Raw genomic sequence first — 56316 nt, forward strand, 5'->3', positions numbered from 1 at the left:
TGTCCGGACTGCGGGAACGTGTCCAGGGCGAATCGGCCGGCGCGGGGCCGGTTCGTCTGCACCCGGTGCGGCCTCGCTGGGCACGCCGACCACATCGCAGCCCGCAACATCGCCCAACGCGGCGCAGCGGGCTGGGCTGCCATCAACCAGCCACACGCTACCGGCCTCCCCTCACCCAGACGGGACCGCGAGAGCAAACCACCAGCCTCAACCGGCGGTAGTTGATCGTAGATGACCGTTGACTCCCAAGGCGTGCTGTGCGGCCAGGCGGACGGGTGCGTTGGCGGCGCCGTAGCCCTGGTAGCCGCCTACGCGCTGGACGATCTCGAAGAACACCCGCCCGGCCGTGATCGTGTACAGGTGGAGGAACTCGCCGTGCTCGTCCCTGTCGTACAGCAGGCCGAGCTCGCGCAGCTCGGGTGGCACGTCGTACCGGGCGGCCAGATCGTCGTAGTAGTTGGCGGGGACGGGCAGCAGCAGCCCGGGGTGGGCGGCGCGCAGTCGGCGGGCGATGGCCACGATGTCGTCGCAGGCCAGGGCGATGTGCTGCCAGGGGATGTGCTGGGCGCCGACCTGGTTGATGTTGAGCACCATCCGCAGGGCGCCGTCCCCGCTGGACATCGCCTTGCTGCGCAGCAGGCCGTAGGGGTCGGGGACCTCCAGGCTCTCCTGGGGGCGCAGGCCGAGGACGCCGCGGTAGAACAGAGCGGCCTCGTCGAAGTGATGCCTCGGCTGGGTGAGCGCCACGTGGTCGATGTGCGTGATGCCCCCGGCGACCGGTCCAGGCGCGGCGCCTTCGCGCCTGAAGTCGTCTGTCCAGCTCGAATGGTCGGGATGACCGGTGCGGCAGAAGAAGAGCTCGGCCCCGTCCGGTGCGGCGATCGCGTCCAGCCTGGCCTCGCGCGGGGCCCGGTGGCGGGGCAGCACCGGTGACAGCAGCGACTCGGCGCGCTTCACGGAACCGGCCGGGTCGGGGCTCTCCAGCCCGAGCGCGGCGAGCGCGGGTTCGTCGCCGGTGGCGTTGAGCAGGATCCGGGCCTCTCTCTGCTCCCACAGTTCGACCGGCTTGCCGGTATGCGTGCCGGTGCGTACGAACCCGAGCGCGGCCAGCAGCGTGCTCAGCTCGGGGGCATGCGCGGCCGGCTCGGGCGGTCCTGGCGGGTTGCCGGCCGGGACGGACGGCTCGCCGGACCCTACGGCGGACCCTTCGGCGGCCGGGACGGACAGCTCGGCGAAGGCGAAGCCGGACGGGATGACCGGGGGCGGGATCGGCGGGGTCGCGCCGCGCCGCCGGGCGGCGGCCTCCTCCAGCGCGATGAGCGACCGCATGGCGTCCAGCGACGTACGGCCGGCGTCGGCCTGCCGGAAGCCGTCGTTGAACACCTCCAGCGACAGCGGCCCGGCGTACCCGGTCTCCAGCACGTGCGTCACCAGCCCGGCCAGGTCGAAGGTCCCCTGGCCGGGGAAGCAGCGGTAGTGCCTGCTCCACTGCAGCACGTCCATCGCCAGCAGCGGCGCGTCGGCCAGTTGGAGGAAGAACACCTTGTCACCCGGGATCGCCTCGATGCCGATCGGGTCGGAGCCGCGCGACAGGATGTGGAAGCTGTCGAGGCAGGTGCCGAGGTTCGGGTGGTCGGCCATGCGCACGATCCGCCAAGCGTGCAGGTACTCGTTGACGTGCCTGCCCCAGGCCAGCGCCTCGTAGGCGATGCTGATGCCGTGCCCGGCCGCCCGTTCGGCGAGCAGCCGCAGCTGCTCGGCGGCCAGCTCGTCGTCGTCGATCGCGTCGGGCGACACGCTGGAGCAGACCAGCAGCAGGGTGGCGCCGAGGCGTTCCATCACCTCGAACTTGCGCTCGGCCCGGCGCAGGTTGCGGGCCAGCACGTCGCCCGGCACCGCCTCGAAGTCGCGGAAGGGCTGGTAGAGGTCGATGCCGAGGCCGAGATCCCGGGCCCGGGCGCGTACCTCCTCCGGGCTCAGCGGGGAGACGAGGAGGTCGTTCTCGAAGATCTCCACGCCGTCGAAGCCCGCGGCGGAGATGGCGGTCAGCTTCTCCGCCAGCGTCCCGCTGACCGAGACGGTGGCGATGGACTTACGCATGGTGCGAAACCTCCCGGTCAGGCGTCGATCAGGTCGGTGAGGTGGGTGAGCATCCGCTCGGGGTCGGGCTCGCGGCCCGTGAACAGGCGGAAGGCATGCGCGGCCTGGAAGACCACCATGCCGCCGCCGTGCATGGTGCGGCAGCCGAGCGCCCTGGCCCGGCGCAGCAGTTCGGTCTCCAGGGGCCGGTAGACGATGTCGGCCACCCACAACTCCGGGCGCAGCAGCTCGGCGGGGAGCGGCAGCCCGGGGTGCTGTGCCATGCCGGTGGGGGTCGCGTGCACCAGCCCGTCCGCCGTGGCGAGCAGCCCGCCCAGCTCGCCCTGGGCCGCGGCGCGGATCCGGTCCGGCCCGAACCGGCCGGCCAGGTCGGCGGCGAGCGAGGCCGCCCGGTCCTCGGCGGCGTCGACCAGCACGACCTGGTCGGCGCCGAGGGTCAGCAGGGCGTGCGCCACCGCGGCCCCCGCCCCGCCCGCGCCCAACTGCACCACCTGCCGGGTGGGCGCGTCGGGCAGTCCCCTGGCGAACGACTCCGCGAACCCGGTCCAGTCGGTGTTGTGCCCCACGGCCCGCCGCCCCTCGAACACGACGGTGTTGACCGCGCCGAGCATCGCCGCGTCCGCGGACAGCTCGTCCAGGAAGGGGATCACGGTCTGCTTGCACGGGTGGGTGATGTTGAGGCCGTCGAACCCGAGCCGCCGCGCCGTACGGACCAGCTCCCCCGCGGCGTCGGCGCCCAGCCCCAGCTCGCCGATGTCGAGCAGCCGGTAGACGTAGCGCACGCCGTGCGCGTCCGCCTCGCGCTCGTGCAGCGCGGGGCTGAACGACGGGCCGATCCCGGCGCCGATCAGGCCGATCAGATAGGAGCTCATCCGCTCTCACTCTCCTCCGGTGTCTCTCAAATGTACGAACTAGTACGTTCGTACGCTAGACCGGAAGGGGTACCACCCGTGAGAGCGGGCCTTCAGGAAGCCCGGACGGGCCGGATCAGGCGGCGCCAGACGTCGATCACCAGGACCGGCCGCATGCCCGCCGACAGGTAGAGGTCGAGCGCGGGCGTGGTGTTGTTGGAGTCGACGTGCAGCAGGGTCGCCCGCCGACCACGCGCCGCGTCGGCGGCGAAGGCGTGCCGGAGCAGGAAGCGTCCCAGCCCCTTCCCCCGATGCTCGGGCAGGACGGCCAGCGTGGCGACGTAGCCGCAGTCCTCGTCCGGCACGAACTGGTTGTTGCCGACCACCAGCGCCGCCGGCCGCCCGTCGATCCTGGCGACCGTGAGCTGGCTCCAGTCGGTGACGCTCTGCGCCTGCCGGCGCTCGAGCCAGTGCTCGTAGTCGACCTTGACGAAGCCGAAGTGGTCGGCGAACGCCTCCTGCTGGACCTCGTACGCCTGCCTGCGGACGGCGTCCGTCTCCCCGCTGTGGAGGGTGAGCCCCGGAATCGGGGCGGGCGGCTCGACCGGGCCTTCGTGGTCGATGCGCATGCGGTGGAAGCTGGTGCCGGGCGTGAAGCCGTATCCCTTGGCGAGCGCCTGCTTGCCGGTGTCGGCCCGGTAGATGCCGATGTCGACCGTGGCGGCGTCGTGGCCCCGGGCCAGCGCCAGCGCCCCGGCGCGGTCGAGCACGAGGCGCCACAGCTCGTCCTCGAGCCCCTCTACGCCCGGACGCACCAGGACCTCTATGTCGATCATGTCGCTGTCGCCCTTGGCGCAGGCCCAGGCCCAGCCGACGAGCGCGCCGCCGGCGTCGTGGACGAGCCAGCCGTCCGCGTCGAGGTCGAAGCCCGGCTCCGCCAGCTCGTCGGCGATGTCGTCGACCGTCGCGTCGGGAACGCCGATGACGGCGAGGTCACAGGCCGCGACGAGCTCATGGATGGCGGTGGCGTCTTCGGCCCGTGGACGGCTGAATCTGTGGGCAGCGGACGGCTTCATGGCAGCGATTTTCCCGAATCCGGACGCCCCGCGCCTCCTATTTTCGGCGCGGTGGATAAGCTGAGGCGGTGCTCGACAAGACGCCGTTGCGCATCGACGTCGCCACACCGGACGCCACGACGATCCGGCTGGCGCTCAGCGGCGACCTCGATTTCGACACCGCCGCCGATCTGACGGGGCTGACGTTGGATGCCGGCTACCACCGGCTCGACGTGGATCTGTCGGGGCTGGCCTTCATCGACTCCTCCGGCCTGGCCGCTCTCGTACGACTCCAGCGGCAGGTCGAGGGCGCCGACGCCGTGCTGCGCGTGGTGGCGTTGACGCCCTATCTGCACAACCTGATGCGGATGACCGGGCTCGACAAGCTGTTCAGCCTGCCGCCGGGCTGACCACCTCCTCCTGCGTGGCGGCCCCGGCCGACGGGCCACCGCGCAGGGAGATCATCTTGACGAAGACCGCCAGCCAGCAGGCCACGGCCATGCCGACGCCGCCGAGCATCGGGTAGATCTTGTACTTGCCCGTGGCGTCGAGGGCCCGGCCAACGAACAGCGAGACCACCATGGCCGACGCGCCCTGGACAGTCCGCTGGAACAGCGGCAGGAAGTTGACGCCCGAGATCAGGGCGAAGTTGCGGTTGCGGAACAGCTCGAGCGGCATGGCCGGCTCGACCACCCGTCCTTCGAGGAAGATGGACAGCGCCAGCGAGAGCACGTCGGTCGCGGCCAGGGCGAGGACCTGCCAGGAAGCCCAATCCGCGTTGCCCATAGGTGGCCCTTTGGCGTGCGGCCTGAGCACGTGTGCCGGCATTCGCACGGTGAGGTGGCGCGGGGAGGCGAGGGGTGAGGGTGTCGATATCCAACGGATCGCTCACATGTTCTATCCAAAGAAATCAACCCTTGGTAGCGTTAAGGTCACGCATCGTGGAGGCTGGGGGCGGGGTGCAGGTCGAGCTGCGGGTCGCGCGGTACACGCGTCAATGCCGCCTCCAAGCCGGGGGCGGTGCATGAATAAGCTCACCGCGACCGCCCCCTGCACCGCCCACGCCGCCACCGTGGAGAAGACCGGCGAGGTCGTTTCCGCTGCGCTCCTGACGCAGCGGGTGGCATGGCTGACCGGCTTGGCGCAGGACCTGATCGCCTGCGTCGTCACCGCCCATTGGAATGCGGCTGATCTGGACGCTTTGGCGTCCGGAGTGGGGCTGGACGGGCGGGTGTTGCCGACAAAGGGCTGGATGGCTGTCCGGCGGCTGGGCTGGGGCACGACCCCGGCCGCCGGCATGTACGTCTGCGATCGGGTGCTGCGGTGCGCGCAGGAGCAGGCCGCTCGCTTGTTGCGGCTGGCGTTGCACCGGCGCCGCCTGGTGGCGGCGATCGTGGCGACCTGGCCGCACAACCCGCAGGCACGCACCCGCGCCGAATGGGACGCGCTGCGCGTGCTGCTGCCGGACGGCGTGACCCTAGCGGAAATTCGTAACCGGACCCGGCAGATCCGCGCCTATCGCGACGAGCATGAGGTGTTCCCGGCCGATCTGACCGAACTGGAGGAGCCACCGAACGTTGCGACGCAGATCGTGCTGGCGGCGGCCGACCGACAACTGGTCACCCTGGAGCGCACCGGCAATCGCAGCGCCCGCCTGCGGGTGCGGCTTCCGCTGGTCGAATCGCCCGCCTCCGGTAAGGACTGGACCTGGCACGTGCTGCCGGTCGCGTTGCCGCCGACCGTGCCGCCGCAGGCCACTCTGTGTGCCCCCACTGTGCGGGTGGCAAGGGGGCGGGTGCGTGTCGATCTGCCGTTCCAGACACTGCTCGGCTTCGCGCCCGCTACTGGTCATGTGATCGGGTGCGGCTTCGACTGGGGCCTCAACGGACTGCTGGTCGGCGTGGCAGGGGAGCTGGCCGATGGCCGGGTGATCAGTGATGGGCGGCCTCTCGCCTACGACGCGAGCGGTGTCTCGGCCAAGCTGCACCGGCTGCGGGCCGAGCGTGAGCACCTGGCCGCCAAGCACCGGCACCTGGAAAAGCTGCTGGCGAGGATCACGCCTGCTGATCCCCGCTACGTCGCATTGAGTACGGCCCGGCAGGTGCTCGGGGTCGAACATGAGCGGCTGTGCGCGCGCATCCGCAACCTGAACAAGGCGCTGGCCTGGTCGGCCGCACGCTGGGCAGTCGACCAGGCCAGCACCGCCGGGGCGACGGTCATCTACCTGGAAGACCTGACCACCCTGGAAGCGCGCGGACGCCGAGGGAGCGTGAACGCACGCCTTTCGGGGCAGGTACGCGGGCAGATCATCGAGGCGATCCGGCACCTGGCGGCCAAGCACGCCATCGCGGTGGTCACCGTCCCAGCGCGCGGCACCTCCCGATATTGCCCCCGGTGCGGGGACGGCACGTCAGTGCTCAAGCATTGCCCGGCCCCCGATCGGCTCACCGAGCGGGGCTGGAGATGGGCCTACTGCCCGGCCTGCGGCCTGTCGTGTGACCGGGATTGGGCAGCAGCCGAGCGGATCCTCGCACGCGGCCTGCTCGGCCAGCACGCCACCCGCACCCACCGAACCACCGGCACCCGCACCATCCACACCATCGTGGAGGGCAACGTCGCCCGCGCCCGCCGCACCCGCAAACCCACCCGCGCGGCCCGCCGCGCCCGCCGCACCCGAACCGACCTACACCCCCGACCGGCGGCACGCGACAGATCCAAGAACCGCCCCACCCCGAAACGGCCAACCCGCACCGCCAACAACACTATGATCAATTCGGCCGATGACTTGGCCGAGCACGCGATGACCTCCAGCCGTGTGCCCGACCGGCGCACGGTGCCCGCCCCACCGCCCACCGGCGGTGGACAGCGTCCGGCGGGCCATGCACCCAAGCCGGGACGGCACCAGCCGCACCGGACAGGGCATGTCAGGAACTCCCACCATCGGACCGGCCTCCACCACGCCAAAGCCACCCCCGTACTCACCTTCACCGAGCACCGGGGCAGCCCAAAGCAGGCCACGCCCGTCCGAGTTACCTGATTCCTTCAGGGAACTACAGAGAATTCAAGACGCTGTGACGACCCATGACAGACGTGTCAGGCCCCGAGCCTCAGCCCGGGCAGGACGACCATCACCTCGCGTCGTCGTCCGACTGCCTCCGCCACCGCACACCCCCCAGATGAGAGCTTGCTTACTTGCCGACCGGCAAGCATAGAATAAGCTAGATACCCTACTTGCCGGCCGTCAAGTCGAAATAGGTGCACATTGCGGGAAGACACCCGGAGCAGGATCCAGGAGATCGCGCTCAAGCTCTTCACCGAGCAGGGTTACGAGGCGACTTCGCTGCGAGAGATCGCGGAGGAGCTCGGCGTGACGAAGGCCGCGCTCTACTACCACTTCAAGACCAAGGAAGACATTGTCGCCAGTCTGGCCGACATGCGCGTGGCGGACGTCGAGGAGCTTCTGACCTGGTTCAGGAGCCAGCCGAAGACGCCGGAGACGCGCAAGGAGCTCGTCCTGCGCTACGCCGCCAAGCTGACGAACCCCCGCTATCTGGAGGTCGCCCGCTTCATGGAGCGCAACCAGACGGCCATGCGCGACCATCCGAAGATCCTTCGGATGCGCGAGGTGATGCTGGAGCTGACCGACGAGCTCAACGACCCCGGCGATCCGCTGGCCGTGCGCATCAGCCGCTCGATGGCGCTGTTCACGCTGCATGCCGGCAAGTGGATGTCGCAGGACAAGAAGCTGACCGACGAGGAGATCAACGAGGCCGCGGTCGAGGTCGCGCTCCGCCTGATGGAACCCTAGAGACGATTGGGGCGGGCCGGATTGGGCAGAAGGCACTGACGCGTCCGGATGGAGACGGAGGAGGTGCGGTGGAGGCCACGATAGCGCTCCGGCTGCCAAGAGATGCGGCGAGTGTCCCGCTGATCAGGCAGATGTTCGACGGCACACTCAGGTCACTGGGAGTGGAGCCGCAGATCCGCGACGACATCGAGCTCATGCTCACCGAGGCGTGCTCCAACGTCGTCAGGCACGCCGGCCCCAGTGACGAGTACATGGTGAGCGCGGGGGTCTACGACAAGCTCTGCGTCATCCGGGTGATCGACATGGGTGGCGGATTCGACCCGCCCAAGGTCAGCGAGGCGGCCCCCGGCGCCGAGTCCGGCCGGGGGATCCAGATCATGCGCGCGCTGGCCGACGACATCCGCTTCACCAACCGGCACGAGGACGGGTCGGTGGTGTGCCTGGAGAAGCGCCTGCGCTTCGCCCCGGGCGCGGCCGGCCCGCACTTCATGGCGAACTGAACTCCCTCGACCTCCCCGACGGGCGTAGGTGCTCATGCTTCCCCGGAGACCGCGCCCCGAGCCCTCCCAGAACCGGCCCTGCCTCGGACTGCCGGGCGGTCGATCTCGCCAACAGTCCGAGCGTGATCAGGACGACCACGGAGATGAGGAAAACCGCCACGAACGCCAGAATGAGGACGATCACCAGCGAGGCGATCGTGCTGAGTACAGCCAACATCCGCCGGAAATGCCCCGTGAACCGGATCTTATGCGCGAGATTCGGGTAGATCGCGGTTACCGCGGCGTCACATCCAGCCGCCCCGGCAGCATGTCGAGGCGGCGCAGGATGACGCCCTCGCGCAGCGCCCACGGGCAGACCTCCAGCCGATCGACCTCGAACAGGTCCATGGTCGCGTGGGCCACGATGGCCCCCGCGGCCAGCTGGAGGGCCCGCCCGTCGGACACGCCGGACAGCCCGGCCCGCTCGGCCGAGCTCATGGTGGTCAGCTTGACGGCCCAGTCGGCCATGTCCTGGCGCGACAGCGATCGGGAGACGTAGAGGCCGTCGTTGGTGGGCGCGGCCCCGGCGATCCTGGCCAGTTGCTTGAAGGTCTTGGACGTGGCCACGGCCCGATTGGGCTCGCCGTATCTGACGATGCCGCCGACCGTGCGGGCGATCTCGGCGCGTACGTGCCGGCGCAGCTTGCGGACCTCGTCGGCGGTCGGCGGGTCGGCGCCGAACCAGTCGCGGGTGAGCCGGCCCGCGCCGAGCGGCAGCGAGACGGCGACGTCGGGCTCCTCGTCGACCCCGGCGGCGATCTCCAGCGAGCCGCCCCCGATGTCGAAGGCGAGCAGCCGGCCCGAGGACCAGCCGAACCAGCGCCGCACGGCCAGGAACGTCAGCCTGGCCTCGTCGCTGCCGGACAGGACCTCGATGTGCACGCCGCAGCGGTCGTTGATCTGGTCGAGCACGTGCTCGCCGTTGGCGGCCTCGCGCACGGCCGAGGTGGCGAAGGCCAGGAAGTTCTCGACGCCTTTGTCCTCGGCGATGCGCAGCGCCTCCTCCACGAACTCACCGAGCCGCTCGATGCCGTCCGCGGACAGCTCGTTGCTCTCGTCGAGGTGCTCGGTCAGCCGCAGCTCCTCCTTGTGCGAGTAGGCGGGGAGGGGCCGCGCGCCGCGGTGGGCATCGACGACGAGTAGATGGACGGTGTTCGAGCCGATGTCCAGCACGCCGAGTCGCATGGGGAAACGCTACCGGTCAACGGTCTGTACGGCGAAGCCGAGTCCGAAGTGGCCGAGCGGCGCGACTGGTCCACCCGCCGGGGCCATAGTCTGATCGCATGTCACGAACCCTGCGACTGTTGATCACCGGCGGCGGCACCGGTGGTCACACCTATCCGGCCCTGACGACCCTGTCGGCCGTCCAGCGACGTCAGGTGCCGCACGACGTGCTCTGGGTAGGCACCGCGAACGGCCTGGAGGCCAGGATCACCGCCGAGCACGGCATCCCGTTCAAGGCCATCACCACCGGCAAGCTGCGCCGCCGGCCCAATATCCGCGAGCTCGGCACCAACATCGCCGACGTGTTCCGCATCCCGGTGGGCGTGGTCCAGGCGATCGGGCACGCCGCCCGCTACCTGCCCGACGTGGTGCTGTCGACCGGGGGTTACGTGGCGGTGCCGATCGGGGTGGCGGCCAAGCTGATCCGCCGGCCGCTGGTCATGCACGAGCAGACCACGGTGGTGGGGCTGGCCAACCGGATCCTGGCCCGGCTGGCGACGCGGATCGCGCTCTCGCACGAGTCGTCCCTGGAATACCTGCCGCCGCCGGCGCGCGCGAAGGCCGTGGTGACCGGCAACCCGATCAGGCCGGAGCTGCTGCAGGGCAACCGGGCCGCGGCCTACGACCTGTTCGGGCTGACGTTCGAGGTGCCGCTGATCTACGTGACGGGCGGCGCGACGGGCAGCAAGCAGATCAACACGCTGATCGCGGAGATCCTGCCGCGGCTGCTGCCGCACGCCCAGATCGTGCACCAGTGCGGGCCCGCGTGGATCGACCAGATGCGCGCCATCGAGCTGCCGCCGGACCTGGCCGAGCGCTACCACCCGGTGCCGTACGTGGGCTCGGAGCTGCCCGACCTGTTCGCCGCGGCCGACGTGGTGATCTCGCGTAGCGGCGCGGGCACGGTGTCGGAGCTGACCGCGATCGGCAAGCCCTCGGTGCTCATCCCGCTGATCCCGACCGGCGGCGACGAGCAGCGCAAGAACGCGGGCTACCTGGCCTCCGCGGGCGGGGCCCGCGCGCTGCTGGAGCCGCACCCGACGGGCGAGCAGTTGCTGGCCGAGCTGATGCCGCTGCTGGCCGACCCGGGTCTGCGCGCGACGATGGCCGAGGCGGCCCGCAAACTGGGCCGGGTCGACGCGGCCGACGCCCTGTGCGACGTGCTCCTGGAGGCCGCGCACCTCGGATAGCTCGGGCTCAGGGCTCCAGGTAGCGGAACGCCTCGTGGGCGGAGCTCACGCTCCGCCGCAGCGCCCGCTCCAGCTGGTCGGCGTCCTCCGCGAGCCGGGCGATCTCCGGTACGGCGAAGCCGTCGGCGCCGGCCTCGGAGACCAGCTCCTCATACTGGTGGAGCCGGCCCCGCAGCTCCTCGATCTGGTGGTGGGCCCGGTAGGCGAGCTCGGCTTCGGCCACGTTGGCGGCGTACCGTTCCAGCGCCTCCACCCGGGCCACCACGGCGTCCTCGCTGCTGTCGAGCGCCCGCGCGAGCGGCTCGGCCACGGCGGCGACCTCCGGCGTGATCCCCTCGGACATGGTCTGGCGGTGCTTGGTGCGCAGCGCCGACAGCTTGGCCAGCAGCCGGGCGATCTCCCACTCCTGCGCGGGCAGCATCACGGCGTTGCGCACGTCGTCCAGCAGCCCTTCGACGTTGACCGCCGAGTGCGTCACCGTGGCGACGGCCCGCCTGGCCCGGGCGAGCAGCCTGCGGGAGGACTCGTCGAGGTCGGCGGCGAGCACGTACCGGCCCTCGTACCAGCGCAGTTGCTCGTAAACCTCACGGTCGACGGCCACCCCTTCGTCCTCGTCGAGGTCCTTGCGCAGGAAGACCACGAGCAGGATGGGGACGGCGATGAGGCCGACCAGCACCACGCCGCCTGACATGAGGCCGCCCGCCTTGATCAGCAGGAGGGTCAGCGCGACCAGGGTGATCACCGCGATGACCGCGCGCCCGGACTTGCCGGAGACCCTGGAAGGCCGGGGATCGGGCACCCAGCCGCGGCGCATCCTGATCAGGAGGTGCTCGCTCTCCTTGATCAGCTGGGCGTCATCCTCCGGGACACCTGGATCGACTACCACATCCGCCACAAAAACGGATTTTATGGGATGTCATCCATTCAAGTGGCGGAATGCCTCGTGTGCCGAGGTCACGCTGTCGCGCAGCGTCTCCTCCAGCCGGTCGGCGTCCTCGGTCAGCCGGCCCAGCTCGGGCACCGCTGAGCTGTCGGCACCCGACTCGGCCAGCAGTTCCTCGTAACGCGGCAGTTTGGCGCCGAACCGCTCGATCTGGTGCCGGGCCCGGAAAGCGCGCTCGGCCTCGGCCACGTGCCCGGCGTAACGTTCCAGCGCCTCGACGCGGGCGAGCACCGCCTGCTCGCTGCTCGCCAGCGCCTCCCCCAGCGGCTCGGCGACGGCGGCCACCTCGGGCGTGAGCCCCTCGGCGACGACCTCCTCGTGCTCACGCCGCAGCGCCGACAGCTTGGCCAGCAGCCGGGCGATCTCCCACTCCTGTTCCGGCAGCATCACCGCGTTGCGCACGCCGTCCAGCAGGCCCTCGGCGTTGACGCGCGACTCCATGACCGCCTCGACGGCGGCGCGGGCGCGGGCCAGCAGCGCGCGGGAGCCTTCGTCGAGATCCTCGGCGAGCACGAACCGCCCCTCGTACAGGAGGGCGTTCTCGTAGACGTCCAGCTCCTGCGCGCGCCGCCGCGCGACCTCCGCGTCGGTGCGCGGCCTGAGCAGCACGCCGACCACGAGCAGCGCGGCCACGGTCATGACGACCACGAAGGAGGTGTACCGCTCCTCCAGGAAGAAGCCGAACCCGGCGGCGACCGCCAGCAGCGCGGCCACCCCGGCCGCCGCGCTCGCCACGATGCCGAGCGTCGGGTCATACCGCCTCTTGCGGACCGGTGCCCACCCCGTCCGCATGCCCAGCAGCAGCTCGCGGTGGCCGCGCAGCAGCTCCGCGATCTCGTCTGGCACCGCCGGATCCACCATGACCTTCGGACAGGGCACGTAAGGGATCCTATGTGGCGGTCTGTCAGAGTGTCAGCCTTCCAGGTAGCGGAACGCCTCGTGCGCCGAGCTCACGCTCTTGCGCAGCAGCCGCTCCAGGGCGTCGGCGTCCTGGGCGAGCTTCTCGATCTCCGGTACGGCCAGCGCGTCGGCCCCCGACTCGGCCAGGAGCTCCTCGTAGCGCGGCAGCCGGGCCCGCAGCTCCTCGATCTGGCTGCGGGCGTGGTAGGCGCGCTCGGCCTCGGCGACATGCCCGGCGTAACGTTCCAGCGCCTCGACGCGCGCGACGACCGCGGCCTCGCTGTTGGCCAGGGCGCGGTCCAGCGGCTCGACCACGGCCGCCACCTCCGGCGCGATGCCACGGGACAGCAGCACCTTGTGCTCACCGCGCAGGGCCGCGAGTTTGGCCAGCAGCCTGGCGATCTCCCACTCCTGCTCCGGCAGCATCACGGCGTTGCGCGCGTCGTCCAGCAGCCCCTCGGCGTTGACGTGGGAACGCAGCACGCTGCCGATCGCCCGCTGCGCCCTGGCCAGCACCAGTCTGGCCTCCGCGTCGAAGTCGTCGGCCAGCAGGTAGCGCCCGTCGTACCAGCGGGCCTGCTCGTAGACGCCGCGCTCCCGCGGCCGGTCGTGCTGCGGCACCTCGTTGATGGAGGCGATCTTGACCAGCACGATGAAGACGAAGGAACCCAGCAGCACGAACCCGACCGGCGCCGCGTGCGAGGCCAGCAGCACGGACATCAGCGCCACGACCACGGGCGTGGCGGCCAGCAGCATCAGGCTCGACGGGCGCCGCCGCTCGGGCGGTGGTGCGGCGGGGGGCACCCATCCTGCTCTGATCCTGGACAGCAGCGGGGCGTTGGCACGCAACATTCCGGCGACCTCCGGGGGTACTCCCGGATCGACGACCACACCCACGCTCTGTCCTGGCACCCTGGCGCCCCCAACGCTCGTGATGTCCGGATACTACGGAACATTTCCCTTGAGCGGCAGCCTCGTCGAGGACAGTCGGGGGAACCACCAGGCGCACCCGCCGGGCACTTCCATGATCGAAGGCACCAGGACGAGGCGCACAATTGTGGCGTCTACCAGCACCGCAGCGGATAATCGGCGGCCCGTGGTCCGCGGCGCGCGATCATGGAACGTGCCGAGGACGCAGAACATGATCGTAGCCGTAGCGGTAAGAGCCTCCTACGGCTCCGTGCGGCGTACGGCCAGCGCGGCGGCGACGCAGGCGACCGGGATGGCGGGCAGCACGTAGCGGTGGTCGAAGTCGAGTGCCGCCACCGGCGCGACGAGCAGGAACATCGAGAACGCCCACGGCAGCAGGGCCGCGCGGCGGCGGCCGATGGCCCCGGCCGTGCCCGCCAGGAGGATCACGCCGAACAGTGTGCCGTGCAGGAACCACGGATACGGGTAGGCGGCGAGGATCGACCCGAACGGCTCGACCGAGCTCATGCCGCGGATGGCCGGGTCGTACTCCTTGCGCACCTGGCCGATGAGGCTGTGCTCCTCCGGCAGTCGCCACGAGCCGTGCGGGAAGGTCGACATCGCGGTCACCCGCTTGGGGTGCTGCACCGGTTCCCAGGTGAAGGCCAGGGAGGTGTCCTTGACGATCTCGCGCAGGTAGTCGAGCGGCTGCGCGGCGATGGCCTTGACGGCGAACGAGCGGGCCAGGTCGTTGTAGGCGAACCGGTCGCCGGGCAGCCGGTTGAGCGAGGCGCCGGGCGCCCAGACGTACTCGGAGGCGGCGTCGACGACGCTGCCGTTCGGGCAGAGCCTGGCCTCCGCCGCCGGCGGTTTGATGATCGAACAGTCGGCGAACGTCATCGTGCGGGCCCAGAGGGCGACGCCGTCGCCGCCGCTCAGGGCGAACCTGCCGTGATGCTGGGCGTACCAGCCCGCGTAGGCGAGCAGCGGCAACGCCCCGGCGAGCACCAGGGCGGCGACGCGGCGCCACGGGGTGCGGCGCAGCACCAGGTAGAGCGCGGCCAGGCCGAGCAGCGGCACCGCGGCCGTGCGGGTCAGTCCGGCCAGCGCGAGCAGCGCCCCGGCGAACGCGGCGGCCCGGGGCGAGACCTCCTGGCGCCACATCAGCACCGTGAGCGCGGCCATGACGAGGAAGATCACCTGCAGGTCCGAGAGCACGGCGTGCTCCAGCCGCAGGAACGCCGGGTCGAACAGCATCGGCACCGCGGCCAGCGCGGCCCCCCAGCCGGGTAATGACCAGCGGCGCAGCAACACGTAGATCAGCACGCCGACGCCCAGGCCCATCGCGTGCTGCACGCCGACGACCAGCTCGACGCTGTGGAAGGGGCGCAGCAGCCACAGGAACCACGAGTAGCCCGCCGGGTGGAAGGCCCCCTGTGGCCGCATGTGCACGGCCGTGTTCAGGTAGGTGAACGAGTCGTACCAGTAGACCTGCGCGGTGTCGTACCCGAGCATGACCAGCACGCGCAGCGCCGCGGCCAGCGCCAGGACGATCCCGAACAGGCGGTGACCCGTCCTCCCCAGGACGGGATCGGCCAGACGGGGCCTCGCGGGCGCCACAAGAGCGGCAACCATGGCATCTCTCCCCCGTGAGAGGCCGGGCGATTCCCGGCCGTAGGGAGGGCAGTCCACCGAGTCGGCGCTAACCTGAGCGTCACCAAAAGTGGTTATGTCCGCGTTATGCCGGCTGGAGCAGACTGTCGGAACTTTCGATCTTCACAGGGGATCTTCACAGGAGGGACGACATTGCGAGTGCTGGTCGCGGAGGACGAGCGCATGCTGGCCGACTCGATCGCCGAGGGGCTGCGGGGCGAGGCGCTGGCCGTCGATGTGGCCTACGACGGCGACGGGGCGCTGGAACGGCTCGGCGTGCACGACTACGACGTGCTGATCCTGGACCGGGACCTGCCGCTGGTGCACGGCGACGAGGTGTGCCGGGTGGTTGTCGAGCGGGGGTGGCCGGTCAGGGTCCTGATGCTGACCGCCGCCGGGGACGTGCGGTCGAGGGTGGCGGGGCTGTCGCTGGGGGCCGACGACTACCTGCCCAAGCCGTTCGCGTTCGAGGAGTTGGTGGCGCGGGTGCACGCGCTCGGCCGCCGGGCCAGGCGGGCCGACCCGCCGATGCTGGAACGCGCCGGGGTACGGCTGGACTGGGCGCACCGGCAGGTGTTCCGCGAGGGCCGGTACGTGCCGCTGGCCCGCAAGGAGTTCGGCGTGCTGGCCGAGCTGCTGCGGGCGCAGGGCGCGGTGGTGTCGGCCGAGGAGCTGCTGGAGAAGGTGTGGGACGAGCACATCGACCCGTTCACGAACACGGTGCGGACCACGATGATGAAGCTGCGCAAGAAGCTCGGCGACCCACAGGTCATCGAGACCGTGCCGGGATCGGGGTATCGCATCTCATGACGGTCCGTCTCCGCTTCGCCCTGGCCTGTGCCGGGGTGTTCTTCGTTCTCGGCGGCCTGCTGCTGACGGGCATCTACTTCATCGTGCGGCAGAACCTCGAGTACCGTGCCGACCTCCTCACCCCGGCGTCCATCACCGTGCGTAACGGCTGGACCTTGGGCAGGAACGACGACTATTACGAGGTCGCGCGGGATCGGGCGCTCCAGGTCCGCACCGTCTACCAGCGCGAGACCCTGTCCAGCGTGCGCACCATCGGCGCACTCGCCGTGCTGGGGGCCACCGCCGCCGCGTTCGCGCTGGGCTGGCGCGGAGCCGGGTGGGTGCTGAAACCGGTCAAGTCGGTCACCGAGACCGCGCGCCGGGTCGCCCAGAGCCACGACCTGACCGACCGGATCGACTACGAGGGGCCGAGCGACGAGCTCAAGGAGCTGACCGGCATCTTCGACACCATGCTCGGCCGGCTCGCCCGCTCCTTCGACAGCCAGCGGCGCTTCGTCGCCAACGCCTCCCACGAGCTGCGCACCCCGCTGACCATCAACAGGACGCTGGTCGACGTGGCGGTGCGGCGGCCCGACGCGACCGACGACGTCAAGCGGCTCGGCGAGTCGCTGCTGCTGGTCAACGCCCGCAACGAGCGGCTCATCGACGGCCTGCTGGCGCTGGCCGAGGGCGAGCAGGCCGTGCTGGACCGGCGCCCGTTCGACCTGACGGACGTGGCCGAGCACGTGCTGGACCAGGCGGCGGAGGAGGCGGCCGAGCGGGACGTGACGATCCACCGGCTGCTGGACTCCGCGCCGACGACCGGCGAGGCGGTGCTGGTGGAGCGGCTCGTCCAGAACCTGGTGGAGAACGCGATCAGGCACAACCAGCCCAAGGGCGAGGTGTGGGTGACCACCCGGCGGCGCGCCGAGCGGGTGGAACTGGTCGTGGCCAACACCGGCCTGCACGTGCCGCCGTACGAGATCGAGACGATCTTCGAGCCGTTCCGGCGGCTGCACGGCGACCGGCTGCGCTCCGACCGGGGCAGCGGCCTCGGCCTGTCGATCGTGCGCGTCATCACCGAGGCCCATCGCGGCACGGTCGTCGCCCGGCCGCGCGACGAGGGCGGCCTGACGATCACGATCGAGCTGCCGGTGGACCGGTCGGCCGCCTGAGAGCTGTCTCTAGGGCGTGCGTACCTCGCGCATGACCGCTTCCGGGACGCCCGCCCGCAGGAGGATCTCCCAGCTGTCGGACCGCTCGAAGAACATCGACTCCAGCAGCGGCCGCCACAGTGCCGGATCGACGCCGTCCTCGGCCAGCCCGCCGAGTATCCCGGCCCGGTCCTGGAAGGGCATGGCCGGGCCTTCCAGGGTGAGGGCCCGCAGCACCAGGTCGAGCAGCCGCCGGCTCCTGAGCGTCTGGAAGGCGCTGACCGCGGCGATCGCGTCGGCGTAGAGCGCGACGCGCGCCTCGGCGCTCGACGGGCGGTTCATCAGCACCTCCTCGACCAGGCGGGTGCAGCTCACCACCTGCCCGGACGTCCGCTGCACGACGATCAGGCTCGGGTGCGCCTCGTCGTCGCCGTGCAGCGAGTCGGTCAGCAGGTCGGCGTCGACGTTGAGCAGGTAGGGCCGTTCCTCCAGGGCGTAGGACTTGTAGCGGCCCAGCGTCCTGGTGCGCGCCACGGGCTTCGCCCGGCCGAACCACCAGCCGGCGCCCTCGAACGCCCACGACTCGGCGCTCCCGCCGAGCCGGATGTCCCGCTTACCGCCGTCCACCACCCTGCGCGCGGGCAGGGCGCCGATGAGGCCGGTCCAGCCCTCCCCGCCGAGCTGGCTCTTCCACAGATGCGCGTACGAGCTCCACCGGGCGAAGTCCCCCGAGTCGTGGAGCAGCTCCGAGACGCTGACCGGTTTGTCCGACGCGGCCACCACCAGGAGGGTGAGGTTGGCCGCGTAGGCTGCCAGTCGGCGCGGCACGGGATGCCGCACCGGGCGGAAGGCGAGGAAGGAGCGGCGCGGGCGCTCGTGGAGCGACTCGCGCAGCAGCGCGCCGAGCAGCGTCACGCTCCTGGCCCGGACCTCGGCCGGCAGCGCGCCCAGCAGCTCCATGGCGAAGCCGACCGTCGGCCCCCGCTCGGCCAGGCAGGAGAACGACGTGACGGCGTAGAGCAGGTCGTCGTCGACCAGCCGGCCCGCCAGATCGTCGTCGCGGCCGTGCCTCCTGACCAGGTCACGCAGCGCGTACACGGCCAGCCAGGCCACCAGGAACTCACCGAACGTCGCGTGCAGGAACTCGTAGTCCCGCGTGTCGCCCGTGTCGTCGGCGTGCACGAAGAAGAACCGCTCGGTCGCCCGCCGCGCCCAGCCGCCCTCGTCCCGCTGCTCCTCGCCCGGCGCCCCGCACAGGGCGGGCAGGTCCCGGTCGAGGGCGGCCTCCGAGACGACCGCCCGGCCGCGGACGAACATCGACAGCGCCACGGCCCCGAGCCGCACCAGCTCCCGGTCCACCAGCCCGCGCCGGCGGTCGGCCGGCAGCGCCCGCGCCTCGGGGTTCTTGACGATCTCGCGGTCCGCGACGCCCCTGATCAGCGACTCGTAGAGCCGGCCACGGCCGAGGACCGCCTCGTCACGCTGCAGCGCGTTGTCGGCGGCGTCGTGGATGGCCAGCAGCAGCAGGAGCAGCGGCTGCCTGGCCAGCTCACCCTGGGCCAGCGCGACGTCGGCGGGCAGCGGGGTCCTGCCGCGCCTGGACAGGACGGGGCGGTTGGTCTCCGCCCAGATCTCCAGCCACTGGCGGACCTGCTCCTTCTCGAACGGCTGGAGCTCGATCGTGAGCACGCCCTGGGGGAACCTGACCCGGTCGGCCACGACGGTCCGGCTGGTCACGATCACCGCGACGGGCCGGCCGAGCCTGGACTGCTCGTCCTGGAACTCCTGGACCTGTTCCAGGTAGTCGTAGCGGTTGGTGTCGGCCGCCTGGAGCAGCTCGTCGAACCCGTCGAGCATGACGACGGGCAGCATCCCCTCCGCCGCCTCCACCAGGTCCTGATATTTCACCTTCTCTGGGAGTACGGGGGAAATGCCCTGCTCGATCTGCGAGATCAGGGACGACTCGGCGGCGACGTCGCGCAGCTCCACCTTGATCGGCAGGAACTCCGAGGCGGCCAGCCGGGCCGCGAGCACCTCGGTCAGCTTGGTCTTCCCCGACCCCGGCTCGCCCAGCACGACCAGGGGCGCCTGGGTGGCGTGCGGCGAGGTGAGGTGCCCCACCAGGAACGCCTCCGCGTCGGCCAGCTCCAGCCGGCTCTTCCACCAGCTCTTCACGGCCGGCGCGGACTCGCCCGTCATCTCCGCGACCTTGCACCGGGGGCTGATGTACCCCTCGCCGAGCAGCGGCAGCGTGACGTCGTCCGGCGCCTTGCCGACGGCCATGAGCGACTGGTCGAGCGCGGCGGCGGCCAGCCGGACCAGGTGGATCATCGGCCGGTCGCCCACGCGGGGCGGCGCCAGCTCCGCAAGCAGCCGCGCCACGCGCGACAGCCCCGGGGCGAACGTCTGCGTCTCGGTGACCAGGCTCCACATCCGGAACTCGGGGCTGTCCAGGGTGAGCGAGCGGTAGTCCTCGTCGTAGATCCGCAGGGCGTGCGCCGACGGCCCCTCCACGAGCAGCGCGGGGACGCGAACGCGGTCGTCGGCCGAGAGCTCGTCCCACACCGCCACCTCCCGCACGTACACCGCCACGGCCTCCGACATCCGCCGGTAACGGTGTTCGACCGCCTCGCGGGTCTCGGCGTAGGGGCGATGCGGCTCCGGCCTGGGCAGCGGCTCGGTGAGTAACTTCTCCACCAGTTCGGCGAACGCCGCCGCGCGGGTGCCGCCGCCAGTGCCGCCGCCGGGGCGGTCCCGGTCGAGCCGGTCCAGCCCGAACGGCAGGCTCACCTGGCCGAGCGCCTCGAAGTAGGCCGAGACGATCACCACGGCGTGGACGGCGGCCAGCCGCTGGGTGCGCGCGAACCGGCCGGCGCCGCTGCGCCATTCGGGCACGCGCCGCACCACGTCGTTGCCGTAGCGGACGGCGTCTTCCTGCAGGTCGCGCAGGCCCAGCGCCAGTTCGGCGCCTCCGGCGAGCGCCCATCCGGTCAGGGCGGCCGTCGCGGCGAAGTCGACCACCTTGACGAGCCTGCTGTCCTTGCAGCCGAGGATCTTCAGAGCCTCGGCGTAGCTCAGGGTCTCCGTCATCACGGTCTCCGAAGAGCGTGGGAATTCCCATCATGTCGCGTTCCATCGCCCTCAGGGAGGGTTTAACCGGATCGTGCTCAGAGAGCGTCGGCGATCTCCGTCAGGGCCGCCGGATCCTCGATCGTGGAAGGGGCGCGGTAGTCGCGTCCGGCCGCGATGTCCCGCATGGTGGCGCGCAGGATCTTGCCGGACCGGGTCTTGGGCAGGCGGGCCACGACCACGGCGCGGCGGAAGGCGGCGACCGGGCCGATGCGATCGCGGACCATGGCGGAAAGCTCGCGCTCGACGTCGGCGGGCTCACGGTCGGCGCCTGCCTTGAGCACCACGAAGCCGAGCGGGAGCTGGCCCTTCAGCTCGTCGTCGACGCCGATCACCGCGCACTCGGCCACGTCCGGGTGGGCCGCGATGACCTCCTCCATCGCGCCCGTGGACAGCCGGTGGCCCGCGACGTTGATGACGTCGTCGATGCGCCCCATGACGAACAGGTAGCCGTCATCGTCGAGGAAGCCGCCGTCGCCGGTCAGGTAGTGGCCGGGATAGCGGGACAGGTACGACTCGATGAAGCGGGCGTCGTCGCGGTAGAGCGTCGGCAGCGCGCCGGGCGGCAGGGGCAGCCTGATCGCCACCGCGCCCTCCACACCGGGCGGGCACTCCTCCCCCGCCGGGTCCAGCACGCGCACGTCCCAGCCGGGTACGGGCTTGGTCGGCGAGCCCGGCTTGATCGGCAGCGGCTCGATGCCGACGCAGTTGGCCGCGATCGGCCAGCCGGTCTCGGTCTGCCACCAGTGGTCGATGACCGGGATCCCGAGCAGCTCGGACGCCCACTGGTAGGTGTCGGGGTCGAGCCGCTCCCCGGCCATGAACAGGTACCGCAGTCCCGACAAATCCCACTTTTGCGCGAAATTTCCGGATGGGTCGTCTTTCTTGATGGCTCGGAGCGCGGTCGGCGCGGTGAACAGCGTCCGTACGCCGTGCGTGGCCACCACCCGCCAGAACGCCCCCGGGTCGGGCGTCCCGACCGGTTTCCCCTCGTACAGCACGGTCGTGCACCCGGCCAGCAGCGGCGCGTAGACGATGTAGGAGTGGCCGACCACCCACCCCACGTCGGAGGCCGCCCAGTAGACCTCGCCCGGGGCCGCGCCATAGACGTGGGACATGCTCCAGTGCAGCGCGACGGCATGCCCGCCGTTGTCCCGCACGACCCCCTTGGGCACGCCGGTGGTGCCGGAGGTGTAGAGGATGTAGAGCGGATCGGTGGCGGCCACGCTGACGCATCCGGCCGGCGCCGCGTCGCGCACGGCCTCGGCCCAGTCCAGATCCCGCCCCTCGACGAGGTCGGCGGGCGCCTCGGGCCGCTGAAGGATCACGCAGCGCGCCGGCCGGTGCTCGGCCTGCTCAAGGGCGGCGTCGAGCAACGGCTTGTACGGCACGATCCGGGTCGGCTCGATCCCGCAGGAGGCGGAGAGCACCACCTTGGGCTTGGCGTGATCGATCCGTACGGCCAGCTCGTTGGCGGCGAACCCGCCGAACACCACGGAGTGCACGGCGCCGAGCCGGGCGCAGGCCAGCATCCCGATCACCGCCTCGGGCACCATCGGCAGGTAGATCACCACGGTGTCCCCGGCGACCACGCCGAGATCGCGCAGCATCCCGGCCGTCCGCGCCACGGAGTCGAGCAGCTCGGCGTAGCTGTAGCGCCGCACGACCCCGGTCACCGGGCTGTCGTAGATCAACGCGGCCTGCTCACCCCGCCCGCCGGCCACATGCCGATCGAGGGCGTTGTGACAGGTGTTCAGCCGCCCGTCGACGAACCACCGCCCGTTGTCGAACACGGTCGTGGGGGCCACATCCCACTCGATGCCCTGGGCGGCCTCCCCCCAGAACGCCTCGGGCTCCACGATGCTCCGCTGGTAGACCGCATCATAAGCACTCATAATCCGATCAGATCAGCGCCTCACCCCCGATGGCAAGCACAAACGGAAGCCATGGCCAAGAAGACGCGCGTATCGGCGCCCGGCCCCGTGCGGGTTCAGCGGGCGTGTTCCTGGAGGCCGCCCGCCCCGTGCAGCGGGTGGCGGTGAGTGTGGCCGTGCCGTAACAGATCAGATGGTGGTAAGAGATCAGCCGACGTGGACCTGAGGGCGGCGGCCGGGCTCCGGCTCGGCCAGGCGCAGGACCTCACGCGTGAGCGGCGGCACGTCGCCCCCGCCGAACAGCAGGTATCTCAGCAGCGCCCAGACCGGGTTGCCCTCCGCCCAGTGGAAGTACACATGGGGACGGCGGCCGGTCGTGTCGCGCAGATGCAGCAGGATCGCGGCGATCGTGTTGGCCACCGCCGCGCTGCGCACGGTCAGCACCCCGTAGCCGTGACGCTCCTCGCCCCGCACGACCACCTCGGACTCGAACTCCGAGGTGTCGCCGAGCGTGACCTCCAGGAAGAGCATCGGCTCGTCGTCGGGCAGGTGGTGGTACTGGCGCGTCTCGCGGTCCTTCTCGGCGTACTCGGCCTCGTCGCGCGCGTCGGGCTCGTTGGCGATGATGCGCAGGTCGCCCGGCGGCAGCCCGTCGATGAGCCGCTTGGCCTCCGTGTCGAGCGTCAGCCCCGTCACCCGCAGCTCGGTGGAGCGCGTGGCGCGGGAGATGATCGAGGTCACGATGATCGCGACGACGAAGAACACCGCGATCGACAGGCCGTCGGGGCGTTCGATCACGTTGGCGGCGAAGGTGTAGGCGAGGATGACCGAGATGAGGCCGAACGCCGCCGCCGCGCCCCGCCGCCCGGCGCGCGCGACCGAGATGGTGACGGCGACCGCGGCCGACAGGATCAGCGCGAGCACGCCGGTGGCGTAGGCGCCGCCCTGCGACTCGACGTTCGCGCCGAACAGGATGGTGATGACGAACGAGATCGCGGTGAACACCAGCACCAGCGGTCGTACGGCCCGCGCCCAGTCGGGTGCCATGCCGTAGCGGGGCAGGTAGCGCGGCACGATGTTGAGCAGACCCGTCAGCGCCGACGCGCCGGCGAACCAGAGGATGGCGATGGTGCTGATGTCATAGAGGGTGCCGAACCAGTCGCCCAGGTAGTGATGCGCCAGGTACGCCAGGGCCCGCCCGGCCGCCTGCCCGCCCTCCTCGAACTCCTTGTGCGGGATCAGCACGGCCGTCGCGAACCCGCTGAAGATCAGGAACACGCTCATGATCAACGCGGCCGTGGTGAGCAGCCGCTTGGCGCCCTTGACGCGCTGTTCGAGGTCGCCCTCGATCTGCGGCATGACGGCGACGCCCGTCTCGAACCCGGACAGGCCGAGCGCCAGCTTGGGCAGCGCGACGGCGGACAGCGCGATCATCGCCAGGGGGCTGGAGTGCCCGGCGGTGAGGGCGTCCTGCCAGTCGCCCACCAGCTCCGGGTGGGACATCACCTGGGCTATGGCGGTGCCGACGACGACCACGTTCAGTGCCAGATAGACGGCCACCAGCGCGATGGCCAGGCCGATGGCCTCGCTGAACCCGCGCAGGAAGATCGCGCCGAGCGCGGCGATGAGCAGCAGGGTGATGGGCACCTGCTGACCGGCGAGCGCGTCCGGGAAGAACGGGTTCTGCAGGATGTGGGCGGTCGCGTCGGAGGCCGACAGCGTGATCGTGAAGATGAACGCCGTCGCCACGAACCCGAGCAGGACCAGCACCAGCAGCTTGCCCCACCAGCTCGGCAGCAGCCGTTCGAGCATGGCGATGGAGCCCATGCCGTTGGGGCTCTCGGCCGCCACCACGCGGTAGGTGGGCAGCGCGCCGAACAGCGTCAGCGCCACCAGCATGAGCGTGGCGATCGGCGACAGCGCGCCCGCCGCCAGCGCGGCGATGCCCGGCTGGTAGCCGAGGGTGGAGAAGTAGTCGACACCTGTGAGGCACATGACCTGCCACCAGGAGTGACGTTTGCCGGGATGTTCGTCGTGCATCCCGGACGTCGGCTGCAGCCCGTGTAGCAGCCAGCTCCGCATGGTCACCGGTCGGCCCTTTCTCTCCTGGTCAGATCCGGAGACCCTATCCATCGGAGCGGCTCTCGCGCATGCCGGGCCCTACTGGACCGGAAAATCGGCGGACATTTCTTGATTGATCCCGGTACGGTGATTCACCAGGGTGGCTCTTTGGGTGTGCTTCCTTCTCTCATCTTTTAAATGATCTAGCGCGCCTGCTCTCCACCTCGAAGAGGTCGCGCGGTGTCGCCGCGCGGCCTCTCATCAGTTCTGGGGGGTTGGCTTGATGAACGGTTCCGGTGAGATCCTGCTCCGCCGTACGCGGCTGGTCGCGCCCGCGCTGCTGGCCGCCGATCCGCGCACGCCCGAACCCGTCGGCAAGCTGCCCAAGCGGCTGAGCATGCGGCGGGCCGACGTGCCGTCCGGGGTGGCGGCGCTGGAGTTCGAGCTGCTGCAGCTCGGCTTCCTGGTGTCGGCGGACCTGTACCGGGCGCTGGCGGCGCTGTCCATGGCGGAGCTGACGCGGGCCGGGCGGCGGCTGCTGCACCTCCTGCGGTCCGAGGTGGGCGCGTCCGTGACGCACGTACCCCTTTTCAGGAAATTTCCGGACACGGTGCCCGCCGACACCCGTGACTTCTACGTGCGGCGGGTGTTCTCCCTGCTGCTGCAGGAGCCGCACCGGCCGTGCGTCCTGTGCGGGAACGTCGGCACCGTCCACGCCGTCTCGCCGTGCGCGCACCTGGTGTGCCGTTCGTGCTGGGACGGGGCCGACTTCAGCGCCTGCCCCATCTGCCACCGCCGCGTCGACCTGGACGACCCGTTCCTGCTCCCGTCGGAGGGGCACACGATCGTCGACCGCGACGCCGTCACGGCGACCGGTCTGCTGCGGCTCGCGGACGACCCCGCGGCGAGCTGCCGTGACCTGGCCGTGGACCTGATGAACCGCCGCACTCCCCTGCCGCCGCACGACCGGGCCGACCTGGAGGCGCTGCTGGAGGAGTTCTGGCCGGCGGCTGGCGGGTGGCTGCCGGAGACCATCCCGGTCAAGGAGACGCGGGCCGTCGTCCTCGCCGTCGCGCTCCGGCGAGGCGCCCCCGAGCTGCTGCGGAGCCATCTGGAGACGGCCACGGACGTGCTGCGCCTGCTGTACGTGCTGATGGACGCCGACCCCGGGCTGCGGATCCGCCCGCAGCGCCGCGTGTCGCTGCCGCGTGCCGTCCGCCGGGTCCTGCTGTCGTGCCTGGACGCCATGCCGTACATGATCGAGGACCTGTTCCGGTACGGCGAGCAGTGGAAGCGCATGGCCGAGGTGCTGCACCCCCACGAGCACCACGCCCGCTACCCGGACGCCGCGCTGGCGTTCGCCGCGCTGCGCGGCACCCGGCTCGACCCGGAGACGGCGTTCGGCCGAACCCTGCTGGAGCGGGCCGCGCATCGGCCGGGGCTGCGGGTGCGTGACGGGCGGGTGCGGGCGACGTCGTTCGCCGGCCGCGTGGAGACGGCGCTGGCCGACGGCCGCCACTCCGACGCGGTCGCCCTGCTGGCCCACCGGCCCGGCGAGCTGATGCGGCGGCTGTCGCACCTGCTCCGCCTCTCCCCGGACCTGCTGGAGACCATGGTCCCCGCCGACCCGGATCTGCCGGAGACCGTGGTGCCCGGTGGCGCTGCGATCGAGGCGGGCGGGTTGGCGCGGGTGGCGGCGCAGGTCGCGCCCGGCGTGCTCATCGCCACGCTGGGGCAGTTGCGCACGCCGCCGGGCGGGCTGCGGCTGTTCCTGCCGCGCGGTGGCACGGCACGCTTCCACACCCGGCCCGACGACCGGCCGCCCCTGCCGGACGAGGTCGTCCTGACGGCCGAGCGGACGCTGGCCGCCGAGCTGCTGCGCCGTACCGGCGAGCTCCCCGCGCTGCGCCGGGCGCTGCTGGACGAGGGGCTGGCCGACCTGATCGCGCCGACGTCCGAGCGGACGGCGGTCAAGGCACTGGTACGGCTGCCACGCGGCAGCACCCAGCCCATCCCCGGCGGCGACCGGCTCCGGTTCTTCCTCCACTGGGCCGAGCCGAAGGACACCCGGGTGGACCTCGACCTGTCCGTGGCGGTCTTCGACGAGCGCTGGGAGTTCGTCGGGCTGTGCGACTACACGAACCTGACGCTGGGCAAGGCCGTCACGCACTCCGGCGACCTGACGTCGGCGCCCGAGCCGCTGGGGGCGTCGGAGTTCATCGACGTGCACGTGCGGGCGCTGCGCGGCCGCTACCTGGTGCCGGTCGTGTTCAGTTACAACGACGTGCCGTTCGAGGAGCTGGTACGCGGGTTCGCCGGGTTCATGGAGCAGCCGGAGGGGCTGTTCGACCCGCTGGCCGTGCGGCAGCGCTTCGACCTGACGGGGCAGGCCAAGATCCTGGTCCCGCTGGTGGCCGACCTGTGGACGCGGACGATGCGGTGGGCGGACCTCAACCTGTCCGCCGCCGGCTACGGGCACAGCGTGGACGGCAGCAGTGACGAGCTGGGCCTGCTGGGCGCGGCGCTCGAGCAGGCGTTCACGCACCGGGTGACGCTGTGGGAGGTGGGCTGCTGGCACGCCGCCGCGCGAGCGGCCGAGGTGCTGGTGCGGCGCCGCGACGGCTCGCTGGCCCGCTACGAGCGGCGGCCGGGCGAGGACGCGGCCGCGTTCGCCGCCCGCCTGATCGCCCGCGCCGACGCCCCCGCGATCGCGACGCCCGCGTCGTTCGACGGGGTGGAGCTCGCCCTGCTCATCCACGGCGACGTGCCCCTTCCCAGCGGCTGCGCGACGTACGCGCTGCACCCGGACGGCCTCGGCGACGTACGTCTGCTCGGGGCAGCCGACCTGCTGAGCGAACTGTCCCCCGAGCCTGGGAAAGTGTCCGCGTGAGTGATGATCTGATCCTTTCGGTGGTGGTGGGGTCGCGGGCGTACGGCCTGGACACCGACGACTCCGACACCGACCGGCGCGGCGTGTTCGTGGCGCCGACGGAGGACTTCTGGCGGCTGACCAAGCCGGTGACGCACCGCGACGGGCCGCTGCCGGAGCAGTTCTCGTGGGAGGTCGAGCGGTTCTGCGGCCTCGCCCTCAACGCGAACCCCACGGTCCTGGAGTGCCTGTGGTCTCCCCTCACGGAGGTGCTCACGCCGGAGGGTGAGCGGCTGCGCGGCCTGCGCGGGGCGTTCCTGTCGCGGCTGGCGCACGAGACGTTCAGCGGTTACGCCGACGCCCAGTTCCGCCGCCTCGACCCGGCCGCGCCGAAGTGGAAGCAGGCGATGCACATGATCAGGCTGCTGCTGAGCGGCCTGCATCTGGTACGCCACGGCGAGCCCCTGGTCCAGATGGGCGCCTACCGCGACCGGCTGCTGGCGATCAAGCGGGGCGAGGTGGCGTGGGCCGAGGTGGCCGCCTGGCGGGCCGAGCTGACCACCGACCTGGCCGGAGCGCCGAGCGTCCTGCCGGAGGCGCCGGACCGGGAGTCCGTCGAGAAGTACCTCATGGCCGTAAGGAGGGCCCACCTCCAGTGAACCTTCCTGCCTGGCTGCCGGAGATCCCCGGCGAGCAGCCGTACCCGCTGGTGTTCGCCACGGTCAGCGGCGCGCACCTCTACGGCTTCCCCTCGGCCGACTCGGACGTGGACCTGCGGGGCGTGCACGTGCTGCCGCTGCGTGAGATCGTCGGCCTGCGCACCGGCCCGGCGACCCTCGACCGGACCTGGACGCGCGACCGCGTCGAGGTGGACCTGGTCACGCACGACCTGGCCAAGTTCTGCGGGCTGCTGCTGAACCGCAACGGCTACGTCCTGGAGCAACTCCTCTCCCCCTTGGTCGTGTCCTCCTCTCCGCTGCACGAGGAGCTGACGGCGCTGGCGCCCGGCTGCCTGACGCGGCACCACGCCCATCACTATCTGGGGTTCGCGCGCACGCAGTGGCGGCTGTTCGAGAAGAACGGGGAGCTCAAGCCGCTGCTCTACACCTTCCGCGTCCTGGCCACCGGTATCCACCTGATGCGCACCGGGGAGCTGGACGCCGATCTGACGCACCTGTTCGGGTACGTCCCGGCTTACGTGCCGGACCTGGTGGCCGCCAAGCGGGACGCCGAACACGGCCGCGCGCCCGCGATCACCGCGGCGGCCGGCGACGTGGCCTCCCTGACCGCCTCACTGGAGGCGGCCAGGGACTCCTCACCGCTGCCGGAGGCCGCCACGGTCAGGGACGCCATGCACGACCTGGTGGTCCGGGCCCGCCTCGCCACCGCGTGAGCAGGACACCGGACCGGGTCAGGCGGTCGCGGGCGGGGGTGACAGGACGAGCCTGACGGCGAAGTTCCGGTAGCCGGCCCGCTCGAAGGCCTTGGCCATCGGGACGTTCACGGCGTCGGTGTCGGCGACGATCCGGTCGGCGCCGCGTTCGGCGTGCGTCCGGGTGATCTCCCCGAGCAGGTCGTCGGCGTAGCCGTGGCCGCGGTGCTCGGGCACCACGCCGAGGTAGCCGACGACGGGCCCGCCGCCGTTGGCCGACGGCAGCGCCACGCCGGCGAGGTCGCCGTCCGGCGTGTACGCCAGGCGCCACCAGTCCCGGTCACCGGGCATGCTCCGATAGTCGGCTATGTCCTCGCGGGCCTGCGCCTCGGGATCGGTCGTGGCCAGGGCCTGCTGGGTGTGGTGGTCGAGCGTGCCGACCGCCACGCGGCGGAACACCTCGACGAACGCCTCGTCGTCGGCCTCCGCCCGGAACACCAGCCGGCCCGACGCCACCGGCACCGGCGCGCCGGTGGTCCATTCGTACCGGAGCCGTTCGAGCTCGTCGGTCAGTCCGGCGCCCGCCCCCGCCTGCCACCGCCAGGCGATGGCGGCGGTGATGTCCGGGTTGTCCCGCCAGCCGTTCGCCACGAACACGTGATAGGCGGGCGCTTCGCCGTACTTCTCGTGGGCGTGTCGCAGCAGTTCGGCGGCCAGTCCCACGCGGTCGGGCACCGACGGGTGGACCCAGAGGCAGTCGAGCGCGAGCGGGCGGTCGCCGTCGGGGAAGCCCCACCAGACGGCGCGGGCGAGGATCTGGCCGTCCTGTTCCGCGACCCAGATGCGGTCGTGGTGGTACTGGCCGTTCTTGAGGAAGGTGAGCAGCCGGTCGGGGTCGGCCCAGCTGATGGGCTCGTCGACGGCGCAGTCGAGCAGCAGGTCGAGGTCAGTCTCGACCGTGGAACGGAAAAGCACGGTTCCTCCGAAGAGTTGAAGTGGACGCGCGGAGCGCCCGGAAACCACGGACCATCTCAACGCCTCCCTTCTTCCGGACTTTTCGCGGCGAGTGGGACTTTATCGCAAATGTGGTGCGAGTTCCGACAGGATAAGGACGTGGGCTCCAACGAAGAAGACACGCTTCCGCTCCAGCCTCCCATCCGGCTGCCGTCCGACGGCGAACTGGTGGCGGCCGTACGCGAGACTCCCCTGGCGACCGGCCTGCTGGCCGGCGAAACCGCCGATCCGGCGTTCACGCCCGACGCGGTCGAGGCCCTGCGTGACGGCTCCGACGACAAGGTGCTCCAGGTGTGGGCGGACGCCTGCCGCCTCACGCTGGGCACCGACGAGGCGCTGTTCATGGAGGTGGTACGCCTCTTCCTGGGCGGCGGCCCGCTGACCGACGACGTGCCCGCCGCCCTGACGGACCTCGGCCTGATATCCCAGACGCCGCCGCACACTCTGACCCCGCTCGGCCTCTGGGCGGCCGGACAGGTGATCGGCACGGCGACCGGGCAGGACATCCCCGTCATGGGCGCGCTGGCCGACCAGGACGCCGGCTCGCTGCTGCACGGCCTGCGCTCCTACCCCGAGCCGGAACGCGACGAGGAGCTGGCCGGCTGGCTGGCCGACCGGGATCGAGGCGAGGCGGCGGCCGAGATCGCGGCCGCGCTGGCCGAGGCGAGCCCGCTGAGCCGGGCGGTCGGCGTGGAACTGCTCGCCACGGGACTCGGCGACGAGGGCACGCGGGTGCTCGACGGGCTGCTCGGCGAGCCGAAGCTGGGCGCCGTCGTGGCCGCCCGGGTGGGCCGCGAGGAACGGCCCCCGACGCCCGAGGAGATCGCGTGGGCGTTCGTGGACATGGCCGCGGCGCTGCTGGAGTTCGGCGGGGAGACGGCCGAGGTCATCAAGTCGGTCTCCCAGGGCATGGAGAAGGACGAGCAGGCGAGCACGATCGCCCTGCTGGCCCTCGGTGACCATCCCTGGACGGAACGGGTGCTGCTGGTGTTCATCGACCACCATCCGGACGAGCGCGTGGTGGCGGCGGCCCGCAAGGCGCTGCGCCGGCACGGCCTGATGGACGCCCGCGGGTAGAGTCTGCCGAGATGACGAATCACACGATCACCCCGCGGCTCGGCACGCTCGGCGCGTACTCCTGCGGCTGCGACGCCGACCTGCCCGACCTCATGTCCGCCGAGCTGCACGCCTCCGAGACCAACCAGTGCACCGCCTGCCTCGGGTCGGCCGAGCAGCCGGTGCTGCCCGGCCTGGCGCCCGGCATCCTGCCCGGCCTCTCGCCCGGACTGATGCGCTCCTGCACGGCCTGCGCAGCCACGGGCCGGCGCAAGGAGCAGATCGTCTGGGAGCTGGCCCACGCCGAGGCCGAACAGGTGATCACCCTGAGTCTGGTGCGGGGTGTGGTGGCGGAGTTCGCCGGTCCGTTCCGACTGTCGGAGGTCGCGGACACGGTCCGATCGGGCCTCGGCCTGCCGCCCGGCCGGCTGCCGGTGGGACCCCGGGTCCGCGACCTGCTGCTGCGGCTGCAGGCGGCGGGCGAGATCACCATGCTGTCGGCTCCGGACGAGCTGCTGGACGGCGCTGACGTGGTCCTCTACCGCGACCCCCAGTGGGCCCGCACCTCCGGCCTCTAGCCCGCACCCCTCTGGCCTTCAGCCCGCACCCCCAGCCTCAGCCCGCACCTCACCCGCCTTCAGCCCGCGCCCTCCTGCCGTTAGGACCTCACACGCGGCAGAGGATCTCGCCGTGGGTGATCGACATCCAGCCGTCGTCCGCCGCGGCCCACGTCAGCCAGCCCTCGGAGATGCGCCGCAGGTCGTCCGCCGTGGCGGCGCCCGTGGCGAGCGCCTGCTCGGCCAGGGCGGACTGCTTGATCCGGTCGGCCCACATCCCACCCCACCAGGCCCGGTCTTCCGGCGTGGCGAAGCACCAGGTGGACGAGGTGGCGGTGATGTCGTCGAAGCCCGCGGCCCTGGCCCACGACAGCAGCCGCCGCCCGGCGTCCGGCTCGCCGCCGTTACTCCGCGCGACCCGCCGATACAGCGCCAGCCACTCGTCGAGCTCCGGCAGCAGCGGGTACCACGCGAACGCGGCGTAGTCGCTGTCACGCGCCGCCACCAGTCCGCCCGGCTTGGTCACCCGCCGCATCTCACGCAGCGCCCGTACGGGGTCGCCGACGTGCTGGAGCACCTGGTGGGCGTGGACGACGCAGAACGTGGCGTCGGGATGGTCCAGCGCGTGCACGTCGGCGACGGCGAACTCCACGTTGCCCGCGGCCCCCACTCCAGCCCTGGTCAGCTCCAGCGCGTCCGCGGTCACCTCGGACGCCGTCACGTGCCCGACCCGGCCCGCCAGGTCGGCCGTGATGGTGCCGGGCCCGGCACCCACGTCCAGCAGCTTCATGTGCGGCTTGAGGTGGGGCAGCAGGTACGCGGCCGAGTTCTCGGCGGTGCGCCACCGGTGGGAGCGCAGTACGGACTCGTGGTGGCCATGGGTGTAGACGGCGTCCATCGAAACTCCTTCGTCTCGCGTCAATGAGACCGACATTAGCCTCAATCTCACCATGCAAGAAGATATGTCTCATTATCTGAGCATGATCTGGTACTGATCATGTCGTTGACGCTCGTAGACTTTGTCGCGACACATTTCGCATGCGGAGAGGGCACTGGTCGTGGGAGAGGTCCGGCCGATCGTTCAGGTGGGAGACCCGGTGCTGCACGCACCCTGCGAGCCGGTCACCCGGTTCGACGGGGCACTGGCGACGCTGGTGGACGACATGTTCGCGAGCATGTACGCGGCCGAGGGCGTGGGCCTGGCCGCCAACCAGATCGGCGTTCCGCTGCGGGTGTTCGTCTACGACTGCCCCGACGAGAACGGCGAGCGGCACAAGGGCGTCGTGGTCAACCCGACGCTCGATCTGCCCGGACTCGGCGAGCGGCACCTCGACGCGGGCGAAGAGGGCTGCCTGTCGGTCCTGGGCCAGTACGCCCCGCTCCCCCGCCCCGACCACGCCACCGTGCACGGCTTCGACGCCGACGGCGCGCCGGTCACCGTCGAGGGCACCGGCATGCTGTCCCGCTGTCTCCAGCACGAGACGGACCACCTCGACGGCTACCTCTACATCGACCGCCTCCCGGCCAAGCGCCGCAAGCAGGTCCTGGCCGCGTACGAGCAGTCCCGCCCCGTGGGGCTGGGCTCGACGACGGCCCACCAGACGCCGTAACGGCGGCGCCACCCCAGTCCGGTCGGACCAGACTCCCAAGATTTTGGACACTTCACTCCAAGAGTCTCGATAGGCGCCAGCCGGCTGGCCAGAGTCGGCTGCATGACCGACATCTCCTCCTTGCCGGGGACGCGACAGCGAACACCCGCCGATCCCGGCACGCCGCCTGCCGCTGGCCTGACCACCCGCCCTCCGTTGACCGCGAGAGCTACGCCGGAAGGCGTACCGCACGCATCGCCCGCGAGACGACGACAATCTCCTCGCCGTGCCTCAACCTGCTCAAGTAGGAAGCACATCGCGCCCGAATTCGCCCGCACAGCCGCGGATCGCGCCATACGGTCCACACAGCGAATCGCCGCGGGACCTCACTCCGGGCGCGCGCATCGATGAGGCATTGGAGACAGGTGCTGTGACCGCTATACGGTTCTCGGTGCTGGGGCCCTTACGGGTGGATCGCGACGGGATGACGATCTCCGTCCCGGGTGGCAAGATCCGGACTCTGCTCGCGACGCTCCTGCTCCGGCCCAACCAGGTCGTCCCGCTAGACCTCCTCACCGAACGGCTGTGGGGCCACCGGCCGCCAAGACAGCCGCGCCGGGCCCTGCGGACCGACCTCGCCCGCCTGCGCCGGAGCCCGGATCTGCGTTCGTTGATCCTGACCGAGCCGGGCGGCTATGTCGCCCGGCTCCGGCCCGAGCAGCTCGATCTCCTCGAATTCCAGGAGCTGGTCCGGGCGGCCGACCACGCGAAGGCGCCCGCGCCGCGCGGCCGGCTCCTCCACGACGCCCTGCGGCTGTGGCGCGGGCCGGTGTGCGCCGACGTCGACTCCGAGACGCTCCACCGGATCGACGTCCCGCCCCTCGCCGAGCAACGCCTTCATGTCCTCGAACGCCGCATCGACATCGACGCCCAGCTCGGCAAGGACGCCGAGCTGACCGTGGAACTGCGGGCCTTGACCGCCGAGCATCCCTTACGGGAACGGTTCTGGGCCCAGTTGATGACCGCCCTCTACCGGAGCGGGCGGCGAGCCGAGGCCCTGGAGGCGTACCGCACCGTCTCCCGCCTCCTCAAGGAGAAGCACGGCATCGGCCCCAACGCCGAGCTGCGCCGACTCCGCCAGGCCATACTCACAGGCCGCTACCAGAGCGAAGAGCACCTCGGCGCTTCGCGGGCCGGAGCCGGCCGGCAGGGCCGCGAATACCCGGCCGAGCGAGCCGAACCGGCCGAGCGAGCCGAACCGGCCGAGCGAGCCGAGCGGGCCGAGGGGGCTGAGCCTTCCGGGCGGGCCGCGGCCCAAGAGTCCCGTCGAGAGCGGGGGAGCCTGCCGGAGGACGCGCCCACGTTCGGGGTGCTGCTGCGGGCATGGCGGAAGCGGGCGCGGCTGACGCAGGAGCAGTTGGCCGAACGTGCCGGTCTGAATGCCCGGACGGTACGCCGCTGGGAGCGCGGCGCCGCGCCCCGTGGGTCCTCCGTCCAGTTGCTGGCGGAGGCGCTGGACCTGGACGGCGCGGAACAGGCCGTGCTGGCCGGGGCGGCCGACGCCCTCGCGGCGGAGGCCGCGCGGGTCGTACCGGACCAGGACCGTCAGAGCCCCGCACCCCCGAGGCAGTTGCCCGCCGACGTGCCCGTGTTCGTCGGGCGGGCGAGCGATCTGGCCGCTTTGATCGGTGAGGCGGAGACGACGGCGGTAGTGATCATCGCTATCGACGGCATGGCGGGGATCGGCCAGACGACCCCGCTCCAGGGGCTGAGCCGGCTGGCCGGCGCTCTGGGCGATCCGCGCCAGGCGAGCTCCCACCACCAACGGGCCCTGGGCTTGGCGACGGAGCTCGGCGGACCCGACGATCAGGCCCGCGCCCACGACGGCCCCGCCCACGCCTGCCGGGCACTGGCCCAGGACGAACAGGCCCGCCGGCACTGGCGTGCCGCCCTGCGCATCCTGACCGCGCTCGGCCTCGATCGTACCGAGGACGAGGAGGCCACCACCGAGGGCATCCGCGCCCACCTCGCCCACCTCGACCGTCTGGAGTGTGCCCGGTCCGGCTCCGAGGCTCTGGCTCGGCCGCACGCCGGCTCCGGGTCGCCGACGATCTGAGGCGGCGGGTCTGAAGGGGCGATCTCAGGCGGCGGCCTGAGGCGGCGGGCGCGCGGACCCACTACCGTGGGAGTGTGATCACGGTGGAGGACGTGCGGCGGCTGGCGAGCACGCTCCCGCGCTCGTCGGAGCATCTCATCAGAGACCGCGTCAAGTTCCGCGTCGGCTCGATCGTCTACGTGGCCTTCTCGCATGACGAGACCCTCATGGGCTTCGGCTTCCCCAAGGAGGAGCGGGCTGCCCTGGTGGCGGCCGAGCCGGAGAAGTTCCAGTTGCCGCGCGAGTCCGACCTGCGGTTCAACTGGGTCGTCGCGCGGATGGCCGCCATCGACGCCGACGAGATGCGGGAGCTGGTCATCGAGGCGTGGCGGCTGGCGGTCCCGAAGAAGGTCTACGCCGCCTACATCAGCTCAGCCGGTCCACACCGAGTGCGCTGATCAGCAGGCGTTCCTTGCGGTTGCCGAGCAGGCGGGCCGTCCAGTCGACGAAGCCTCCGTCGCCCACTTCCACGCCGTCGGCGTAGATCTTGAAGCACAGCCCCGAGTAGTAGCCACGCCCGGACTCGCGTCCCGGGTCGTCCGTCGCGTCCAGCCCGGCCGTCACGTGCGCGAAGCGGGGGTCGAGGACGGTGACGCGGACCTCCGGCTCGGCGATGCCGCAGGCCCGGACGGCGTCCGTCAGCAGGCGCAGGTGCTCGGCCAGGTGACGGCGTTCGAACGCGAGGTTCCCGGTGTCGCGGTCGGCCGACACCAGCGCGAACAGCCCGAAATGCGGGTACGCGCCCGCGCCCGCGAAGTGCTGCGCCCGCACCACGCGCTGCAAGGCGGCGAGCCGGACCGGGCCGGCCGAGTCGCGTCGCCGGACGGCCGCCTCCAGAGCGAGGGCGTTCGTCGGGTCGGCCGCGACCTCGGTGTTCCTGATCGTGCTGATCACCTTGTTCTGGTCCACGGTGGCCGGCGCCGAGTGCGCCCCGAGCGGCGCGACGGGTGACAGCGTGACCAGCTCGAATGCGGCCGGTACGACCGACAGCACCGCGTCCTCGGCCCGGCGCAGGCGCTCGAACGGCACCACGGACGGCCCCACGAACCGGTCACTGGTGTAGCGGCGGAGCACGTCGGCCGGCTCCAGAGCCCGCGCCCTGACCCGCATGACTTCGAGCAGCAGCGTGGTGAGGTCGGCGCCGGACAGCCGCTCGGCCAGCACGTCGAGGATCTCGGGACCGCCCGCCTGCCGGAGCACCCGCCGCAAAGCCATTGAATCATCGCCCATCAGACAAGCATCATCATGATCGTGGCCGAACGCGACTGGATTACCTGGCACGACCATTACGACACGCCCGGCTCCTCTCTGGGCAGACGCCTGGCCGTGGTCCGCGAACACGTCCGGCTGGCTCTCGACGCCGGCGCCGAACGGGTGGTGAGCCTGTGCGCCGGGCAGGGCCGCGACCTGCTGCCGGTGCTGGCCGCCCACCCCCACCGGGACCGCGTACGCGCCAGACTGGTGGAGCTCAACGAGGGCAACGCCCGGATCGCCGAGCGCGCCGCGCCCGGCGGCGTCGAGGTGGTGTGCGGCGACGCCGCGCTGACCGGCGCCTACGTGGGCGCCGTCCCCGCCGACCTGGTTCTCGCCTGCGGGATCTTCGGCAACATCGGCGACGCCGACATCCGGCGTACGGTCGCCACGCTGCCCCAGCTCTGCGCGCCCGGAGCGACCGTGATCTGGACCAGGGGGCGGCACGCGCCCGACCTGCTGCCGGCGATCTGCGAGTGGTTCGAGGAGGACGGGTTCGAGCGGGTCGGCCTGGACAGCGACGGCCGCTACGGCGTCGGCGTACACCGCTACACCGGCCCGCCCAGGCCGCTGGAGCCGGGCGTGCGGATGTTCACCTTCCTCTAGGACACGCTGCGGTAGAGGCCCTGGGTCAGTTGTGTGACGCGCTTGACGGAGGAGCTCCAGGTGCCTCCCGCGGGGTGGGCCGTGAGCACGGCCATGATGAACCGGTCGTCCTTGCCCAGCAGGCCCGTGGTGTGCAGCACGGGACGGCCGTAGTCGGGCACGCCGGACCCGGTGGCCCGCGACGCGACCCCGCTGATCGACAGGTCGGCCCCGGGGGCCCGCAGCGGGACCGGGTTCGCGGCGGCCCCGGTGCCGCACTTGGTGGGCGGGACGTCGCCGAACCCCGACCAGCCCTGCTTGACCGCCCACGGCTTGGGCACCGCGCGCGGGATGCCGAAGTACTGGTCGAACCCGTCGGTGCCGCACGGCGTGGAGTTGCGCAGGTGCCCGAGGATCGTGTCCCGCACCCTGGGCGCCGCCGTGTCGAGCAGGTAGCGGTACGTACGCACGATGTCGTACGCGCTCAGTGACGTGTAGCCCCAGAACCCGGGCTTGGACGCGGGCGGCGGCGCGGTGTCGGACAGCCCGAGCCGGCGCGCCATGCGCTCGACGATCGCGCCCTTGCCGTCACGGTTCCAGAACGTGGTGGCCGCGTGGTCGTCGCTGGAGCGCAGCATGACCTTGAGCAGCCGGGCGTCGTTCGCCGGGACGGTCTTCCGCTTCTCCAGGTAGTCGATGGCGATCAGGAGCTTGACGACCGAGGCCGAGCGGAACTTGCGGTGCGCGTTGCGGGTGGCGACGAACTTCCCGGCCTTCCTGTCGTAGACCAGCCACGATGCCGTGGTGCCGGCCGGCACAACCGGGGGCTGGGCCGTACGGGGGCCGGACGACGCGGCGGCGGCCGAGGGCCCGGCGACGCAGACGGCTGCGAGGGGTACGGCTGCCACGACGGCGGCCCAGGGCTTGGTTCGCATCCGACATAACTACCAGAGTCTTGACGTTCCAACAGAATCGGGTATAAACACAGATGAAACCACACTGAAACGGCGGTGAATCAACATCATGTACGCCGAGGAGCGGCAGCAGGAGATCCTTCGCAGGGCCCGGGCCGCGGGCCGTGTCGACGTGGTGTCGCTGGCCGACGAGCTCGACGTGACCACCGAGACGATCCGCCGCGACCTGACCGCGCTGGAGCGGGCGGGCGTGCTGCGCAGGGTGCACGGCGGCGCGATCCCCGTGGAGCGGATGGGGTTCGAGCCCGCGCTCGCCACCCGCGACGAGGTGATGACCGCGGAGAAGGAGCGCATCGCCAAGGCCGCCCTGGCCGAGCTGCCGGAGGACGGCTCGGTCATCATCGACGCGGGCACCACCACCGGCCGTCTGGTGCCGATCCTGCCCGCCGACCGGGAACTCACGGTCGTGGTCAACTCGCCGCCGCTGGCGACCGTGCTGGCCACCCGCGCCAACCTGAGCGTCATCATGCTCGGCGGCCGGGTGCGCGGCCGGACGCTGGCCACCGTGGACGACTGGGCACTGCGGCCGCTGTCACAGCTGCACGTGGACGTGGCGTTCATGGCGACGAACGGCTGCTCGGCCGCCAAGGGCCTGACCACGCCGGATCCGGCGGAGGCGGCGATCAAGCGGGCCATGGTGACGGCCGCGGAGCGCAGCGTGCTGCTGGCCGATCACACCAAGTTCACCAACACCTACCTCGCGAGCTTCGCCGAGCTGAACGAGATCGACGTGGTGATCACCGACACGGGCCTCGACCTCGCTCTGGCCGCCGAGCTGTCCGCGGCCGGCCCGGAGGTGGTCCGCGCATGATCCTCACGCTGACGCTCAACCCCAGCCTGGACCGCACGATCGAGATCGCCTCGCTCGACCGGGGCGCCGTCATCCGGGCCGCCGCCGCCCGCCTGGACCCCGGCGGCAAGGGCGTGAACGTCTCCCGCGTCCTGCTCGCCAACGCGGTCGCGTCGCGGGCCGTGGTGCCGTTCGGCGGCGACGAGGGCAGGCAGCTCGTCCGCCTGCTCGCCCTCGAAGGGCTCGACATGGTGACGGTCCCGGTGACCGGCACGACCCGCTCGAATGTCACCCTGGCCGAGCCCGACGGCACCATCACCAAGATCAACGAACCTGGCACCGCCCTGTCCCCCGGCGAGCTCGACACGATCGCCGACACCGTACTGGCCGCCGCGCACGAGGCCGACTGGGTGGTGGCCTCCGGCAGCCTGCCGCCGGAGGTGCCCGCCGACGTCTACGCCAGGCTCTGCCGGCGCTTCGCCGGGGCGGGCATCCACGTCGCCGTCGACACCAGCGGCCCGGCACTGGCCAGCGCGCTCGCCGCCGGCCCCGCCCTCGTCAAGCCCAACCTGGACGAGCTCGCCGACGCCACCGGCATGCCGATCCGCTGTGTCGGCGACGTGGTGGAGGCCGCCGGCAAGCTCCGGGCGGCGGGCGCGCGCACGGTCCTGGCCAGCCTCGGCGCCGACGGCGCGGTGCTCGTCCAGGACAACGGCATCTGGTACGGCCACGCCACGGTGACGGAGCCGCGCAGTTCGGTCGGGGCCGGGGACGCCATGCTGGCGGGGTTCCTCGCCGGCGGCGCGACCGGCGAGGAAGCGCTGGTCGAGGCGCTGGCCTGGGGCGCGGCGGCGGTCTGCCTGCCGGGCAGCCGGATGCCGGGGCCGGCCGACATCCGCCGCGACGGCGTCCGCACCGGCCCGCCCCTCCTGACCCGCCCCCTGGAATCCCCCGCCGACCCCACCTGACTTCGACATACCAGGCACCTTGCTCACCCCCCAAAGGAGCACGTCCAATGGCCGAAACCTACACACCCCCGGTCTACGGGACCGGGGCCAAGGCCACCATCCAGCGCATCGGCGGCCACCTGGCCGGCATGATCATGCCGAACATCGGCGCGTTCATCGCCTGGGGGCTGATCACCGCGCTGTTCATCCCCACCGGCTGGCTGCCGAACGCGGCGCTGGCCGCGATGGTCGACCCGATCATCAAGATGCTGCTGCCCATCCTCATCGCCTACACCGGCGGCCGGATGGTCCACGGGCAACGCGGCGCGGTGGTGGGCGCGGTCGCGGCGATGGGGGTGATCGTGGGTTCGGACATCCCGATGTTCCTCGGCGCCATGATCATCGGCCCCCTCACCGCCCTGATCCTTAAATATGTGGACAAGTTCACGGAGGATCGCACCAAGTCCGGCTTCGAGATGCTCGTCGACAACTTCACCGCGGGCATCGTCGGCGCCGTCATGGCCATCGCGGGGGTGTGGGCCATCGGCCCGATCGTCCGCGTCGTGACCACGGCCGCGGGCAACGCGGTCGAGTGGCTCATCGTCAACAACCTGCTGCCCATCGCCTCGGTCCTGATCGAGCCGGCCAAGGTGCTGTTCCTGAACAACGCGGTCAACCACGGCGTGCTCGGGCCGCTCGGCGTCGCCGAGTCCGTCAAGGCCGGCAAGTCGATCCTGTTCATGCTGGAGTCGAACCCGGGCCCCGGGCTCGGCCTGCTCATCGCGTACCTGCTGTTCGGCCCGCGCCCGCTGCGCCCGAGCACGCCCGCCGCGATGATCATCCACTTCTTCGGCGGAATCCACGAGATCTACTTCCCGTACGTCCTGATGAAGCCGCGACTCATCCTCGGGGTCATCGCGGGCGGCGCGGCCGGCGTGTTCACGTTCATGATCACCGGTGCCGGACTGGTGGCGACGCCTTCGCCGGGCAGCATCTTCGCCTACATCGCGGTGACGCCGAAGGGCGGCTGGCTCGGCGTGATCGCCGGCATCGTCGTCGCCACGGCCGTGTCGTTCGCGGTCTCCTCGCTTCTGCTCGGCTTCGGCCGCGGCGAGAAGGAGGAAGCGCCGGAGGAGGCCGTCGCCCCCGAACCCCTGGCGGACCGCATCGAGGAGACCCACGAAAGCGGCGAGAACGACCGCGAGACCCAGACCCAGCCCGTCGCCAAGGAGGCGTGAACCCATGGCCAGCATCGACAGCAAGGACATTCACAAGATCATCGTGGCCTGCGACGCGGGCATGGGCAGCAGCGTCATGCTCGCCAGCCAGTTGCGCAAGCAGCTCAAGAACACCGGCGTCACCGTGGAGCACACCCCGGTGAACGAGATCCCGGCCGACGCCGACGTGGTGGTCTGCCACTCCGGGCTGGCCGCCAGGGCCCGGGCCTCGGCGCCGGACAAGGTGCTGGTGCCGTTCCAGATCTTCCTCGGCGACCCGGCAGTGACGAAGCTGGTCGCCACCATCAAGAACGGCGGCACGGTCGATGCGTGACGACCTGCTCGATCCACGCGCCGTACTCCTGCACGAGCGCGCGGCCGACCGGGACGAGGCGATCAGGAGGTGCGGGCGCGCCCTGGTGGACGTGGGCGCGGTCGCCGAGCCGTACATCGAGGCCATGCTCGAACGCGAACAGACCATCTCCACGTACGTCGGCGAGGGCGTGGCCATCCCGCACGGCACCGCGGCGGCCAAGGAGGTCGTCCTGCACGACGCGATCTGCGTCGTGCGCTTCCCGGACGGCGTCGACTGGGGCGGCGAGCCCGTCACCCTCTGCGTCGGCATCGCCGCGAAGGACAACGGGCACGTGCAGCTGCTGGCGGCGCTCGCCGACATCCTGCTCGACCCCGAACGCGCCAGGACACTCCGCGAGGCGACGGAGGTCGGCCAAGTGATGAAGGAGCTGACGTGAAAGTCGCCCGATTCCACGCCCCAGGGGACATCCGCGTGGAGGACGCGCCGGAGCCGGTCGCCGGTCCCGGCGAGCTGAAGATCCGGGTACGCAACTGCTCGACCTGCGGCACCGACGTGAAGATCTTCAAGCACGGCCACCACCACATCCGCCCGCCCCGCGTGATGGGCCACGAGATCGCCGGCGAGGTCGTCGGCACGGGCGAACGCGTCCAGGTGATCGCGGCGATCCCGTGCGGCACCTGCGAGGAGTGCCGCCGCGGCCGCCGCACCGTCTGCCCGAACCAGGAGTCGATGGGTTACCACTACGACGGCGGTTTCGCCGAGTACATGGTGATCCCGGCGAAGGTACGGGCCGTGGACGGCGTCAATGTCATCCCGCCCGGCGTCGGGTTCGCCGAGGCGTCGGTGGCCGAGCCGCTCGCCTGCGTGCTGAACGGCCAGTCGCTGGCCCGGGTCGGCGCGGGCGACGACGTGGTCGTCATGGGCGCGGGCCCGATCGGCTGCCTGCACGTGCGGCTGGCCCGGGCACGGGGGGCCGCGCGGGTGTTCCTGGTCGACGTGAACGCCGAGCGGCTCGCGATGGCGGCGGATCTGGTCCGCCCGGACGCGGTCGTCGACACCGACGCGGTGGACCAGGTGCTCAAGCTGACCGGTGGCCGCGGCGCCGACGTGGTGATCACCGCGGCCGCGTCCGGCGCGGCCCAGGAGCAGGCCCTGCGGATGGCGGCCCGCCAGGCCCGGATCAGCTTCTTCGGCGGCCTGCCCAAGGACGCCCCGATCATCGCCCTGGACTCGAACCTGGTGCACTACCGCGAGCTGACCATCGTCGGCGCGAACGGCTCCAGCCCCGCGCACAACGCCGAGGCGCTCCGGCTGATCGCCGAGGGTCTGGTGCCGGTGGCGGACCTGATCACCCATCGGCTGCCGCTCTCCCAGGTGCTCGACGGGATCGACCTCGTCAGCCGGGGCGCGGCCATCAAGGTCACGATCGAGCCCTGAGGGGGGTTTGTGATGGCACAACGTACGGTGACGGTGGCATCGGCGAGCGGTCTGCACGCGCGGCCCGCGAAGCTGTTCGTCCAGGAGGCGGTGCGGCTGGGGGTGCCGGTGCGGATCCGGGTGGGCGAGAAGTCGGTCCCCGCGAACAGCATGCTGGGCGTCCTGTCACTCGGCGCCACCAAGGGCACCGAGGTTACCCTGGAGTCGGACGCGCCGGACGCGGACGCGGCGCTGGACACCCTGGTGGCCCTGCTCGCCCAGGACCTCGACGCGGAAGAGGCCCTCGATGGCTGACCCCACCCAGCCTGCCCCGCCGGGCGCCGGGCTGGCGGGGCTGGGGGTGAGTCAGGGGCGGGCCGCGGGGCCGGTGGTGCGCATGGCGCCGCCGCCCGTACTGCCCGACCCCCGGCAGGTCGCCGATCCGGGCGCGGAGGCCGCGATGGTGGTGAAGGCGCTGGAGTCGGTCACCGCGGACCTGCGGCAACGCGCCGCCACCGCCGCGCGGGACGCGAGAGGCGGCGACAACGCGGCCCCAGCGGGAGACGACGCGGCGGAGATTCTCGACGCGCTCGCCATGATCGCCGACGACCCGATGCTGCGCGAGGACGCCGAGGCCGCCGTCCACGGCGGTCTGGACGCCCCGCACGCCCTCGACACAGCCTTCACCCACCACCGCGACACGCTGGCCGCGCTGGGCGGCTACCTCGCGGAACGCGCCGCCGACCTGGACGATCTCAAACACCGCGCCATCGCCGCCTGCCTGGGCTTGCCGATGCCCGGCATCCCCGCCCCCGGCCACCCGTACGTCCTGGTGGCCGAGGACCTCTCCCCCGCCGACACAGCGGGGCTGGGCACGGACGTGGTGGCGCTGGTGACCGAGAAGGGCGGCCCGACCAGCCACACCGCGATCCTGGCACGTGGCCGCGGCCTGCCCGCCGTGGTCGCCTGCGCGGGCATCACCGCCCTGGCCGACGGCACGGTCATCTCGGTCGACGGCAAGACGGGCCAGATCGGCGTCGGCCTGACCGACGAGGCCGTGGCCGAGCTCCGCCGGAACGACCGCGAGGAGCGCGACCGCCTGGCGAAGAGCAGCGGCCCGGGCAGGACGGCCGACGGCCACCCGGTCAAGCTGCTGCTCAACATCGGCTCGGCCGCCGACCTCCGGCCGGGCGCGGAAGGAGTCGGACTGTTCAGGACCGAGTTCCTGTTCCTGGACCGCAAGCAGGCCCCGTCGTTCGAGGAGCAGGTGGCCGCCTACGCCGAGGTGTTCGCGCGGGCCGAGATGGTCGTGGTGCGCACGCTCGACGCGGGCACGGACAAGCCGCTGCCGTTCCTCGGTCTGCCCCCGGAGCCGAACCCGGCGCTCGGCATCCGGGGTCTGCGGGTGGACCGCGTGCTGCCTGACGTACTGGACACGCAACTCGACGCGATAGCGGAGGCGGCCCGCATGACGAGCGCCGACGCGTGGGTGATGGCCCCGATGGTCACCACCCCGGCCGAGGCCGCCGCATTCGCCCGCCGGGCCCGCGCCCGGGGTCTGACACGGGTCGGTGCGATGGTCGAGGTGCCCGCCGCCGCCCTGCTGGCCGACCGGCTGCTGGAGGAGGTGGACTTCCTCAGCATCGGCACCAACGACCTCAGCCAGTACACGTTCGCGGCCGACCGTCAGCACCCCGGCCTGGCCGACCTCCTGGACCCGTGGCAACCCGCCCTGCTGAAGCTCATTGCCTTCTGCGCGGACGCGGGCCGCGCCGCCGGCAAGCCGGTCGGCGTCTGCGGCGAGGCCGCCGGAGACCCCCAGCTCGCTCCGGTACTGGTGGGGTTGGGGGTGACGAGCCTGTCCATGGCGGCGGTGTGCGTGCCGTCCGTACGCGAAGAGCTGTCCCGGCACGCCCTGGAGGACTGCCGGAAGCTCGCCGCGCAGGCCCGGTGACGGTCAGGGGCGCCGGCGGAGGGTCGCGTCGGACAGCTCCGGAGGCTGCCAGCCCTCGTCGCCGGGGTTGATGGTGACACCCGGTGACACGATGGCGTCGATCCTGTCGAGCACGTCGTCGCTGAGCCGCACGTCGGTGGCGGTGAGCTGGCTCTCCAGGTGTTCCATCGTGCGCGGGCCGATGATGGCCGAGGTGACCGCCGGGTGCCTGATCGTGAACGCCAGGGACAGCTCGATCAGCGTGAGCCCGGCCTCCTCGGCCAGCACGGCGAGCTGTTCGACGGCGTCGAGCTTGCGCTGGTTGGCCTCCAGCTTCATGTCGTAGCGGGCGGGCAGCCGGGCGGCCCTGCGGCTCTCGGGCTGCTCCTGGCCCTTGCGGTAGCGGCCGGTCAGCCAGCCGCCCGCCAGCGGGCTCCAGACGATGGCGCCCATGCCGTACTTCTGGACGGTGGGCAGCAGGCTGGCCTCGATGCCGCGGGCGAGCAGGGAGTACGGGGGCTGTTCGCAGACGAAGCGTTCGAGGTTGCGCCGCTCGGCCGCCCACTGGGCCTCGACCACGCGGTGCGCGGGGAAGGTGGAGCTGCCGAGGTAGCGGACCTTGCCCTGCCGGACGAGGTCGGTGAGGGCGCCGAGCGTCTCCTCGATGTCGGTGGCGGGGTCGGGGCGGTGGATCTGGTAGAGATCGATCCAGTCGGTGCCGAGGCGGCGCAGGCTGTTCTCGACGGCCTGGAAGATCCAGCGCCGCGAGTTGCCGCCCTCGTTGGGGCCCTCGCCCATGGCGCCGTGACACTTGGTGGCCAGGACGACCTCGTCACGCCTGCCCGACTTGGCAAGGGCCCGGCCGACGAACTCCTCCGACTCGCCCCGCGAGTAGACGTCGGCGGTGTCGATGAAGTTGATGCCCGAGTCGAGGGCGCGGTCGATGATGCGGGCCGATTCGTCGGCCGACTCCTCGCCGAACCCGCCGAACATCATCGCGCCGAGACACAGGGGACTGACTTTGAGACCGGTACGTCCAAGAATGCGATATTCCGTCATTCCCTCACTCTTGCATGACGGCCTCGTCGATCGGCGCATCACCGGAGACGAGTTCCAGCACCTGCCGGACGCGCGCCCCGGTGGACAGCAGCGCCACGATGACGGCCGCCACGTCGTCGCGCGGGACGGTGCCGCGAGGAACCGAGGGCGCCAGAAGTACCCGGCCCGTGCCGGGGTCGTCGGTCAGCCCGCCGGGGCGCAGGATCGTCCAGTCGAGGTCGCGGCGCCGCAGGTCGTTCTCCGCCTCGGTCTTGGCCTGGATGTAGGCCGCCCACACCTCGTCGCCGCCCGGCCTGGGCGGCTGCCCCGCGCCCATCGAGGAGATCTGCACGAACCGCCGCACGCCCGCCCGCTCGGCGGCGTCGGCCAGCAGGACGGAGGCGCCCTTGTCGACGGTGTCCTTGCGGGCGACGCCGCTGCCGGGGCCCGCACCGGCGGCGAACACGACGGCTTCGGCGCCTTGGAGCACCTCCGCCACCTCCTCGATCCCGGCCTGTTCCAGGTCGCACAGCACGGCCGCCGCTCCGGTGGCCTCGACGTCGGACAGGTGCGCGGGGTTGCGTACCAGGCCCACCGCCCCGGCTCCGAGCAGCCGCTCCAGCCGCAGTGCGATCTGGCCGTGGCCGCCCGCGATGATGACGTTCATGCCGGTCATGGTGTCATGGAGCCATGACGGAGTTCCCGCACGCACCCACACCGGCGTTTCTCTTCGACCTCGACGGCACCTTGATCGACAGTGTCTACCAGCATGTCATCGCCTGGCGGCAGGCGCTGTCCGGGCTGGGCATCGACCTGTCGGTATGGCGTATCCACCGCCGCATCGGGATGAGCGGTGGCCTGTTCGTGAGCGCGCTGCTGCGCGAGACGGGGCTGAAGCTGACGGCCGAGCAGATCGACGAGTTGCAGACGATCCACGGTGACGCCTACATGGAGCAGATCGACTCCGTCCGGCCGCTGCCGGGCGCCGCCGAGCTGCTGAGCGAGCTGTCCGCGCGGGGCGTCCCGTGGGCGATCGCGACCAGTGGTTACGCGCGTACGGCCCGGCTGGCGCTGGGCATGCTGGGCCTGCCGGAGGACACTCCGATGGTCACCCGCGACATGGTGCGCAGGGCCAAGCCGGACCCCGACCTGTTCCTGGCCGGGGCGGCGCTGCTGAACGTGGATGTGCGGCATGCGATGGTGGTAGGAGACAGCGTCTGGGACCTGCTCGCCGCCCGCCGCGCGGGCGCGCTCGGGATCGGGGTGCTGTCCGGCGGATACGGCCGGGAAGAGCTGGAGCGCACGGGTGCCTTCCGTGTCTACTCCGATCCCGCCGACATGCTGCATCGGCTCGACGAGCTGGGCGTACGCCAAAGCGACTGAAAAAATCGGAATATCCAGCCGAACCTCGACCGCTGGATCATGCGTATCCCCCACAGAGGAGCTTGATATGGACTTGGCAGACATCGGTGTCACCGGCCTGGCGGTCATGGGCAGGAACCTGGCGAGGAACCTGGCGAGGCACGGATACGCGGTAGCCGTGCACAATCGCTCGGCCGGCCGTACGCAGCAGCTCGTCAAGGAGTTCGCCGGGGAGGGCACGTTCGTACCGTCGGAGGAGCTGGCGGGCTTCGTGGCCTCGCTGAAGCGACCGCGACGGGCGATCATCATGGTGAAGGCGGGCGCGGGCACCGACGCGGTGATCGACCAGCTCGCCGAGCTCATGGAGCCGGGCGACATGATCGTCGACGGCGGCAACGCGCACTTCGCCGACACCCGGCGGCGCGAGGCGGCGCTGCGCGACAAGGGGATCCACTTCGTCGGCACCGGCATCTCCGGCGGTGAGGAGGGCGCGCTGAACGGCCCGAGCATCATGCCCGGCGGCTCCAAGGAGTCGTGGGACGCGCTCGGCCCGATTCTTCAGGACATCTCGGCCAAGGTCGACGGCGTCCCCTGCGCGGTGCACGTGGGCCCCGACGGCGCCGGACATTTCGTCAAGATGGTGCACAACGGCATCGAGTACTCCGACATGCAGCTCATCGCCGAGTCCTACGACCTGCTGCGCCAGGCGCTCGGCGCCACTCCGGCCGAGCTGGCGCAGGTGTTCCGCGAGTGGAACCAGGGCGAGCTGGAGTCCTACCTGATCGAGATCACCGCCGAGGTGCTCGACCAGGTGGACGTGGCCACCGGCAAGCCGTTCATCGACATCGTGGTCGACCAGGCCGAGCAGAAGGGCACCGGCCGCTGGACCGTGCAGAGCGCGCTCGACCTGGGCGTTCCGGTGACGGGCATCGCCGAGGCGGTGTTCGCCCGCGCGCTGTCGGGCCACCCGGAGCAGCGCGCCGCCGCCGCGTCGCTGGAGGGGCCGAAGCTGTCGGGCGTCGGCGGGCGCGAGCTGATCGAGGACGTACGGCAGGCCCTGTACGCCTCCAAGATCGTCGCCTACGCGCAGGGCTTCGACCAGATGGCCGCCGCCTCCAAGGAGTACGGCTGGGACCTGGAGCTGGGCGCCATGGCCACGATCTGGCGAGGCGGCTGCATCATCAGGGCCCGCTTCCTCGACCGGATCCGCGCCGCCTATGACGCCGACCCCACACTGCCGACGCTGCTGGCCGACCCGACGTTCGCGGCGGCGGTGAACGTGGCGCAGGAGTCGTGGCGGCGCGTGGTGACCACCGCGGTGCAGATCGGCGTGCCGACGCCGGGCTTCTCCTCGGCGCTGGCCTACTACGACGGGCTGCGGCGTGACCGGCTGCCCGCCGCGCTGATCCAGGGGCTGCGCGACTTCTTCGGCGCGCACACCTACCACCGGGTGGACCGGGACGGCGCCTACCACACCGACTGGTCCGGCGACCGCGCCGAGCGCCCCGCGTAGTTCTCGTCAGCGGCCGTCTTTCAACGGCTGTGTTCAACGGCTGTGTTTAACGGCTGCGGAAGGTGGCCGGGTTGGCCACTGCGGTCACGAGGCAGAAGCCGATCGGCCCGGTGGCGTCGTGCAGGGTGCACTGCCCTGTGGCGACGCCGCCGTGGCTGAGATGCCCGGTCGCCTCCACGCCGATCAGCTCCCCCTCGGGAACCCGGCCGAGCGTGAGCGTGTAGTCGGCGTTGATGAAGTGCAGGCCACCGGTGTCGGCGTTGCTGAGCGGGCTGGCGAAATCAGCCGCGAGCGCCACCCTGGTGAACGGCGTGAGCGGCTCGTCGTCGACGAGTGGATGGGTCTCGCGCAGCCAGACCCGGTTCAGGCCCGGCTCGTTCCAGTCGGTCAGCCGCCACAGCTCGAACGGCGGCTCCCACGCCCCGCCCGCGACGGGCGGCCCCGATGGCGGCGGCTCGTCCCACGCGGGCGTGTCGTTCAGCTCGCCCTCCGGCTGCTCGCCCTCCCTGAGTAGTACGGCACTGGCCCGGCCGATCACGCCCTGGTCGGTGCGGATCGTCACGTCGGCCACCCGGATCCTGCGCCCGTCCCTGACCCGCGCCGTCTCGACGGTGACCGGGAGCAGCGGGCTGTTGCGGAACAGGTCGACGGTGAGCCGGGCGAACCGCAGGTCCGGCTCCCCGTGCTCCTGCTCGACGGCCATGGCCGCCAGGCCGCCGAGCAGGCGGCCGTGGAGCATGTCGGGCGACCAGGGGCCGCGGGCGTGCGGGGCGGGCACGAACTCGCCCCCCTTACGGGTGAAGAACGCTGACGTCACAGAATGAGATTCTAGAGGGTGGTGAGGCGCCGCCCGAGCGCGCGCATCCGTTCCTTGAGCTCGACCGGCTCCAGCACCTCGAAGTCGAGGTCGAGGAAGGCCACGACCACGGCGATCAGATGCAGGTCGTCGCCGCGCAGCGTGAGCACGCAGGTGTCGTCGCCGACCGGCTCGACCACGCCCGACGACGTACGGCTCGCGACCTGGTCGGCCGGGGCGTGCAGCAGGACGCGGGCCTGGATCGGCCACATCTCGTGACCCAGCCGGCGCTCGATCCAGGCCGCGACATCGCCGCCAGGCGGCTCGCGCGGCGTGAAGCGGGGGCCGTTCGGCGTGCGGAGGCGCAGGCGGTCGGCGCGATAGACGCGCCAGTCCTGCCGGTCGACGTCCCAGCCGACCAGGTACCAGCGGCGCGACCAGTTGACCAGCGTGAGCGGCTCGGCCCTGCGCTCCGTGGTGGCGCCGTCGTGACCGGTGTAGTCGAAGCGGAGCTGCTCGTGGTCGCGGCAGGCGGCGGTCACGGCGATCAGCACGTCGGAGGCGACGGTCGGGCCCTCGCGGGTGATCGGGACGGTGTGGGTCTGCAGCGCGTTGACCCGGTGGCGCAGCCTGGCGGGCAACACCTGCTCCAGCTTGGCCAGCGCGCGCAGGGAGGTCTCCTCGATGCCCGTCACCGTGCCGCCCGCGGCCGTACGCAGGCCCACCGCGACGGCCACCGCCTCGTCGTCGTCCAGCAGCAGTGGCGGCAGCTCGGCGCCCGCGCCCAGCCGGTAGCCGCCGGAGACGCCGGGCGTGGAGTGGACCGGGTAGCCGAGGCTGCGCAGCCGCTCGACGTCGCGACGCACGGTCCTGGCCGCGACGCCGAGCCGTTCGGCCAGGTCGGCGCTGGGCCAGTCGCGCCTCAGTTGCAGCAGGGACAGCAGACGGAGCAGCCTGGCGGAGGTGTCCAACACAGGCGCCATTGTGTCCTGATCCTGGCCACAATGCTGCCTAGCTTGGGGACATGGAGACCTTCGTCATCGATATCCCGCAGGCCGACTTGGACGATCTGGCGGAGCGGCTGCGCCGTACTCGCTGGCCCGACGCTCTGGAGGGGGTCGGCTGGTCGTACGGGGTGCCGCCGGAAGCGGTCCGCGAGCTGGCCGACTACTGGCTGGACGGCTATTCCTGGCGCGAGCACGAGGCCAGGCTGAACACGCTGCCGCAGTACACGACCGTGATCGACGGGCAACGCGTGCACTTCGCGCACCTGCGCTCCCCTCGCGAGGACGCGCTGCCGCTGTTGCTGACGCACGGGTGGCCCAGCACGTTCGCCGACTTCGCGCGCGTCATCGAACCCCTCAGCCGCGACTTCCACCTGGTCATCCCGTCGATCCCCGGCTTCGCCTTCTCGGGGCCGACGGCGGAGACCGGCTGGGGCGTGCGGCGCGTCGCCGCCGCCTGGGCGGAGCTGATGAGCAGGCTCGGCTATACGCGATACGGCACGCAGGGCGGCGACTTCGGCTCGCTGATCTCCCCCGAGGTCGCCCGGCTCGACCCCGAGCACGTCGTCGGGGTTCACCTGAACGCGCTCACGACGTTCGCCAACGACGATATGGCCGGGCTGACCGAGGCCGAGGTGGAGCGGGCCAAGGGGGTGGAGCGCTGGCACCGCCACTACTCCGGGTACGCCATGATCCAGAGCACCCGGCCGCAGACCCTGGCCTACGGCCTGGCCGACTCGCCCGCCGGCCAGCTCGCCTGGAACCTCGACGCGTACGCCTCCTGGGGCCAGGACGTCGGCGGCCTGTCGCGCGACGACATCCTGACCAACGTGACGATCTACTGGCTGACGGACACGGCGGGCTCCTCGGCGCGCCTCTACCGCGAGGGCTCTTCAGCCTGGGAGTTGCCCACCGAGCCGGGCAAGACGCCGACGGCCGTGGCGGTCTTCCCCGGCGACAGCTCGGTGCGCCGCTACGCCGAGGTGGTGCACAACGTGGTGCGCTGGTCGGAGTTTCCCTCCGGCGGCCACTACGCCGCGCTTCAGGCGCCCCTGCTGCTCGCGGCGGACATCAGGGACTTCTTCACAGCACTCAGTCCCTGATGTGATCGGGGTGCGGGTCCGCGTGTCAGACGAACCTCGTACGGCTGTCGCCCTCGTCGACGGCGTCGCACCGCTCGGCGTACGGCCGCTGGGGGGAGCGTCTCCTTGTGGGTGGAGGTAGTTGGTCAGCCACCTGCCGCGACGCAGAACGGATGCCCCTCAGGATCGGTGAGCACGGTCCAGTCGGCGCCACCGGGCTGGAACTCCGGTACGGCGGCGCCGAGCGCGACCAGCTCCTTGACGGCGGCCTCGACGTCGGCCACCTGGAGGTCGAGGTGGACGTGCTTGGCGTCATCGGGCCAGCCAGGGCTCCGGTAGCCGGGGACCCGCTGGAACGCCAGCCCGACGGGGCCGCCCTCGACGGTGGCGAAGTCGCTGTCGCTGTGGCTGATCCGGCCGCCGGTGGCCTTGGCGTAGAAATCGGCAAGGGTGGCCGGGTCCGCGCAATCGAAGATGACCGAAGAAATCGTGATGGTGGTTGTCATGGGTCCAGGGTGGGGCGAAGCGGGCGGCCGGGTCTTGAACATCCTTGCGCCGCCGCCGGGAGTTCCGTGCGCTGCCCGCCGGGGATTCCGCGCTCCCCGCTGGGGATTCCGTGCGCTGCCCGCGACGTCGGCGGGAATGTCGTAGCCGGAGCGTAGGGTGCGGCACGTGCGTTCAGCCGTCCGTCTCGGCATCGGGTCCGGGTTCTCCCTCGACGCGGTGACCTGCCACGACGATCATCGCGGGTGGTCACCGCCCGAAATGAGCTCCGCCTACCGGGTGGTGCTGGTCCGCCGCGGCCGCTTCCGCCGCAAGGCCGACGGGCGGGCCACCGTGGTGGATCCGACGATGGCCTACCTCGGCATTCCCGGCGAGGAGGAGCATTTCGCGCACCCGGCGGGCGGCGACGTGTGCACCTCCCTGTGCGTGTCGCCGGACCTGTGGCGCTCACTCGCGGGTGACGGCGCGGCACCGTCCCGCTCGACGATCTACGTGGACGCCCGGCTCGACCTGGCCCACCGCCGCTTCCTGGCCGCCGCCCGCACCGGCGACGCGGCTTTCGAGCTCGCCGAAGCCCTGCTGCCCCTCGTCTCCACCGCCCTGGCCCAGCTCGCGCCCCTGCCGATGCGGCGGGACGCCTCGGATGTGATCGTGGAGGCTGCCCGGGACGCCATCGCCGCAGGCCATCCCGCCGCCGACGGGCTTCTGCCGCTGGCCGAGTTCCTGGCGGTTTCGCCCTACCAGTTGAGCAGGGCGTTCACCCGGGAGCTCGGCGTATCGCTGACCCACTACCGCAACCGCGTGCGCGTCGGGCGGGCACTCGACCGCCTGGAGGGCGGCGCGGCGAACCTGGCGCTGCTGGCCGCCGAGCTGGGGTTCGCCGACCAGGCCCATCTGACCCGTACGGTCCGCCGGCACGCCGGCCGCACCCCCGCGGTGCTACGCCGCCTGCTCGCTCCGGGCGACCGGCCTCATGACCGTTGACATGTCCGTCACCATCGCCGCGCCGCCCGCAACGGTGTGGCACACGCTCACGGACCCGGTGGCGCGCGAAGTGGCCGGACTCGACGTGGTGGCGGGCGGCAAGCTCGAAGAACTCTGGACCGACGAGACCGGCGGCTCGGTGGTCCCGCACAGGATTCGATCAACGACAGCCCCGTGGCGTAAGCTCCCACGCGTGCGTGATTCAGCTGAGGACCCCCGGCCCGCCCGCGGCGCGGTACAGGAGATCTACTCGCTCGACCGGGCCGCGACGCTGTCCTACTCCCCCGACCTCGACGGGCTGGCCGATCCCGGCGAGATCGTCTGGGCCTGGGTGCCGTACGAGGAGGACCCGGAGCGCGGCAAGGACCGGCCGCTGCTGGTCGTGGGCCGCACCGGCCGCCGACTGCTGGGCATGATGCTGTCCAGCCAGGGCGACGACGGCCCCGACTGGCTGGAGATCGGCGTGTGGGGGCGCGACGGCAAGACGTCCTACCTGCGGCTGGACCGCGTCTTCGTCCTGGACGAGGACGACATCAGGCGCGAGGGAGCGGTGCTCGACGGCCACCGCTTCGCCCGGGTGGCGAGCCATCTCATGAAGGCGCACGGCTGGTCCGCCGGCGGCTGACCTCCCGCAGTTCTGAACGCGATCCGGACGCGCTCCTCGCGACGCCGTCCCGGCTGCGATCATGGGAACATGCGTGTTGCGGTGATCGGTAGCGGAATCGTCGGAGCGTCCGCGGCCTGGTGGCTGAGCGGGCGCGGGGTGTCCGTGACGGTGGTGGACGGGGCCTTCAGCGGGCGGGCGACGGAGGCGGGCGCGGGGATCGTGTGCCCGTGGGTGGACCATGCCGAGGACGACGCCTGGTACGCGCTGGCGCGTGAGGGTGCTCGCCGCTATCCGGAGCTGGTGTCGGCGCTGGGCGCGGACATCGGATACGCGCGGGTGGGGGCGCTGCTGGTGGCCCGGGACCCGGCCGAACTGGAGCCGGTGCGCGCCCTCCTGCTGCGCCGCCGTCCGGAGGCGCCGGAAATGGGCGACATCACGGACGTGGCGGCTCCGTCGGCGCTGTTTCCGCCGCTCAGCCCGGAGCTGAGCGCGATCCATGTGCCGGGGGCCGCCCGGGTGGACGGGCGGGCCGTACGTGACGCCCTCCTCCACGCCGCCGTCCGCCGGGGCACCGAGCTCCGTACGGGGACCGCGACCCTCACCCCCGACGGCGCGGTGCGCCTCCACACCACCACCGGCTCCCCCGGCCCGAAGCCGCATACGGGGACGCCGGTCGGAGAGACGCCGGTCAAGGAGCTCAGGGCGCCGACTCGGGGAGACGACGTGCCGACCGAGAGGCTTGGGGCGCCGACCCAGGAAGACGAGGTGCCGACCGAGAGGCTCAGCGCTCCGGCCCAGGAAGACGGGGTGCGGGTGGAGGCCGATGCGGTGATCGTGGCCGCCGGGGCCTGGAGTGGGGAGGTGTGCCGGGCGCTGGGGGTGGAGCTCCCGGTGTTCCCCAGGCGCGGGCAGATCGTGCATGCCGCCCTCGACGGCGTGGACACCGCCTCCTGGCCGATCGTGCTGCCGCGGAGCGGACCGTACCTGCTGGGGTTCCCCGGCTCGCGGCTGGTCGTCGGCGCGACCGTGGAGGACGCCGGGTTCTCGCCGTACGTCACCGTCGGCGGGATCCACGAGGTGCTGGCGGCGGGCCTGCGGGTGGCGCCCGGTCTGGACGGCGCGAGGGTGGTGGAGACCAGGGTGGGCCTGCGGCCGGTGCACGCGGCGGGCACGGCGCTCATCGAGCGGCTGACCGAGCGGGTGGTGGTGGCGACGGGCCTGGGCGCGTACGGCCTGACGGCGGGGCCGTTCACCGGCGAGATCGCCGCCGCGCTCGCACTGGGCGAGACCCCGCCCATCGACGTCCACCCTTACGCGCACACTCCAGCCTGAGCGCCGGCCGAAAGGGGGTCAGCGGACTGTCGGCTCGTACGAGCCGAGAGCCGGGTAACCGTCCTCCATCCAGGCGCACATCCGCCAGTTCAGCTGCCACAGTCGCTCGCGGTCGGTCGTGTAGAGGGCGTACGTCTCGGCGAAGAACTCCTTGTTGGAGCTCTGCCCGTACGCGGTGAACGGCACGAAGCCCACCCGGCGGGCGTAAGCCGCGAACCTCGCCAGCCTGAATCCAGGCGCCGCCAGCCCGGGAATGAGGGTATGGCGGCTCAGCAGTACCTCGGTGACCAGAACGACCTTGCGCTCCTGGGCGGGGAGCAGCGCGTCGAGGCCTCGGGCGGCGGTCATCGTGGGCTCCGCCGTGGCGAAGGCCGTCTTCTGGGCCTCCGCGTAGTGGCTGAGCAGCGCCTCGGCGTTCCCGGGCACGTCCGTTCTGAAGGCCTGCCAGCAGGCGTGCGCCGCTTCCGAGAAGGCGTCGTTGGCGGCGGTGTAGGCGCCGTAGGCGAGGGTCCAGGCGGTGAAGGCGGCGACGAAGGCGTCGGTGGTCGGCTGGGAGCGCAGGTACATGTCGAGCTGCTCGTAGGCGGTCCGCGGCTTGTCGCGGAGCCTGGCCAGTTCCCGGACGGCCTGCTCATGGGGGCACATGGTGACCACGTGGCCGATCTCGTGCAGGACGGTCGCGTCCCCGCCGGACCCGCTGTCTCCCGGCGGGCCACACGCCATTCGCGCCATTTGCTCAAAAATGACGTCATAGCAGTGCAGGTGCGGCGTCGGCTCGGCGGGCGGACCGTCGAGGTCGTCGCCGCCCATGCCGACGTGAGTCATACCGCCGTGGAAGCTGGCCACCTCGTCGGAGGTCAACGCGAAGTCGCGGATGAGCGACGTGCCGGTGAGCGCGCCGCGGTCGCCTGCCGGGATGCGGTCGAGCACGGAGGCGACCTGGCCGAGTTCGGCGGCGGTCCACTTCTTCTCGGCGCGTTTGGCGCCCGGTGGCCGATCGCCCACGCCGCCGAGCTGGAACGTCTGCTTGAGCGATGCCTTGCGCTCGTCCACGGTACGCGCCCGGGAGAACCACGCGGGCAGCGGCCGATCCACGCCGTCGCCGAGCCGCTCGGCACGCACGCGACCGTCGTGGTCAGTGATCAGCTCGTAGCGCGCGTACCCGCCCGGGACAGGGATGGTCAGCGGCCAGACGGCACCCCGAAGGTCGAGGGGCGCGCCCTTGAGCATCATCTGAGTCGTCCGCAGGATGGCGTATTGGACGGCGTCGCGCTCGTGTGCGGGCACGAAGGAGAGGTCTGTCGTGTACCCCTCCCCCTCGATGTCCCGGCTCACGTTCGCGTACGCCGCGGGCAGCCCGTACAGCGGCAGGACATACCGGTACAACGTCAGCCCCGGCCCGTTGCCACCCCCGAGCAGCAGCTGCACGACCCGGCGCGTCAGCACGGGAAGCGCGGTGTCCTGGTACACGTCCTGGCGAGTGAGCGCGCGTAACCTGACGACGCCGTCGGCGCAGGGGCGAACGGTGACCGCGCAGCGGCGCAGCCCGGCGAGTATGCGATCGCGGACCCGGTTGTCGGTGAGGCTCATGGCGGGCCATCTGTCGAGCAGCGCGAGCAGGTAGGCACCGAAGACGCGCTCCCAGCCGGCCCCCAGCGCGTCGCCGTCCTCCACGGTCAGGGCGACACCGGCCAGCTCCGCCGACGTGATCGGGCTGATCTCCAGCCATTGGCTGAGGAAGTCGCCGAACGTGAACGCGTCTTTGTCCTGGTCGTACGTGGTGCACGCGGCGACGAGCAGCGCGTCCATGGCTTTGAGGCGCTTCGTCCGGACCTGGCGATCGACAGCCACCCGGCTTCCGGCCAGGGCTTGCC

General features: G+C 71.6%; 53 protein-coding genes (1 of these 53 only partly in view). 31 read left to right on the forward strand and 22 right to left on the reverse strand.

What is annotated here, in order from left to right:
• Nucleotides 1-225: zinc ribbon domain-containing protein (locus AB0B91_RS61130; RefSeq protein ID WP_358341887.1), on the forward strand; the 225-nt coding region annotated here is incomplete at its 5' end.
• Here AB0B91_RS61130 and AB0B91_RS61135 read toward each other — a convergent pair.
• From AB0B91_RS61135 to AB0B91_RS61145, 3 genes are all read right to left on the reverse strand, one after another.
• Nucleotides 208-2100: a TIM barrel protein gene (locus AB0B91_RS61135; RefSeq protein ID WP_358341890.1), complete on the reverse strand. Its 1893-nt coding sequence runs from the start codon at nucleotides 2098-2100 to the stop codon at nucleotides 208-210. The two genes, AB0B91_RS61130 and AB0B91_RS61135, sit on opposite strands and share 18 nt — an antisense overlap.
• A 17-nt stretch (nucleotides 2101-2117) precedes the next feature.
• Entirely contained in the window at nucleotides 2118-2972 is an 855-nt protein-coding gene (locus tag AB0B91_RS61140; protein ID WP_358341893.1) for a shikimate dehydrogenase, read from the reverse strand.
• A gap of 92 nt (nucleotides 2973-3064) precedes the next feature.
• Nucleotides 3065-4027 carry a GNAT family N-acetyltransferase gene (locus AB0B91_RS61145; RefSeq protein WP_358341896.1) on the reverse strand — a complete coding sequence of 321 codons (963 nt, stop codon included), beginning with the start codon at nucleotides 4025-4027 and terminating at the stop codon, nucleotides 3065-3067.
• A gap of 68 nt (nucleotides 4028-4095) precedes the next feature.
• Between AB0B91_RS61145 and AB0B91_RS61150 the strand changes: the two genes are divergently transcribed.
• Nucleotides 4096-4416, forward strand: coding sequence for an STAS domain-containing protein (locus AB0B91_RS61150; protein WP_358341899.1), 321 nt, complete (start codon nucleotides 4096-4098; stop codon nucleotides 4414-4416).
• Here AB0B91_RS61150 and AB0B91_RS61155 read toward each other — a convergent pair.
• The gene (locus tag AB0B91_RS61155; RefSeq protein WP_358341902.1) at nucleotides 4397-4792 is read right to left on the reverse strand and encodes a hypothetical protein; all 396 of its coding nucleotides are present in this window, start codon (nucleotides 4790-4792) and stop codon (nucleotides 4397-4399) included. The genes AB0B91_RS61150 and AB0B91_RS61155 overlap by 20 nt on opposite strands.
• A gap of 238 nt (nucleotides 4793-5030) precedes the next feature.
• Between AB0B91_RS61155 and AB0B91_RS61160 the strand changes: the two genes are divergently transcribed.
• From AB0B91_RS61160 to AB0B91_RS61170, 3 genes are all read left to right on the forward strand, one after another.
• Entirely contained in the window at nucleotides 5031-7043 is a 2013-nt protein-coding gene (locus AB0B91_RS61160; RefSeq protein WP_358341905.1) for a transposase, read from the forward strand.
• Nucleotides 7044-7268: 225 nt separating this feature from the next.
• On the forward strand, nucleotides 7269-7814 hold the full coding sequence (locus tag AB0B91_RS61165) for a helix-turn-helix domain-containing protein (protein ID WP_358341908.1): 546 nt from the start codon (nucleotides 7269-7271) through the stop codon (nucleotides 7812-7814).
• Between the two features lie 68 nt (nucleotides 7815-7882).
• The gene (locus AB0B91_RS61170) at nucleotides 7883-8314 is read left to right on the forward strand and encodes an ATP-binding protein (RefSeq protein ID WP_358341911.1); all 432 of its coding nucleotides are present in this window, start codon (nucleotides 7883-7885) and stop codon (nucleotides 8312-8314) included.
• A gap of 273 nt (nucleotides 8315-8587) precedes the next feature.
• Here AB0B91_RS61170 and AB0B91_RS61175 read toward each other — a convergent pair whose 3' ends face one another.
• Nucleotides 8588-9538 (reverse strand): Ppx/GppA phosphatase family protein, encoded by a 951-nt coding sequence (locus AB0B91_RS61175; protein WP_358341913.1) that lies wholly within the window; start codon nucleotides 9536-9538, stop codon nucleotides 8588-8590.
• 98 nt (nucleotides 9539-9636) lie between these two features.
• On the opposite strand from AB0B91_RS61175, the gene AB0B91_RS61180 reads away from it, so the two are divergent.
• Nucleotides 9637-10767 carry a UDP-N-acetylglucosamine--N-acetylmuramyl-(pentapeptide) pyrophosphoryl-undecaprenol N-acetylglucosamine transferase gene (locus AB0B91_RS61180; RefSeq protein WP_358341916.1) on the forward strand — a complete coding sequence of 377 codons (1131 nt, stop codon included), beginning with the start codon at nucleotides 9637-9639 and terminating at the stop codon, nucleotides 10765-10767.
• 7 nt (nucleotides 10768-10774) lie between these two features.
• Here AB0B91_RS61180 and AB0B91_RS61185 read toward each other — a convergent pair whose 3' ends face one another.
• From AB0B91_RS61185 to AB0B91_RS61200, 4 genes are all read right to left on the reverse strand, one after another.
• The gene (locus tag AB0B91_RS61185; RefSeq protein WP_358341919.1) at nucleotides 10775-11662 is read right to left on the reverse strand and encodes a hypothetical protein; all 888 of its coding nucleotides are present in this window, start codon (nucleotides 11660-11662) and stop codon (nucleotides 10775-10777) included.
• A gap of 21 nt (nucleotides 11663-11683) precedes the next feature.
• Nucleotides 11684-12589: a hypothetical protein gene (locus AB0B91_RS61190; protein ID WP_358341922.1), complete on the reverse strand. Its 906-nt coding sequence runs from the start codon at nucleotides 12587-12589 to the stop codon at nucleotides 11684-11686.
• Nucleotides 12590-12622: 33 nt separating this feature from the next.
• Nucleotides 12623-13507: a hypothetical protein gene (locus AB0B91_RS61195; RefSeq protein WP_358341925.1), complete on the reverse strand. Its 885-nt coding sequence runs from the start codon at nucleotides 13505-13507 to the stop codon at nucleotides 12623-12625.
• Nucleotides 13508-13780: 273 nt separating this feature from the next.
• Complete coding sequence (locus AB0B91_RS61200; protein WP_358341928.1) at nucleotides 13781-15154, reverse strand: hypothetical protein; 1374 nt, start codon at nucleotides 15152-15154, stop codon at nucleotides 13781-13783.
• A gap of 171 nt (nucleotides 15155-15325) precedes the next feature.
• Between AB0B91_RS61200 and AB0B91_RS61205 the strand changes: the two genes are divergently transcribed.
• Both AB0B91_RS61205 and AB0B91_RS61210 read left to right on the forward strand, forming a co-directional pair.
• A complete protein-coding gene (locus AB0B91_RS61205) occupies nucleotides 15326-15982 on the forward strand; it encodes a response regulator transcription factor (protein WP_358341931.1) in 657 nt (218 codons plus the stop codon).
• The gene (locus AB0B91_RS61210; RefSeq protein ID WP_358341934.1) at nucleotides 15979-17136 is read left to right on the forward strand and encodes a HAMP domain-containing sensor histidine kinase; all 1158 of its coding nucleotides are present in this window, start codon (nucleotides 15979-15981) and stop codon (nucleotides 17134-17136) included. The genes AB0B91_RS61205 and AB0B91_RS61210 overlap by 4 nt, the downstream gene beginning before the upstream one ends.
• Nucleotides 17137-17145: 9 nt before the next feature.
• Here AB0B91_RS61210 and AB0B91_RS61215 read toward each other — a convergent pair whose 3' ends face one another.
• The 3 genes from AB0B91_RS61215 to AB0B91_RS61225 all read right to left on the reverse strand — a co-directional run bounded on the left by AB0B91_RS61215 (nucleotide 17146) and on the right by AB0B91_RS61225 (nucleotide 24200).
• The gene (locus tag AB0B91_RS61215) at nucleotides 17146-20205 is read right to left on the reverse strand and encodes a hypothetical protein (protein WP_358341936.1); all 3060 of its coding nucleotides are present in this window, start codon (nucleotides 20203-20205) and stop codon (nucleotides 17146-17148) included.
• A 77-nt stretch (nucleotides 20206-20282) separates the two neighbouring features.
• Entirely contained in the window at nucleotides 20283-22139 is a 1857-nt protein-coding gene (locus AB0B91_RS61220; protein WP_358341939.1) for a propionyl-CoA synthetase, read from the reverse strand.
• 186 nt (nucleotides 22140-22325) lie between these two features.
• Nucleotides 22326-24200, reverse strand: a complete 1875-nt coding sequence (locus tag AB0B91_RS61225) for an amino acid transporter (protein ID WP_358342027.1) — start codon at nucleotides 24198-24200, stop codon at nucleotides 22326-22328.
• A gap of 262 nt (nucleotides 24201-24462) precedes the next feature.
• On the opposite strand from AB0B91_RS61225, the gene AB0B91_RS61230 reads away from it, so the two are divergent.
• Genes AB0B91_RS61230 through AB0B91_RS61240 form a run of 3 tightly spaced genes read left to right on the forward strand, consistent with a single transcriptional unit; the run spans nucleotide 24463 to nucleotide 28441 of the window.
• The gene (locus tag AB0B91_RS61230) at nucleotides 24463-27069 is read left to right on the forward strand and encodes an MXAN_6230/SCO0854 family RING domain-containing protein (RefSeq protein ID WP_358341942.1); all 2607 of its coding nucleotides are present in this window, start codon (nucleotides 24463-24465) and stop codon (nucleotides 27067-27069) included.
• The gene (locus AB0B91_RS61235; protein ID WP_358341944.1) at nucleotides 27066-27707 is read left to right on the forward strand and encodes a nucleotidyltransferase domain-containing protein; all 642 of its coding nucleotides are present in this window, start codon (nucleotides 27066-27068) and stop codon (nucleotides 27705-27707) included. Before AB0B91_RS61230 ends, AB0B91_RS61235 begins: the two co-directional genes overlap by 4 nt.
• Nucleotides 27704-28441 (forward strand): nucleotidyltransferase domain-containing protein, encoded by a 738-nt coding sequence (locus AB0B91_RS61240; protein WP_358341947.1) that lies wholly within the window; start codon nucleotides 27704-27706, stop codon nucleotides 28439-28441. The genes AB0B91_RS61235 and AB0B91_RS61240 overlap by 4 nt, the downstream gene beginning before the upstream one ends.
• Nucleotides 28442-28459: 18 nt before the next feature.
• Here AB0B91_RS61240 and AB0B91_RS61245 read toward each other — a convergent pair whose 3' ends face one another.
• The gene (locus AB0B91_RS61245; protein WP_358341950.1) at nucleotides 28460-29395 is read right to left on the reverse strand and encodes a GNAT family N-acetyltransferase; all 936 of its coding nucleotides are present in this window, start codon (nucleotides 29393-29395) and stop codon (nucleotides 28460-28462) included.
• A 138-nt stretch (nucleotides 29396-29533) separates the two neighbouring features.
• Between AB0B91_RS61245 and AB0B91_RS61250 the strand changes: the two genes are divergently transcribed.
• Both AB0B91_RS61250 and AB0B91_RS61255 read left to right on the forward strand, forming a co-directional pair.
• On the forward strand, nucleotides 29534-30511 hold the full coding sequence (locus tag AB0B91_RS61250; RefSeq protein WP_358341953.1) for a hypothetical protein: 978 nt from the start codon (nucleotides 29534-29536) through the stop codon (nucleotides 30509-30511).
• Between the two features lie 11 nt (nucleotides 30512-30522).
• Nucleotides 30523-31068 carry a hypothetical protein gene (locus tag AB0B91_RS61255; protein ID WP_358341956.1) on the forward strand — a complete coding sequence of 182 codons (546 nt, stop codon included), beginning with the start codon at nucleotides 30523-30525 and terminating at the stop codon, nucleotides 31066-31068.
• 88 nt (nucleotides 31069-31156) lie between these two features.
• Here AB0B91_RS61255 and AB0B91_RS61260 read toward each other — a convergent pair whose 3' ends face one another.
• A complete protein-coding gene (locus tag AB0B91_RS61260) occupies nucleotides 31157-31945 on the reverse strand; it encodes a methyltransferase domain-containing protein (protein WP_358341959.1) in 789 nt (262 codons plus the stop codon).
• 199 nt (nucleotides 31946-32144) lie between these two features.
• On the opposite strand from AB0B91_RS61260, the gene def reads away from it, so the two are divergent.
• The 3 genes from def to AB0B91_RS61275 all read left to right on the forward strand — a co-directional run bounded on the left by def (nucleotide 32145) and on the right by AB0B91_RS61275 (nucleotide 35189).
• A complete protein-coding gene (gene def, locus AB0B91_RS61265) occupies nucleotides 32145-32657 on the forward strand; it encodes a peptide deformylase (RefSeq protein WP_358341962.1) in 513 nt (170 codons plus the stop codon).
• A 409-nt stretch (nucleotides 32658-33066) separates the two neighbouring features.
• Entirely contained in the window at nucleotides 33067-34752 is a 1686-nt protein-coding gene (locus AB0B91_RS61270; protein ID WP_358341965.1) for a BTAD domain-containing putative transcriptional regulator, read from the forward strand.
• A 74-nt stretch (nucleotides 34753-34826) separates the two neighbouring features.
• Nucleotides 34827-35189, forward strand: a complete 363-nt coding sequence (locus AB0B91_RS61275; RefSeq protein WP_358341968.1) for an MmcQ/YjbR family DNA-binding protein — start codon at nucleotides 34827-34829, stop codon at nucleotides 35187-35189.
• Here AB0B91_RS61275 and AB0B91_RS61280 read toward each other — a convergent pair.
• Nucleotides 35158-36021 carry a hypothetical protein gene (locus AB0B91_RS61280; RefSeq protein WP_358341970.1) on the reverse strand — a complete coding sequence of 288 codons (864 nt, stop codon included), beginning with the start codon at nucleotides 36019-36021 and terminating at the stop codon, nucleotides 35158-35160. The two genes, AB0B91_RS61275 and AB0B91_RS61280, sit on opposite strands and share 32 nt — an antisense overlap.
• A gap of 21 nt (nucleotides 36022-36042) precedes the next feature.
• On the opposite strand from AB0B91_RS61280, the gene AB0B91_RS61285 reads away from it, so the two are divergent.
• Nucleotides 36043-36648, forward strand: coding sequence for an SAM-dependent methyltransferase (locus AB0B91_RS61285; protein ID WP_358341973.1), 606 nt, complete (start codon nucleotides 36043-36045; stop codon nucleotides 36646-36648).
• Here AB0B91_RS61285 and AB0B91_RS61290 read toward each other — a convergent pair.
• Complete coding sequence (locus AB0B91_RS61290; RefSeq protein WP_358341976.1) at nucleotides 36645-37562, reverse strand: hypothetical protein; 918 nt, start codon at nucleotides 37560-37562, stop codon at nucleotides 36645-36647. The genes AB0B91_RS61285 and AB0B91_RS61290 overlap by 4 nt on opposite strands.
• Nucleotides 37563-37650: 88 nt before the next feature.
• On the opposite strand from AB0B91_RS61290, the gene AB0B91_RS61295 reads away from it, so the two are divergent.
• Genes AB0B91_RS61295 through ptsP form a run of 8 tightly spaced genes read left to right on the forward strand, consistent with a single transcriptional unit; the run spans nucleotide 37651 to nucleotide 44241 of the window.
• Nucleotides 37651-38412, forward strand: a complete 762-nt coding sequence (locus tag AB0B91_RS61295) for a DeoR/GlpR family DNA-binding transcription regulator (protein ID WP_358341979.1) — start codon at nucleotides 37651-37653, stop codon at nucleotides 38410-38412.
• Nucleotides 38409-39359 (forward strand): 1-phosphofructokinase, encoded by a 951-nt coding sequence (pfkB, locus tag AB0B91_RS61300; protein WP_358341981.1) that lies wholly within the window; start codon nucleotides 38409-38411, stop codon nucleotides 39357-39359. The genes AB0B91_RS61295 and pfkB overlap by 4 nt, the downstream gene beginning before the upstream one ends.
• A gap of 47 nt (nucleotides 39360-39406) precedes the next feature.
• A complete protein-coding gene (locus tag AB0B91_RS61305) occupies nucleotides 39407-40576 on the forward strand; it encodes a PTS mannitol transporter subunit IICB (protein WP_358341983.1) in 1170 nt (389 codons plus the stop codon).
• A gap of 4 nt (nucleotides 40577-40580) precedes the next feature.
• The gene (locus AB0B91_RS61310) at nucleotides 40581-40889 is read left to right on the forward strand and encodes a PTS lactose transporter subunit IIB (RefSeq protein WP_358341985.1); all 309 of its coding nucleotides are present in this window, start codon (nucleotides 40581-40583) and stop codon (nucleotides 40887-40889) included.
• On the forward strand, nucleotides 40882-41307 hold the full coding sequence (locus AB0B91_RS61315) for a PTS sugar transporter subunit IIA (protein WP_358341988.1): 426 nt from the start codon (nucleotides 40882-40884) through the stop codon (nucleotides 41305-41307). Before AB0B91_RS61310 ends, AB0B91_RS61315 begins: the two co-directional genes overlap by 8 nt.
• On the forward strand, nucleotides 41304-42308 hold the full coding sequence (locus tag AB0B91_RS61320) for a zinc-dependent dehydrogenase (protein ID WP_358341991.1): 1005 nt from the start codon (nucleotides 41304-41306) through the stop codon (nucleotides 42306-42308). Before AB0B91_RS61315 ends, AB0B91_RS61320 begins: the two co-directional genes overlap by 4 nt.
• A gap of 12 nt (nucleotides 42309-42320) precedes the next feature.
• Nucleotides 42321-42602 (forward strand): HPr family phosphocarrier protein, encoded by a 282-nt coding sequence (locus AB0B91_RS61325; protein WP_358341994.1) that lies wholly within the window; start codon nucleotides 42321-42323, stop codon nucleotides 42600-42602.
• Nucleotides 42595-44241 (forward strand): phosphoenolpyruvate--protein phosphotransferase, encoded by a 1647-nt coding sequence (gene ptsP, locus AB0B91_RS61330; protein WP_358341997.1) that lies wholly within the window; start codon nucleotides 42595-42597, stop codon nucleotides 44239-44241. Before AB0B91_RS61325 ends, ptsP begins: the two co-directional genes overlap by 8 nt.
• A gap of 3 nt (nucleotides 44242-44244) precedes the next feature.
• Here the strand turns inward: ptsP and AB0B91_RS61335 are convergent, their stop codons facing one another.
• Both AB0B91_RS61335 and AB0B91_RS61340 read right to left on the reverse strand, forming a co-directional pair.
• The gene (locus AB0B91_RS61335) at nucleotides 44245-45279 is read right to left on the reverse strand and encodes an aldo/keto reductase (RefSeq protein ID WP_358342000.1); all 1035 of its coding nucleotides are present in this window, start codon (nucleotides 45277-45279) and stop codon (nucleotides 44245-44247) included.
• Nucleotides 45280-45283: 4 nt separating this feature from the next.
• Nucleotides 45284-45925: an SDR family oxidoreductase gene (locus AB0B91_RS61340; RefSeq protein ID WP_358342002.1), complete on the reverse strand. Its 642-nt coding sequence runs from the start codon at nucleotides 45923-45925 to the stop codon at nucleotides 45284-45286.
• 23 nt (nucleotides 45926-45948) lie between these two features.
• Here AB0B91_RS61340 and AB0B91_RS61345 point away from each other — a divergent pair, with 23 nt between their 5' ends.
• Entirely contained in the window at nucleotides 45949-46641 is a 693-nt protein-coding gene (locus tag AB0B91_RS61345) for an HAD family hydrolase (RefSeq protein WP_358342005.1), read from the forward strand.
• 67 nt (nucleotides 46642-46708) lie between these two features.
• The gene (gene gndA, locus AB0B91_RS61350; protein ID WP_358342008.1) at nucleotides 46709-48133 is read left to right on the forward strand and encodes an NADP-dependent phosphogluconate dehydrogenase; all 1425 of its coding nucleotides are present in this window, start codon (nucleotides 46709-46711) and stop codon (nucleotides 48131-48133) included.
• Between the two features lie 46 nt (nucleotides 48134-48179).
• On the opposite strand, the gene AB0B91_RS61355 is transcribed toward gndA, so the two are convergent.
• Entirely contained in the window at nucleotides 48180-48950 is a 771-nt protein-coding gene (locus AB0B91_RS61355) for a thioesterase family protein (RefSeq protein ID WP_358342010.1), read from the reverse strand.
• An 11-nt stretch (nucleotides 48951-48961) separates the two neighbouring features.
• A complete protein-coding gene (locus AB0B91_RS61360) occupies nucleotides 48962-49903 on the reverse strand; it encodes a YafY family protein (protein WP_358342012.1) in 942 nt (313 codons plus the stop codon).
• A 50-nt stretch (nucleotides 49904-49953) separates the two neighbouring features.
• On the opposite strand from AB0B91_RS61360, the gene AB0B91_RS61365 reads away from it, so the two are divergent.
• Nucleotides 49954-51036: an epoxide hydrolase gene (locus AB0B91_RS61365; protein WP_358342015.1), complete on the forward strand. Its 1083-nt coding sequence runs from the start codon at nucleotides 49954-49956 to the stop codon at nucleotides 51034-51036.
• A 125-nt stretch (nucleotides 51037-51161) separates the two neighbouring features.
• Here the strand turns inward: AB0B91_RS61365 and AB0B91_RS61370 are convergent, their stop codons facing one another.
• Nucleotides 51162-51521, reverse strand: a complete 360-nt coding sequence (locus AB0B91_RS61370) for a VOC family protein (RefSeq protein WP_358342017.1) — start codon at nucleotides 51519-51521, stop codon at nucleotides 51162-51164.
• Between the two features lie 166 nt (nucleotides 51522-51687).
• Between AB0B91_RS61370 and AB0B91_RS61375 the strand changes: the two genes are divergently transcribed.
• The 3 genes from AB0B91_RS61375 to AB0B91_RS61385 all read left to right on the forward strand — a co-directional run bounded on the left by AB0B91_RS61375 (nucleotide 51688) and on the right by AB0B91_RS61385 (nucleotide 54442).
• On the forward strand, nucleotides 51688-52503 hold the full coding sequence (locus AB0B91_RS61375; protein ID WP_358342020.1) for a helix-turn-helix domain-containing protein: 816 nt from the start codon (nucleotides 51688-51690) through the stop codon (nucleotides 52501-52503).
• A 193-nt stretch (nucleotides 52504-52696) separates the two neighbouring features.
• Nucleotides 52697-53128, forward strand: coding sequence for a type II toxin-antitoxin system PemK/MazF family toxin (locus AB0B91_RS61380; protein ID WP_358342029.1), 432 nt, complete (start codon nucleotides 52697-52699; stop codon nucleotides 53126-53128).
• Between the two features lie 69 nt (nucleotides 53129-53197).
• Nucleotides 53198-54442 (forward strand): FAD-dependent oxidoreductase, encoded by a 1245-nt coding sequence (locus AB0B91_RS61385; RefSeq protein ID WP_358342021.1) that lies wholly within the window; start codon nucleotides 53198-53200, stop codon nucleotides 54440-54442.
• Nucleotides 54443-54460: 18 nt separating this feature from the next.
• Here AB0B91_RS61385 and AB0B91_RS61390 read toward each other — a convergent pair whose 3' ends face one another.
• Nucleotides 54461-56316, reverse strand: the 3' portion of a protein-coding gene (locus tag AB0B91_RS61390) for a hypothetical protein (protein ID WP_358342024.1). 55 nt of this gene lie beyond the right edge of the window; 1856 of the gene's 1911 nt are visible here — the last part of the coding sequence; its start codon lies off the right edge, out of view; its stop codon occupies nucleotides 54461-54463.

The organism is Nonomuraea sp. NPDC049141, assembly GCF_040648415.1.
Classification (GTDB): Bacteria; Actinomycetota; Actinomycetes; order Streptosporangiales; family Streptosporangiaceae; genus Nonomuraea.

Coding starts and splice junctions, on each gene's coding strand:
- AB0B91_RS61325 (WP_358341994.1), top strand. CDS start 42,321: ATGGCACAACGTACGGTGACGGTGGCATCGGCGAGCGGTCTGCACGCG.
- AB0B91_RS61155 (WP_358341902.1), bottom strand. CDS start 4,792: ATGGGCAACGCGGATTGGGCTTCCTGGCAGGTCCTCGCCCTGGCCGCG.
- AB0B91_RS61370 (WP_358342017.1), bottom strand. CDS start 51,521: ATGACAACCACCATCACGATTTCTTCGGTCATCTTCGATTGCGCGGAC.
- pfkB (WP_358341981.1), top strand. CDS start 38,409: ATGATCCTCACGCTGACGCTCAACCCCAGCCTGGACCGCACGATCGAG.
- gndA (WP_358342008.1), top strand. CDS start 46,709: ATGGACTTGGCAGACATCGGTGTCACCGGCCTGGCGGTCATGGGCAGG.
- AB0B91_RS61310 (WP_358341985.1), top strand. CDS start 40,581: ATGGCCAGCATCGACAGCAAGGACATTCACAAGATCATCGTGGCCTGC.
- AB0B91_RS61215 (WP_358341936.1), bottom strand. CDS start 20,205: ATGACGGAGACCCTGAGCTACGCCGAGGCTCTGAAGATCCTCGGCTGC.
- AB0B91_RS61135 (WP_358341890.1), bottom strand. CDS start 2,100: ATGCGTAAGTCCATCGCCACCGTCTCGGTCAGCGGGACGCTGGCGGAG.
- AB0B91_RS61160 (WP_358341905.1), top strand. CDS start 5,031: ATGAATAAGCTCACCGCGACCGCCCCCTGCACCGCCCACGCCGCCACC.
- AB0B91_RS61220 (WP_358341939.1), bottom strand. CDS start 22,139: ATGAGTGCTTATGATGCGGTCTACCAGCGGAGCATCGTGGAGCCCGAG.
- AB0B91_RS61200 (WP_358341928.1), bottom strand. CDS start 15,154: ATGGTTGCCGCTCTTGTGGCGCCCGCGAGGCCCCGTCTGGCCGATCCC.
- AB0B91_RS61365 (WP_358342015.1), top strand. CDS start 49,954: ATGGAGACCTTCGTCATCGATATCCCGCAGGCCGACTTGGACGATCTG.
- AB0B91_RS61145 (WP_358341896.1), bottom strand. CDS start 4,027: ATGAAGCCGTCCGCTGCCCACAGATTCAGCCGTCCACGGGCCGAAGAC.
- AB0B91_RS61340 (WP_358342002.1), bottom strand. CDS start 45,925: ATGAACGTCATCATCGCGGGCGGCCACGGCCAGATCGCACTGCGGCTG.
- AB0B91_RS61175 (WP_358341913.1), bottom strand. CDS start 9,538: ATGCGACTCGGCGTGCTGGACATCGGCTCGAACACCGTCCATCTACTC.
- AB0B91_RS61295 (WP_358341979.1), top strand. CDS start 37,651: ATGTACGCCGAGGAGCGGCAGCAGGAGATCCTTCGCAGGGCCCGGGCC.
- AB0B91_RS61305 (WP_358341983.1), top strand. CDS start 39,407: ATGGCCGAAACCTACACACCCCCGGTCTACGGGACCGGGGCCAAGGCC.
- AB0B91_RS61290 (WP_358341976.1), bottom strand. CDS start 37,562: ATGCGAACCAAGCCCTGGGCCGCCGTCGTGGCAGCCGTACCCCTCGCA.
- AB0B91_RS61140 (WP_358341893.1), bottom strand. CDS start 2,972: ATGAGCTCCTATCTGATCGGCCTGATCGGCGCCGGGATCGGCCCGTCG.
- AB0B91_RS61385 (WP_358342021.1), top strand. CDS start 53,198: ATGCGTGTTGCGGTGATCGGTAGCGGAATCGTCGGAGCGTCCGCGGCC.
- ptsP (WP_358341997.1), top strand. CDS start 42,595: ATGGCTGACCCCACCCAGCCTGCCCCGCCGGGCGCCGGGCTGGCGGGG.
- AB0B91_RS61180 (WP_358341916.1), top strand. CDS start 9,637: ATGTCACGAACCCTGCGACTGTTGATCACCGGCGGCGGCACCGGTGGT.
- AB0B91_RS61225 (WP_358342027.1), bottom strand. CDS start 24,200: ATGCGGAGCTGGCTGCTACACGGGCTGCAGCCGACGTCCGGGATGCAC.
- AB0B91_RS61255 (WP_358341956.1), top strand. CDS start 30,523: ATGACGAATCACACGATCACCCCGCGGCTCGGCACGCTCGGCGCGTAC.
- AB0B91_RS61260 (WP_358341959.1), bottom strand. CDS start 31,945: ATGGACGCCGTCTACACCCATGGCCACCACGAGTCCGTACTGCGCTCC.
- AB0B91_RS61335 (WP_358342000.1), bottom strand. CDS start 45,279: ATGACGGAATATCGCATTCTTGGACGTACCGGTCTCAAAGTCAGTCCC.
- AB0B91_RS61280 (WP_358341970.1), bottom strand. CDS start 36,021: ATGGGCGATGATTCAATGGCTTTGCGGCGGGTGCTCCGGCAGGCGGGC.
- AB0B91_RS61210 (WP_358341934.1), top strand. CDS start 15,979: ATGACGGTCCGTCTCCGCTTCGCCCTGGCCTGTGCCGGGGTGTTCTTC.
- AB0B91_RS61230 (WP_358341942.1), top strand. CDS start 24,463: ATGAACGGTTCCGGTGAGATCCTGCTCCGCCGTACGCGGCTGGTCGCG.
- AB0B91_RS61315 (WP_358341988.1), top strand. CDS start 40,882: ATGCGTGACGACCTGCTCGATCCACGCGCCGTACTCCTGCACGAGCGC.
- AB0B91_RS61345 (WP_358342005.1), top strand. CDS start 45,949: ATGACGGAGTTCCCGCACGCACCCACACCGGCGTTTCTCTTCGACCTC.